The organism is Aquirufa antheringensis, from assembly GCF_004307425.1.
Lineage (GTDB): Bacteria > Bacteroidota > Bacteroidia > Cytophagales > Spirosomataceae > Aquirufa > Aquirufa antheringensis.
Window position 1 is genome coordinate 1662 of the sequence record NZ_SEWZ01000001.1, and the last position, 57671, is coordinate 59332.

Below are 57671 nucleotides of genomic sequence, written 5' to 3' on the forward strand. Positions count from 1 at the left end.
CACACAAGGTTCTTTGACATATTGTGAGAATAAAGTAAAGAGTAAGAGCAAATTAGAATTTGAATCCTTCGGGATGAAGATATTTTAAAAGAGTAAGTGAATTAAGGGCGTATGGGGGATGCCTAGGCTCTTGGAGGCGATGAAGGACGTGTTAAGCTGCGATAAGCTTCGGGGAGGTGCACAAGACCTTCGATCCGAAGATTTCCGAATGGGGCAACCCAGTAGATTGAAGATCTATTATCCTATTTAAGATAGGAGGCGAACCTGCTGAACTGAAACATCTAAGTAAGCAGAGGAAGAGAAAACAAAAGTGATTCCGTAAGTAGTGGCGAGCGAACGCGGATTAGCCCAAACCAGTGTTGTTGCGGCAAGACTGGGGTTGTAGGACCACGCCATCGATTATGTAAATCAACGAGAACTGTTTGGGAAAGCAGGCCATAGAAGGTGAGAGCCCTGTATTGGTAAGTTTATGTAATTGTAGTGGTATCCTGAGTAGGGGGGGACTGGAGAAATCCCCTTTGAATCTGCCGGCACCATCCGGTAAGGCTAAATACTACCAAGAGACCGATAGTGAACGAGTACTGTGAAGGAAAGGTGAAAAGTACCCTGAGTAAGGGGGTGAAAAGACCCTGAAACCATACGCTTACAAGCGGTCGGAGCCCTTTCGTGGGGTGACGGCGTGCCTTTTGCATAATGAGCCTACGAGTTACTTTCACTGGCGAGGTTAATCACGTTGACGTGAGCAGCCGGAGCGAAAGCGAGTCTGAATAGGGCGCTTAGTCAGTGGGAGTAGACGCGAAACTTTGTGATCTACCCATGAGCAGGTTGAAGCTCCGATAACACGGAGTGGAGGACCGAACCAGTTTACGTTGAAAAGTATTTGGATGACTTGTGGGTAGGGGTGAAAGGCCAATCAAACTGAGAAATAGCTCGTACTCCCCGAAATGTTTTTAGGAACAGCCTCGGGGTTAAGTTTTAAGCAGGTAAAGCTACCGATAGGACTAGGGGGAGTCAAATCCTACCAAATCCTGACGAACTCTGAATGGCTTAAAATATACCCGGGAGTGAGGGTTGGGGTGCTAAGGTCCCAATCCGAGAGGGAAAGAACCCAGACCAACAGCTAAGGTCCCAAAATCTTTACTAAGTTGAACTAAGGAAGTCTGATTGCAGTGACAGCCAGGATGTTAGCTTGGAAGCAGCTATTCATTTAAAGAGTGCGTAACAGCTCACTGGTCGAGCGAGGCGGGCATCGATAATAAACGGGCATCAAGTAAAGTACCGAAGCTTTGGATTATATTTATATACTGGTAGGGGAGCATTCTGATCTGCGGAGAAGGTGAAGCGACGAGCTTTGCTGGAGCGTTCAGAAAAGCAAATGTAGGCATGAGTAACGATAATGAGGGCGAGAAACCCTCACGCCGAAAGACTAAGGTTTCCTCAGCTATGCTAATCAACTGAGGGTTAGTCGGGGGCTAAGGGTCTAGCGAAGGCGACAACCTAATGCACAACAGGTTAATATTCCTGTACTTACTTATAGGGCAAATAGATGACGGAGATTACAGGTTACCAGATACTGACGGAATAGTGTCTTTGAGAGGCGGCAGCAATGCCAAAACGAGTGTAGTGAGTAAACTTCCAAGAAAAGTCTAGGCGTGTATAACTTATAAGTAACCCGTACCGTAAACCGACACAGGTGGTCGAGAAGAATATTCTAAGGCGCTCGAGTGAATCACGGCTAAGGAACTCGGCAAATTAACCCTGTAACTTCGGGATAAAGGGAGCCACGAGCAATCGTGGCCGCAGAGAAATGGCCCAGGCGACTGTTTAACAAAAACACATGGCTTTGCTAAATCGAAAGATGACGTATAAGGCCTGACACCTGCCCGGTGCTGGAAGGTTAAGGGGGGATGTTAGTGGCAACACGAAGCATTGAACTGAAGCCCCAGTAAACGGCGGCCGTAACTATAACGGTCCTAAGGTAGCGAAATTCCTTGTCGGGTAAGTTCCGACCTGCACGAATGGTGTAACGATCTGGGCACTGTCTCAGCCGTGAGCTCGGTGAAATTGTAGTAACGGTGAAGATGCCGTTTACCCGCAACGGGACGGAAAGACCCCATGAACCTTTACTATAGCTTAGCATTGAGTTTTGGTACTGGATGTGTAGGATAGGTGGGAGGCTGTGAGCCGGTGTCGCTAGGCATCGGGGAGCCAACGTTGAAATACCACCCTTCTTGTACTGGAATTCTAATCCCCAAAGGGGAGACATTGCTTGGTGGGTAGTTTGACTGGGGTGGTCGCCTCCAAAAGAGTAACGGAGGCTTTCAAAGGTTCCCTCAGCACGCTTGGTAACCGTGCGTAGAGTGCAATAGCAAAAGGGAGCTTGACTGTGAGACCGACAAGTCGATCAGGTACGAAAGTAGGATATAGTGATCCGGTGGTTTAGTATGGAACAGCCATCGCTCAAAAAAGGATAAAAGGTACTCTGGGGATAACAGGCTGATCTCCCCCAAGAGCTCACATCGACGGGGAGGTTTGGCACCTCGATGTCGGCTCGTCACATCCTGGGGCTGGAGAAGGTCCCAAGGGTTCGGCTGTTCGCCGATTAAAGTGGCACGCGAGCTGGGTTCAGAACGTCGTGAGACAGTTCGGTCCCTATCTGTTGTGGGCGTAGGAATATTGACAGGTTCTGACTTTAGTACGAGAGGACCGAGTTGGACTGACCGCTGGTATATCAGTTGTTCTGCCAAGGGCATAGCTGAGTAGCCACGTCGGGACCAGATAAGCGCTGAAAGCATCTAAGTGCGAAACTGACCTGAAGATGAGTATTCCATGAAGGGTCCGTGTAGACGACACGGTCGATAGGCTACAGATGTAAAGACAGTAATGTCAAAGTCGAGTAGTACTAATTACCCGAAAGCTTACCTTTTATTAATTTACACACTGCTGTTTATTTTATCTCACAATATGGCTAAAGGCTAAAACCTTGCAAAAAGTATGGAGCCGATAGGACGGGTGTTCACCTCTTCCCATCTCGAACAGAGAAGTTAAGCCCCGCACCGCTGATGATACTGGGATCAAACCCGGGAAAGTAAGTAAGCTCCAAGTTATTACAGAAGACCTGCACCAAAAGTGTGGGTCTTTTTTTATGCCCTACAGTCACTAGTCGCTAGTCGTCAGTCCGGAGGGAATTAGTCGTCAGTTATCAGTGGGCAGTAATCAGGAAATAGAGTAGAGAGTATAGAGCAAAGAGTAGAGATACGGCATAAAAAAGAGGCTGCCGCCTCGTTTTTTATCCACTCATGAAATATCGCCCCACGCACTCAGCAATTTGAACTTTGCTCTTTGAACTTTGAACTTTGCTCTTTGAACTTTGGTCTTTGAACTTTGAACTTTGGTCTTTGACTATCGACTACTCCATTAACCATTTACCACTTACCATTCACCATCTTTGAACTTTGCTCTTTGAACTCTGCTCTTTGAACTTTGCTCTTTGCACTTTGCACTTTGTTCTTTATATTTGCAACACTATTGCATAAACATGAAACAGCTATTTTTTTCTTTACTGGTGTTAGTTGGAATTTTGGCCTGTAAAAAGGATCCTGAAGTTGAACCTACGGATGATAATGAATTAATTACGACTGTAGAGCTTGTTTTTACCGATGCCGCTTCTGTTTCTCGTTCTTTTAAGTTTAGAGACATTGATGGAGATTCACGTACAAAACCGGAAGCTTTTGATACTCTACAATTGGCAAGAAATACAGATTATACCGTTGCGATCTATATAGGAGACGAATCGAAGGGTTCTTTAGAGGATATTACAGAAGATATTTTGGAAGAGTCGGATGTCCACTTATTTGTGTATAAACCTATGCCCGCTTCCTTGTTATCTGTGCAGATTACGGATTCCGATAAAAATGGTTTACCTGTCGGGTTGAAAGCGACAGCAAAGACACAATACGTTGCTGGATCTGGTGTATTACAGTTGTTATTAAAACATCAACCACCGTTAAATGGTCGTACGGTTAAAACGGGGGATGAGGATGCGGGTAGTACGGATTTAGATCTAAGTTTTCCGATAGTAATTAAATAATTAGCTTTATGTCTAAACAAAAATATTCAGATTTGTTGCCAGCCGAAAAATTGGGAGTTTTTCTCTCACTTTTATGTGCAATACATTGTTTGGCAATGCCAGTATTTTTGTTTGTAGCCCCTTATTTAGCTAGTTCGATTGCATTTAGTCCGGTTGTGGAATGGGTTTTGGTAGTTATTAGCTTTGGAATGGCCCTATTCCTCTTGTGGAAAGACTATTTGAAACATAGAAAACCCATGCCTCTGTATTTTTTAGGGCTAGGTGTTTTAGTAAAGTTGATGGACACATTGATTGGTATTAAATCAATTGAATGGATTTTTGGCCTTTTACTAGGTGTTTTTATTACCTTAGCTTACTGGTATAATTACAAGCATAAAACGGCTTGTACCTGCAAAATCAAGTAGTTGATATCTTTAAACCCGGGAATTTTGTATCTTTATATCCTATCCTGGTTATAAATATTTTTCAGTGAGCATTTCCTATCAACCCGTTATTGGCCTTGAAATTCATGCACAGTTGCAGACGAATTCGAAGATTTTCGCGAGCGACCCTGTCCTGTTTGGTCAAGAAGCGAACACCTTAATTTCTCCTATTTCGTTAGGCCATCCAGGGACATTACCCTATTTGAACAAAAAGGTAGTGGAATTTGCCATAAAAATGGGCCTAGCGATAGGCTCTAAAATTGCCCCTAAACAGTATTTTGATCGGAAGAATTATTTTTATCCAGATCTTCCGAAGGGCTATCAAATCACCCAGGATAAAACGCCCATTTGCATAGGTGGTTCGGTTTTGGTTCATTTGAAAGAGGGGAATAAAAAGATGGAGTTTCACCACATTCATTTAGAAGAGGATGCGGGTAAGTCTTTACATGAAGGAGATAATCCATTTAGTTTCTTGGACTATAATCGGGCGGGCACACCATTAATCGAGATGGTCACAGAACCATCGATTCATTCTTCGGAAGAAGCTTTTGCCTTGGTTTCTGAGGTGCGTAAATTAGTTCGCTACTTGGGCATTTGCGATGGGAATATGGAAGAAGGCTCTTTGCGGGCAGATGTGAATGTCTCGATTAGACCTGTAGGTACAACTACCTTAGGGACTAAAGTGGAGATCAAGAATATGAATTCCTTGCGTAACATTCAGCGCGCGATTGAGCACGAGATTGTTCGTCAAACCAAGGTCCTAAACGAGGGAGGTACACTCATCCAAGAAACGAGAACCTTCGATGCACATACGGGGACAACGCATTCGATGCGGGTGAAGGAAACGATGAATGATTACCGGTATTTTCCTGAGCCAGATTTAGCTCCTTTAGAAATTTCAGAAACGTGGTTACAAGAGATTAAGGCGGCTATGCCTCTATTGCCTTGGGAACAAGAACAAAAGTTAGTCAAGGAATTTGGTTTACCTGCTTATGATGCGCATTTTTTAGCTGATACGCGTGAAATGGCGATCTATTTTGAAGAAGTTGCCGTTCATTCTGAAGCCTATAAATCTATTTCGAATTGGCTAATGGGGCCTGTTAAGTCGCATTTGAACGAGAAGAATCAATCGATTTCGGATTTTGGACTAAGTCCTAAAACCTTGGCTGAAATAGTTGATTTAGTGGAGAGTGGCACCTTGACTCATAATTTAGCGGCACATCAATTATTTCCTTTGGCTATCGAAAATCCAGCAAAATCACCAGCTCAGTTAGTCGAAGAGCAGGGTTGGTTGAATGCGCAATCGGGGGATGAATTAAATACCTGGGTTCAGGAAGCGATCGCGACCTACCCAGATAAGGTAAAAGAATACCAAAAAGGAAAGAAGGGTTTAATCGCCTTGTTCATCGGTGAAGTGATGAAAAAATCAAAGGGAACGGCTGATCCTAAGCGTGTTAATCAACTAATGTCAGAAGAATTAGCGAAAGCCTAAATGAGATTAATCTGGATCATATTGTTTATTTCGACTGCGTTACGAGCTCAAAATTTTGAGTTACACATCGAGGCAAAGACGGTTGTGCCTGGGAAAAAAATCTATTTAGAATATATAAATGAGACGGGAAAAATAGTTAAAATAGACTCTGCAAGCCCGTCAGTTCAACGGAAAGTGACTTTTAAAGGTCTGGTGAAAGATCAAGGCGCTTTTTATTTAGTGAACTTCTTTGATACGCCTAAGCCCCAAAAAGTGCTCGTCATTCTAGAAGGGGGCGAATCGATTGATATCGTGGCAGATGGAATCAACGATGAAGATGGTAAGAGTGCATTTACTCTGAAAGGGGATTATCCTAACGTGAAATTTATGCTTGAATTGATGGCCATCTCGAAAGAAATGGAGGCCAAGGTGCGCAAATGGAACCAAGAGATTCAGGTAGATCCCAAGCAAGAGAAACGAATTCAGGCTGAGTTTACACAGGCGCAGGCTGCAAGCACAGCTAAAATAAAGGCATTAATTCCTCAAATGGGGAGTCATTTAGTGGCACTTTGGGCAACTAATTTTTTGCCTGCGGAGAAAGAGATGGCCTCGCTGTTAGAGATTGCGGATAGGCTAGGCAAAGCGAGACCGACTCATCCACAGGTACAGCAATTTGTCCATAATTTAGAGCGTTTACAAGATGTCAACGAAGGTGCCATGGCACCGGAGATTAATTTAGCAACTCCAGAGGGGCCTAGTTTGGCTTTGAGTTCGTTGCGAGGGAAATATGTGTTGATTGATTTTTGGGCAAGCTGGTGTGGACCCTGCCGCCGGGAGAATCCCAATGTCGTAAAGACGTATGCGAACTACAAGGACAAAGGTTTTGAGATTTACGGGGTTAGTCTAGATCAAAATAGAGAGGCTTGGTTAAAGGCCATTGAAACAGATAAATTAGTCTGGAAACACGTATCAGATTTACAATACTGGAGTTCTGCGGGGGCACAAGCCTACCAGGTGAATTCCATTCCGCAGACTTTCTTGTTAGACCCTGCAGGAAGAATTATTGCTAAAGGTTTGAGAGGAGCTGCTCTGGACCAGTATTTGGCCCAATTATTTGAAACAAAATAAGATGAAAATAGCGATCATTGGTTGTGGAAATATGGGGATGGCTTTTGCCAATTCCTTCATTCAATATAATTTAGTTTCTAAGCAGGAGCTGATCTTGATTGAAAAGAATAAGGAGCGAGGCGATATACTACAAGAGCAAAAAGCCGGGATTGTTGTCGATACCATATCGGAAAAAGTCGCGTCAGCTGATTTGATCATCCTTTCCGTTAAACCTCAGGATTACCCTTCCGTTTCTGCTGAATTAGCTCGGTTCATAAAGCCTACTCAAATTGTCTTGTCGATTATGGCCGGTATTCCGATTGCGAATATTCAAGCTAGTTTATCCCATGATTTAGTGGTTCGTGCGATGCCGAATACACCCGCACTTTTGGGTATGGGGATGACCGCTTTTGCCGCTGCTTCTGCCGTGGGTATGTCGGATATCCGAAAGGTAGAGAACTTGATTAATTCCACGGGTCGTGCGGTTTTTTTAGAAGAAGAAAGCCTATTGGATGCGGTGACGGGTTTGAGTGGTAGTGGTCCAGCGTATTTCTTCTATTTGATCAAGGCCATGATTGATGCGGGAGTTCAGATGGGCTTCGAGCCAGCGATGGCCTCCCTTTTAGTGAAACAAACGATGTTAGGATCCTATCATTTAATGCAGACCAGCGATAAGACGTTAGATGAGTTGATTCAAGCGGTTGCCTCGAAAGGGGGAACGACAGAAGCGGCGTTGAAAACGTTCCAAGAGAACCAAGTAGCAGAAGGATTGCAAAAAGGAATTATTGCGGCAAAGGATAGGGCAAAAGAATTAGCCAATTAATTGACCGATTTCCATCTCATTTAATTGACGGCTGATAAGCTCTCCATTTGGAGAATAAGAAGGGTTTGTGCTCGCAAACAATTGCTCCACTAAAGCGGACATTTCTTCAGACAGCAGTTTCTTTGCTTGATATCGAATCGCTGCCCGGTTAGCTAAAATGCGCGCAATTTTTTCGGAATGTTTTTGGCCTAGATCAGACGCTTCATTCTTTATTTGTTCTAAAATCCCCTCTAGCAAATTCTGTCCGTCTTCTTCACCTATTCCAGCGGGAACACCTTGAATCCAGAATTTTTCTTCTGAGTCTTTTGTTAAACGAAAGCCTAAATCGGTTACATCGGTTAAAATTTCCTCTACTAAGATCGTGTCAGCTGGATTAATTCGTAAAATCTGTGGAAATAATAATTGCTGAGACACCCCGTTTTTCTTCACTAAATTCTCCGAGAATTGATCAAATAAGATGCGTTGATAGGCTTTCTTTTGGTCTATAAGCAACATTCCGCCGGAAAGTGTCACTACTAGGAATTTATTCAGGATCTGAATCACCTGGAAATTCGTGTGCGAAGAACTGTCTGCTGTCCAGGTATTGGCTTTGCTTTGAAAGGTCGTAGCAGCTTGTGGGAATAAATTTGCCGAAGGCTCAGCTACATTACCTCGTTCAAAGGCCTCAATATTGTCATTTAAGCCCTCGTAAAGCTTCTTCCAGGCATCTTGAACAGGTCGAGGAGAATTCGTCCCGGAGAACGAAGAAAATGGGCTAGGCCCAGACGTTCCAGATGGATTTCTAAAATTCACATTCGCATCGAAATCGAGCGATGGAATCAAATGGTTCAGGCTAAGTGTTTTCCGGATAGCCGCTTGCAAAATGGCATAAATGGATCGCTCATCATCGAATTTGATCTCCGTTTTCGTCGGGTGCACATTGATGTCGATGTGGGAAGGATCTAAGGTCAAGAATAGAACATAGAAAGGAAAAGTCCCCTCCGGTACTAATCGTTCGTAAGCGCTCATCACCGCATGATGCAAATAAGAACTCTTAATGAAACGGTTATTCACGAAGAAGAATTGCTCTCCACGAGTCTTTTTCGAATATTCTGGTCTACCTACATAGCCTTTGATACTGACGAAATTCGTATTTTCCTCACAAGCCGCTAATTGTTCCCGGTAGGTTTTGCCAAACAAGTCCACAATTCGCTTACCTAGTTTTTCAACCGGTAGGGCATAGGTTTCTTGTTCGTTTTGAATTAAAGAGAATTTAATCTCAGGATTAGCTAAAGCGATCCGTTGGAATTCATCCAAGATGTGACGCATTTCTACCGGATTTGATTTTAGGAAATTCCGGCGGGCTGGTATGTTGTAAAATAGGTTTTTAACTAGAATTGACGTCCCTTTAGGGGCGGCCACTTGTTCATTTGCCTTCAGAACAGAGGCTTCCATGCGCAATAAGCTGCCTAATTCATCCTCCTCTCGCCTCGTTTTCAATTCTACCTGGGTTACAGAAGCGATAGAGGCCAAAGCCTCTCCACGGAATCCCATCGTATGGATGGCAAATAGATCTTCCGCTTTACTAATTTTAGAGGTGGCATGGCGCTCAAAACTCATCAGTGCATCCTGCGGTGACATGCCTTTGCCATCATCGATGACTTGAATGCTGACTTTGCCCGCTTCTTTCACGATTAACTGGACGAAACTCGCTCCTGCGTCAATCGAGTTTTCCATTAATTCCTTTACCACAGAGGCTGGTCGCTGTACTACCTCGCCTGCCGCAATTTGATTTGCGATAGCATCAGGAAGCATTTTAATCAGATTGTGCATAAATGAATAAGGAAACGAGTGGGCAAAGATAAGGGATTAAACAAAAAAAAGGGAATGTTGCCATTCCCTTTTTTCGTAAGATAGGTTGGGTTGAATTACTTCAATTCAACTTCAGCACCAGCTTCTTCTAAAGATTTCTTCAAACCTTCAGCTTCGTCCTTAGATACACCTTCTTTCACAGCTTTCGGTGCAGCATCAACTACATCTTTCGCTTCTTTCAAACCTAAACCAGTTAAGTCTTTTACTAATTTAACGATTGCTAATTTGTTAGGACCAGCAGCCTTTAAGATTACATCAAAAGATGTCTTCTCAGCAGCAGCATCACCACCTTCAGCGCCACCAGCTGCAGGACCTGCAACCATAACAGCACCAGCAGCAGCTGGTTCGATACCATACTCATCCTTAAGGATAGTAGCTAATTCGTTTACTTCTTTTACAGTTAAGTTCACTAATTGTTCAGCGAACGCTTTTAAATCTGCCATTTTTTGAAAATTTAATTGTTAAGAATTAATAATTTATTGGAGTTTTCACTCCGGTAAAACTTGGTAATAATTACTCAGGGCGCTCAGACAAAGTCTTCACGATACCAGCTAATTTCTTCTCACCGCTTAATAATGCTGAAACAACATTTTTAGCAGGCGATTGTAATAAGCCAATAACTTCGCCAATCATCTCGTTTTTCGACTTGATGTTCTCTAGTGCTGTCAATTGACCTTCGCCAATGTAGATACCACCTTCGATAGACGCAGCCTTGAATGCAATTTTGTCTTTTCCCGCTTCTTTACGGAAGTCTTTGATCAATTTTGCCGGTACTTTAGCATTTTCAGTTGCGAAAATGATACCTGACATGCCTGTCAAAACTTCTGCGTCTAAAGAGGAATAATCCGTTCCCGTTTTAGCTAATGCCTTAGAGATTAAGGTGTTTTTGAATACTTTGTACTCAACACCTCTCTGAAAACAAAGGCTACGGAATTGATTAGCTTCGGCTACAGTTAAACCGGCTGTACTTGCAATGTAGAAGTACGGAGTCACAGCGAACTTTTCGCTCAACTCATCAATAATCTGATTTTTTTCTTCTCTTGTCATGATTACAATCCAGCTACAGTTCCCTTATCGATGATAATGCCCGGAGACATTGTCGATGACAAGTTGATCGATTTAACATAAGTTCCCTTTGCAGAAGACGGCTTTAATTTAATCAACGTGTTGATTACTTCTAAAGCGTTATCTACAATTTTATCAGCTCCGAAGGACACCTTACCGATAGAGGTATGGATGATACCAGTTTTATCAACTTTAAAGTCAATTTTACCAGCTTTTACTTCGTTTACTGCTTTTCCTACTTCCAAAGTTACAGTACCTGACTTTGGATTAGGCATCAGACCGCGAGGTCCTAAAACACGTCCCAAACGGCCTAATTTTGCCATCACAGTGGGCATAGTAATGATTACGTCGATATCGGTCCAGCCGCTCTCGATTTTTGCAATGTAATCATCTAATCCTACGTGATCAGCACCGGCTGCTTTTGCCTCCTCTGCTTTATCGGGCGTACATAGTACAAGTACACGTACGTCTTTCCCGGTTCCGTGAGGTAGGGCAACCACGCCACGAACCATTTGGTCCGCTTTGCGGGGATCTACTCCTAAGCGGACATCAATATCCACTGAGGCATCGAATTTTGTATAAGAAATTTCTTTCAAAATCTCCGCTGCTTTTTCAAGCGAATACGCTTGCGTTGCATCGTATTTTGAAAGGGCTTCCTTTATTTTCTTCGTAAGTTTTGCCATTACCTTTTAATTAAAATGTTTATTTCTGATGGTTAAATCAGAACGGTTTATCACCAGAAACAGTAATTCCCATTGATCGAGCCGTTCCAGCAATCATACTCATTGCTGCTTCAACTGTAAAACAGTTTAAATCTGGCATCTTAGTTTCCGCGATAACGCGTACTTGATCCCAAGTTACAGAACCTACCTTTTTCAAGTTAGGTTGAGCTGAACCAGATTTAACCTTCGCTGCTTCCAATAACAAGATGGGTGCAGGAGGAGTTTTTACAACGAAATCAAACGATTTGTCTGCGTAATAAGTAATTAGGACCGGCAATACTACGCCGTTCTTATCTTGAGTTCTCGCATTGAATTGCTTACAGAACTCCATGATATTTAATCCTTTCGAACCTAAAGCAGGACCGATGGGTGGTGAAGGATTGGCTTGGCCACCTTTGCATTGAAGCTTTACGTAGCCAGCTATTTCTTTTGCCATGTTAAAACATCGTTTATTTAGTGAATTTAGAGGTTTATCTGCCAATAAGGGTGGAAGCTTCCTTATCTGATTCCCCTCCGGGTGACCTTTCCGCGTAACAATGACGTTCCGGCCCAATCCCCTCTTGAAATTTTCAAAACAGAGATTGCCGCTTTTTAAACGGACTGCAAAATTAGGGCTTTTATTCTAAATTACAAATAGTTAACAAAAAAAGTCCTGAATTTTCGTTCAGGACTTTCCAAGCTTCTCTAGAATAGAGATAAATTATTTTTCTACTTGAGCGTAGTTCAATTCAAGTGGGGTGTTACGTCCAAAGATCTTCACCATCACAGATAATTTCTTCGTGTTTTCGTGAATCTCTTCTACCGTTCCTTCGAAAGTGGCGAATGGACCGTCGATAACGCGAACTGTTTCGCCTTTGATGAAGGTAACAGAAGCAAATTCTTCTACGGCTGCAGACTCATCTACTTTACCTAAGATACGATTTACTTCACTTTGATTAATCGGAACAGGTTTCTTAACGATTACTTTCGTTTTCTTCACTTTTCCGCCTTCAACCTTTGTTACTTCTACTTCTTCGTTATTTGCTTGCAAGAAACCGATAACACCCGGTGTAGAAGTTAAAATGTGACTAACCTCTCCAGCTAAGTCTGCTTCTACTAAGATATATCCTGGAAACAAGTTCTTCTCGCGAATCACCTTTTTTCCTTTACGGATTTCGTAAATCTTTTCGGTAGGGATTAAAATCTGAGGAACTGAATCTAACACACCTTGGCGCGCTAATTCGTTCTCCATATAGGTCTTTACCTTCTTCTCTTGTCCTGAGATTGCTCTCAACACATACCATTTAGTCTCTGCCATGGATCAACCTATTTATTAAAATGAAGTGTAAAATAAATCCAAACCAGATTTGAAGACTAAATCAACCGCACCTACTAAAAGGGCGAAGATTAAAGAAGCCACCAAAACTAACACAGAACTCGACTGTAAGTCAGAGAATGCGGGCCAAGTAACGTTTTCTGTTACTTCAGTCCATGATTCTTTGATCAATGATGTTGATTTGCTCATAATTTAACCGATATCGGTATTTAATTTACTTAGCACGGGCACAAGGATTCGAACCCTGACCAAAGGTTTTGGAGACCTGCATACTACCATTATACTATGCCCGTAGAAAGGATTGCAAATTTAGCCAAATTTTGACAATTTACAAATCCCCTTCACATTATTGTTTAATTACCACTGAGAATAGCTCGTGGGTTCTAGAAATTTACGCACGGTTCTAGAGTGACTGTTCGCATATTTAGCGTCAGAAGAGATGCGTTTCCAGTCTGGATTAGCTTGGAATTTAGCCCAATTCGCATCGCGCTCTGCCATGTTTTCGAAGGAAACCATGTAGCTTAAGCACGGTGTATTTTCTCCAGCAAGCACCTCGCCAAAGAATACGTTGTGCAAGCCTACCGTATCAAAGATCTTCAATTCTTCGTCATTGAACATCCCTATTTTGCGTTTCAAAGCATCCTCATTGTAAGCCTCGTAGGTTCTCCACTCGTAGATACGACCCGGATTAGTGATGGGTAATTTTAGGCTAGGGTGTCCGGCAAAGCCTTTGGCAAGATACGTCGAGATCTTTTCAAACATCGGTTTGTCTAATCCTACGTTCTCAAAATAGGGCTTAGCAGCCTCTTGATAGACGGCATTTTTCTCCAAAGCGTCTTTGTATCCCGCATAAGAAGCTAAAGAAGGGAAGGGGATGGCCACCACGACGATGCCAGGCTCCGGTTTTCCGTAATCCTTGAATACGCCTACCTTAGAAACGCCATAAGCATTAAGGGCTGGAATGAAGGCTTTAGAAAGATAGGACTCTAATAGAGCCGTATTTCCCTTGAACTTCATCTGATACGTTCTGATCTCATAATATTCCTGTGCAGACACCGCAAAGCTGCACAAGAGAAGCAATAAAAGTACTTTTTTCATAGGTTTATTTGTTTAGGTGAGCAAGGTACAAAAAAAAAGAGCGGTCACTGACCGCTCTTTTCCGTATAGGCTAATAAAAATTAGTCTAAGATTTCAGTTACCTGACCTGCACCTACAGTACGGCCACCTTCACGAATCGCGAAACGTAAACCTTTGTCCATAGCTACTGCGTTCAATAACGTAACATCAATTGTTAAGTTATCACCAGGCATACACATTTCAACTCCTGCAGGTAAAGTAATTTCACCTGTTACGTCTGTCGTACGGAAGTAGAATTGTGGACGGTATTTGTTAAAGAATGGAGTGTGACGTCCACCTTCTTCTTTAGACAAGATATAAACCTCTGCTTTGAATTTAGTGTGAGGCTTCACTGAACCTGGCTTACAGATTACCATACCACGACGGATATCAGTTTTCTCAATACCACGTAACAATAAACCTACGTTATCACCAGCTTCACCACGATCTAAGATCTTACGGAACATCTCAACACCAGTTACTACTGATTTCAAGTTTTCAGCTCCCATACCTAAGATATCAACTGCTTCACCTGAGTTAATAACACCAGTCTCGATTTTACCTGTTGCTACAGTACCACGACCTGTGATCGAGAATACGTCTTCAACTGGCATCAAGAATGCCTTATCAACATCACGCTTAGGAAGTGGAATCCAAGAATCTACTGCTTCCATTAACGCATCGATAGTAGCTACCCATTTAGCATCTCCGTTCAATCCACCTAAAGCAGATCCTTGGATTACAGGAATGTTATCGCCATCGAATTCGTAGAAAGAAAGAAGCTCACGGATCTCCATTTCAACTAATTCTAATAATTCTGGATCGTCTACCATGTCCACTTTGTTCATGAAAACAACCAATTGAGGTACACCTACTTGGCGAGCCAAAAGGATGTGCTCACGCGTTTGTGGCATTGGACCATCTGTAGCAGCAACTACTAAGATAGCACCATCCATTTGTGCAGCACCAGTAACCATGTTCTTCACGTAATCCGCGTGACCTGGACAGTCAACGTGTGCGTAGTGACGGTTAGCAGTAGAATATTCTACGTGCGCAGTGTTGATCGTGATACCACGTTCTTTTTCTTCTGGAGCAGAGTCAATGGAAGAGAAATCTTTTTTCTCAGCAAGACCTTTTTCAGAAAGAACTTTAGTGATAGCAGCTGTCAAGGTTGTTTTACCGTGGTCAACGTGGCCAATCGTACCAATGTTAACGTGGGGTTTACTTCGGTCAAAATTCTCTTTTGCCATGATTATTTAGTTCTTAATTTAGTTATAAAAAGTTTCAAATGTACGCTTTACTACGGCCTTGCTTAATTGTAGAGCCTTTGAGCAGGATTGAACTGCCGACCTCTTCCTTACCAAGGAAGTGCTCTACCACTGAGCTACAAAGGCATAACCTTGCGGCCTCTTGTTAACCTCTTTCGATTAACGAAAACGAAAATATCGCTAAGAGGGATTTCTCCCTTAGCAACATTTTGTATTTCTGAGCGGGAGACGGGGCTCGAACCCGCCACCTATAGCTTGGAAGGCTATCGCTCTACCAAATGAGCTACTCCCGCTTGCTGAATCCTCCTGTAAAAAGGATTCAAGGTAATAAAAAAAAATGTGGGGACAGATGGATTCGAACCACCGTAGGCATTCACCAGCAGATTTACAGTCTGCCCCATTTGGCCGCTCTGGTATATCCCCTTCATTTGTGCTTTCAGTGTAACGTTCCACTGAAATAGTTCGCAAAAGTAGCTCATTTTTTCATTTCCGCAAACACATCCGTGAAAAATTTCTAATAAATTTTTACAATAATCGGATTCCAAAGGCTAATCCGCGCATTTCTGGACCTTTACCTGGCTCAAACAGTGGACTCAAATCATAACTAAAGAATAAATCTGGGAAGTGACGCAGCGCAAATTCGGCTCTCACACCATATCGGAAGGGATTTACGTATAAATTACTCGTCTCTTTACGCAAGTTTCCACTCTCTTCTTCGATTGCTTTAGTCCAGGTATCGATGCGATACGACACATATCCACCGATAGCGATCATTTGGATAGCTGATTTTTTGTCAAAAGAGAAGTGTGGCATAATAGGCAAAGTAAGGTAAGAAACGCTCATCTTGTTCTTGCTCATAGCCACTTCTTTTCCGGTAGAGGACGTAATGGTTGTGAATTGCACGCTATTAGGCCCTTTTGTCGCGATGCGGTTATGGTCAAAACGGAAGTTATACCAATCGATTTCTAAACCATAGCCTAAACGGAAGGCTGATTTTTTGCCCTCTGAAAGTGTCACGAAACGGGAGATTTCAATGCTCGCATACCGCGATCCCATAGGATCTAACGTAAAGTTAGGAACGTAAGCAGGTGCTCCTGGGTAGGGGACGGCCACTTCTGTTTCTCCCCCTGGCAGCGCATTTAAACCTAAATAGAAGTTTAAACCTCTTCTGCTGTATAAATTTGGGCGCTTGATTTTAGTAGAATCCTTTCCCCAAATCACTTTGGTCACTTCATTCCCCTCTCGGTGGTATACCCCATCCCAAGTCACGTGCGTCTCTTCGTTACCATCTTTCACGTGTACACCATCTAATCCGACGCGTACTTCTTCTTTGCCAGAAGATGCTATGCTAACACCACCTGGTTTGGCCTTCATATTAATTTCAGATTTATATTTAACGCCGGACTTTAGAATCCCGATTTTCACCGAACTATTTCCAATTCGAACGGAAAGACTACTATCTCCATCTGAATCTGTTTTAATGGCTTGTCTAATATTTTGCCAAAGACTATCCGTCAACACGAGACCTTTTTTATCAAAGGCCATTTCTAATTCCTCTCGAAGGGTACGATTAGCCGTCTTCGCTCCCACTAAGGTTTGGTTTCTTTTGTCAATTTTTAAAATCAAGGAATCCTGTCTTTCTTTTGCAGAAAGGCTGAATACACTTACTAATAGGCAGATAATAGCGATGAACTTTTTCATATAATTATTGGATTTGTAATGTGCGTTTTAAATTTTCTTCTGTTTTTACGTAGGTATTTGCTACGGTGTGTATGCTGTTTTCAAAAGAGGCGTTACCCTCTTTTAGTTTTTGCCAGTTCACAGGTTCGCCATCCAAGGCTTGTCTGATTTCGCCCACGATTTTTCCGAACAAAGATTTTCTGCGTTTTTGCTGTGTAAAAGCAGGCTTCACTTCTTCTTCTTCAATAGGGTCAATGTCCAGGCGGACTGTGACAATCTCTGGTGATTCATCCTTCTTCTCTGTGGCTGGAACCGTGGCAACGATTTCTTCTTTGGGAGATTCTTCTACCACATTTACGGGAGATTCTTCCATCGATACTCGCTCAAAACGAGCTTTCGTAAAAGTGGATTCGGTAGCTTTGGTCGGAACTATCAATGCTTCAGAGACAGAGGTTGCGGCTTTTTCCACAGGGGCTTCTGTTTTTTCGATGACACGTGTCACCTCTGCGGCTCCCTCTTCCAGTGCAGGATTCCAATTCCAGCTCAGACCCAGCGCCAGCAATAGCATCGCTGCCGCCGCCCAATAGATGGGGAAGCGACGAGAAGGCTTCTCTTCTAGCCTCTCTGGCAACCTCTCCTCTAGGCGCGACCACAATCCCTCAGGGATGTCCTCGGATTTGTTTGAGAGTTGCTCTCTCCATTTTTCCTCTACAGAATTCCAATTTTTCATAACTGTAAGGTGATTAGTTGATTTTGTAATAAAGCTCTTGCTCGTGATAACTGTGATTTAGAGGTCCCTTCTGAAATAGCTAAAAGCTGTGCAATTTCCGCGTGGGAGTAGCCCTCTATGGCATATAAATTAAAAATAGTCCGGTAGCCAGTGGGCAAGGAGGCGATCAATTGTTCGATTTCTTGTAGGCCCAATTGCATCAACGTTTCGTCTGGATGCGCTAAGTCAAAAGCCACATCGATGTCGACCGGATAGCGGTCTTTGTTCTTTCGAATGGACATCAGGGCCTCGTTGACCATGATTTTGCGAACCCAGCCTTCGAAACTACCTCCGCCTTGGTATTGGTCTAGTTTCGAGAATACTTTGACAAAACCCTCCATTAAGGTGTCTTCCGCTTCGGAGGTATTGGAGATGTAGCGCTTCACCACGGAGAGCATCTTTCCTGCCATTTTTTGAAACAAGGCCTGTTGCGCTTGCCGATTGTTATTTCGGCAGGCGGCGATAAGCTCGATTTCAGAAGTAAAGGAAGGTAAACGTGTACTCAAGTGTTTATTTTGTTATTCGAATGCAAAGATGGCACAAAGCGCTAAATGGTTGCGTGAGTTTGAAAAGAATTTCAAAATTCCGTTCTTTGTTGAAATTAATCGTATGCCAAACGCAGCGCCCATCGGGATTTTTGATAGTGGAATTGGAGGATTGACTCTGGCGCATGCCATCACGGAGTTGATGCCGCAGGAGAATATCATCTATTTTGGAGATACGGCGCACTTGCCTTATGGTGATAAATCGGCGACGGCGATTCAGGCCTATTCGGTGAAGATTTGCAATTTGCTGTTAGAGAAGAATTGCAAGCTGATTTTGATTGCGTGTAATTCGGCTTCGGCGGCGGCTTACGATTTAGTGAAGGCCTATGTGGGTACGAAGGCCAAAGTCGTGAATGTGATTGACCCGGTAATTGCGTATTTGGACCAAAACTGGGAAAACAAAACCCTCGGTTTAATTGGAACAAAGCAAACGGTGAACTCCGGGATCTATGCAAACAAGGCGGAAGCGCTGGGAAAGCATATTCAGGTGAAATCTTTGGCAACCCCTTTACTAGCCCCCATGATCGAGGAAGGCTTCTTCTCGAATTCCATCTCAGAGCACATCATCAAAGAATACTTAGCGCAACCTACCTTACAAGGAATTGAGGGATTAATTTTAGGCTGCACGCACTATCCATTGATCAAACCTCAAATTGATGCGTATTATGAAGGGAGTATTCCCGTCATTGATACCTCGATTATTGTCGCCGAAGAAATCAAGCGAATCTTAACCGCGGAAGATATGTTGCATGAAGGGAAGGAGTCGACGCGTCAATTCTATGTGTCTGATTACACAGATTCCTTCGAAAAGTCTACCCAAATCTTCTTTGGAGAGGCCATCAAGCTCACACTTTATCCTATCTGGGATTAATTAGGACTGGCTGCTGAAAAGTTGAGAGACTTTTTGACGTAGCTGTAATTTAGCTAGGCGGGCTTGTTGTTCTTGCTTGCTTTGGCGAAACCATAAAAAAGCAATCGCCGCTACGATTAAATAGGGAGCCGCTAATAAATACAAGATTCCTGTATTCAAACCTGTCGCAATGTTAGAGCGACCATTCGAAATGGTACTCTCTACCGTCGTCCTGCACATCGCACACTGTGCAACCGCATCGATTTGCGTCAAAACAAGAATCGCTGCCAAGAGGAATATTTTCTTATACATAGTAAGGTGAGATCATTAGATATACGATAACGCCAGAAATAGATACATATAACCAAATGGGGTAAGCCCATTTTACCGTTTTTTTGTGCGCATCAATATCGCCAGTCAAGGCATGGTAAAGAGCCAATAATACAAGGCGCACCACCCCGATAGACAAAAAGATGTGAGAGGCTAACAAAAACAAATAGATTCCTTTTATGAGACCTTCTCCTCCAAATTTGGTAGACTCATTCGCTACATGGTACAAAATATATAAAACAAGGAAAACGGCTCCCTGAAGTACTGCCGCACCCATCGCTTTGCGATGTCCCCCAATATTTTTACGCTTAATTGCGATCAAGCCCACCAGTAAACTTAGGGCAGTAGTCGAATTAATTACCCCGATAAAATGAGGCAGCATTTTTGTCCAATCTCCTAAAGGTAATTTAGTGGGCAAAGATAATAGGCCTGCAACAGCTAAGGGAATAGCAATGGAAATGACATTAATGATTAAATTATTCTGTGGTGATTTGGTCAATTTCAACATAATTTATTCGTTTGAATAGATGCTTTTCAATACTTTAATCTCAACTAACAGTCGATCCACCTCTTTTTTATCCGTTCCGTCATAAAACCCACGGATAATTCCCTCTTTGTCTACTAGTACTAACCGTTCCGAGTGGATAAATGTTTCATCTGGATTCTTGATAGCTGCGTCATATTCGGAAGCATCCGCTAAAGGAACGTGGAATCCTTGTAGGACCAAAGGATAGATAACCTTCTTTTCCCCTGTCAAAAAATGCCATTGTCCCTTGTTCGCGTCAAAGCGTTTTGCATAGGCAGCTAGCTTTTCAGGTTGATCGAATTTAGGGTCTACCGAAATGGATAGCAATTTTACTTCAGGATCTTCGTGAAAAGTATCTTGTACGCGGCTTACTTGCGAAGATATTTTAGGACAAATGGTTCCGCAACGCGTAAAGAAGAAACTGGTGACGTAGATTTTGCCTTTTAAGTTGTTCGAATCAAAGGGCTTACCCGTCTCGTCAAGGAGAGTGAATGAGGGAATCGTTTGGAAAACCGTATCCATCTCTGCTTCATTCCAGCGAGGATTCAGGCGCTTGGCCATTTTGATTTCTCCCGTTGTGGAATCGATGGCTGGGACATAGCGTGGAAGACTAAAATGGTTTGTGCCAAAAGTCTTAAGCCCTAAATAAACAAAGACAGGCACTATTAATACGAGAAATAATATGCCTGTCTTTTTATTCATTATCCAAGAAGGAAATTAAAATCAATATAAGTGACCACCTTCGTAGATCAAGGCTACTAAAAGCCATACTACGAAAAGTGTAGGGATTAATACTGCCCAAATCAAGGATTTTACTTCATGCTTTAAGTGCATGAATTCTCCTACGATATAAAAGGCTTTAACGATTGTCATTCCACAGAAGATTGCCACACGTAAGGTGTTAGCAGGCATTGTGAAAGCAATAACGAATTCAATCGCTGTTAAAATCAATAAAATCCAAAATGTTTTCCAAATCGCGCCTGTATTAGGAGCTGGAATTTCTTTTTCTGAGGTTCCGTGTGCTACGTGCGAAGCCATATATAATTCGGTTATAAGATTAAACTAAATAGAAGAAGGTAAATACGAATACCCAAACTAGATCGACAAAGTGCCAATATAAACCTACTTTTTCTACCATTTCGTAATGTCCTCTACGCTCATACACACCCGTAGCTGCGTTAAAGAAAATCAAGACATTCAAAATTACTCCAGAGAATACGTGTGTTCCGTGGAAACCTGTAATGAAGAAAAATAAGTCTGCAAATGCAGGAGGGCCGTATGGGTTACGAACGAGGTTCGCCCCTTCAATCGGAGTGCTAACGCCATCTACGATTTGCTTAGCTGCTAATGTTAAATCTTCTGGACCGTGTATAAAGTGTGACCACTCCCACGCTTGAGATCCCAAGAAAGTAAAACCACCAATAATAGTCCAAAGCATCCACTTTTCTACATCCTTGCGGTCACCACGGTGTCCTGCTTCTACCGCTAATACCATCGTTACAGAGGAAGCAATTAAGATGAATGTCATAATACCAACGAATACTAAAGGCAATGACATCCCGTGTAAGAACGGAACCGCTTCAAAAACTTTTTCTGGAATAGGCCAGTGAGTCGTCGAGAAATAGAAATCGGTTGGAGCGCCTTCCCATGCTGGTTGGCTAAAACGAATCATTCCGTACGTGATCAAAAGGGCAGAGAATGTGAAGGTATCCGATAAAAGGAAAAACCACATCATCAATTTTCCATAACTAGCTTTAAGGGGCTCAGAACCGCCTTGCCATGTTAAATTTTCTGGAACCGCTGGGGCAGCGTGTGCTACTGACATAGGTATAAGCTTAATTGTTAATCAATAAAAATACAAATAAATAAAGCCACAATGCATCTAAAAAATGCCAATACGTGGCACAAATCTTAATTTGGGTCAATTGCTTCGCGTTTATCTTCAATCTAAAGGCAGCCACTAAGGCGAAAATTAGAACGATTAGGCCTGAAACAAGGTGTAAACCGTGTAAACCAGATAAAACGTAGACAAAAGAACCGGATGGATTACCTACAAAAAATACGTTCATCTCCACTAATTGGATCCAACCATAAAATTGCATTACTAAAAAGAGTAATCCGAGCACAAAAGTAATAGAAATACTTATTCGAAGTGCATTAAATTGGTCTTTTTTTGCAGCTAATAGCGAGTAATGCATGGAAAGGCTACTCAAGATTAATACGCCTGTGCTGTAGGTGAACAAACTGGGCATTTGGAATTCAACCCAGTTACCTTCGGCCTTGCGCACTAAGTAAGCAGACGTGAAAGCTGCAAAGAGCATGATGATGGAAACGATAAATAACCACATCGTGAAAACTTTAGGATTAATCGAGCGTGTTTCAGCTGGTTCGATGGTATTTTGTTGTGCGTTCATGATTTAAACTTTATCAAATAATAAGGCAATTTGTATGATGATTAAATAGAAAAACGAGCCAAACATCATCCACTTAGCAGCCTTGTCTGTGGGGCGCATCATGAGGTAAAAGGTTTGGCATAAAAACAGAATCCCCGCTACCACCGTGATGATCGCAGATTGAATTCCAGTAATGTGCAATAAATAGGGCACAAATCCCAAGGGCACTAAAAAGAGCGTATAAATCATGATGGTGAAAGCCGTTTTAATGTCCTTCTTACCATCATTAGGTAACATCTTGAACCCAGCTTTGCGGTAATCCGCATCCGCCACCCAGGCAATCGCCCAGAAGTGTGGAAACTGCCAGAAAAATTGAATCGCAAACAAGATACCCGGTTCCCATCCGAAATGTCCCGTCGCAGCTACCCATCCGATCATGGGAGGAAAAGCCCCCGGGAAAGCTCCTACAAATACGGAGATAGGTCCCACACGCTTTAGCGGCGTATACACATAGCCATAAAGGATATAGGAGATAAGGCCGATCAAGGCCGCTTTCCAGGTGAAATAGCTCAATAGGGCTAAAGCGACTACGGCAAGAACATAACCGAAATTACGGGCTTGCTCCGGCGTTAAAGTCTCCGTAGGTAAAGGTCGTTTCGCGGTACGCTTCATCAACTTATCGAGTTCAATCTCTTTTAATTGATTCACGATGTTTGCCGCTCCTGTCAGGACGAATCCAGCTAGAGAAATCAAGAAAATTCCCAGTGGTTTATGTTCAATAGGCGCTAATAAATACCCGAACGTCCCGGAAAAGGCTACCGTCATAGATAGTCTCGATTTTAAAAGGGCGATATAAGGTTTTATAGACGACATTTAGGCGTTTTTAGTTTGTATCCAGGAGCTGATGTGCCAGCCAATTAATACCAATGAAATCAATAGATGTACTGCTTGGCTACCTAAAGGTAATGCGAAGTAGGCCATCAAAATTCCGGTTCCTAGGGAAATACCGATTAAGACTAAAACGCCTTTTCTATAATTTTGTAGCGAACTTTCTGCTAATTTCTTCCAAAGGACCAGGTGGCAAATCAAGATCACCCAAGAGAACGTTCTGTGAATGATGTAGCCGAAATCTAGGTTAGCGACCCATTGGTCTTTAGCCCCTTCTCCCAACGCTTTTATCACGTGATCCATGTTCTCCCGCACTTGTGTGCCTAAGATGATTTGGACTAAAACAACAAGCAAACTTAGCCCAACCCATAGGCGATTCTTCAGAGGTATAACTTCTGATGAAGAATGATTGTTTAAAGCTTTGATTAAAAAATAGATGACTCCGATGGATAATAACATGTGGGCGGTAACAACGCCCGGTAGTAGAAACGAGTCCACCACATATTTGCCTAATACGGCGTTCGCTAAGATTAATACTAAACTTGCCAAAGTAGGCAAGAACACTTTTCTTCCTTCTTTATAGGCTAAGGCAGTCGTAATTAGAACGATGATTCCGGTCAAAGCACCCAGCAAACGATTGATGTATTCAATCCATGTCTTTGTGGCATTAAACTCCACCTCGCCATGTAGCTTATCTTGGTAAATGACTTCGTAATGTAGCGGTAATTCCTCGACTTTAGTGGGAGGGATGAAACGTCCAAAACATTTCGGCCAATCCGGGCACCCCATTCCTGATCCTGTGCTGCGTACGATTCCGCCGGCAAGGATGAGCAAATAAATGCTCAGGAGTGATAGGATTGCGAATTTTCTAAAGGCCATTTTTGGGGTAAAAAAAAGATGCATCTAAATGAGATTCATTCGGATGCATCTTTGATTGTCTAGGTTAATTAACGGTTATAACTCTCGTTTTGCGCGCCTAATAAACCATCGATATCTTTTTCTTTTGCAATTTCAGCGTCTTCTTCTGGAAGGTTAGAGCTTTTCGTTGCAGAGAAAGGTACGTTTTGTGGAATGAAGTCTACATCAGAACCTGGCTTAGAGTAATCATATGGCCAACGGTATACTGCTGGAATTTCTCCTTCCCAGTTCCCGTGACCCGGATTCACTGGAGTAGTCCACTCTAAAGTAGTCGAGTTCCAAGGATTTTGTGGAGCTTTCTTTCCTTTAAAGATCGAATAGAAGAAGTTCCAAGCAAAGATCGCTTGTGCCGTAAAGGTGATGATGGCTGCAATCGAGATGAATGCGTTCATATCTGTAAAGGCAGCTGCTCCATCATTTCCTACCGCTGTAAATGAGTAGTAACGACGAGGGAAACCTGCGATACCGATATAGTGCATTGGGAAGAATACCATGTACACACCCACGAATGTAAACCAGAAGTGAATATAACCTAACGTTTTGTTCATCATGCGACCGAACATCTTAGGGAACCAGTGGTAAACACCTGCCATCAAACCGAAGAAAGATGCTGCACCCATTACAAGGTGGAAGTGAGCCACTACGAAGTAGGTATCGTGTAAGTTAATATCTAATGCAGAGTTACCTAAAATGATACCAGTCACACCACCCGAGATGAATAAGGATACAAGGCCGATAGAGAACAACATCGCTGGAGTAAAGATCAAGTTACCTTTCCAAAGTGTCGTAATGTAGTTGAACGCTTTCACTGCAGATGGTACCGCAATGATCAAGGTTAAGAACATAAACACCGAACCTAAGAATGGATTCATACCCGTTACGAACATGTGGTGAGCCCATACAATGAACGCAAGAACCGTAATACCCATCATAGAACCGATCATCGCGCGGTATCCGAAGATAGGCTTACGAGAGTTCGTTGCAATGATCTCAGAAGTCATACCTAAAGCAGGTAATAATACGATGTATACCTCAGGGTGACCTAGGAACCAGAACAAGTGTTGGTACAAGATAGGTGAACCTCCCATGTTAGGTAAAGCTTGTCCCTGAATGTAGATCTCTGATAAGTAGAACGATGTTCCGAATGAACGGTCAAAGATTAATAATAAAGCCGCAGATAATAATACTGGGAATGATAATAAACCTAAGATCGCTGTAAAGAAGAATGACCAAATAGTCAATGGCATCTTTGTAAACGTCATACCACGTGTACGTAAGTTAATGACCGTACAGATGTAGTTAATACCTCCCATTAAAGAAGATACAATAAAGAAAGTCATGGCCGTTAACCACAAAGTCATACCTAAACCAGAACCTGGCATAGCCTGTGGTAAAGCAGATAATGGAGGATAAATTACCCAACCACCTGATGCAGGACCCGTCTCGATAAATAATGACGAGAACATAATGGCAGACGATAAGAAGAAGAACCAGTAGGATAACATATTAATGAATCCTGAGGCCATGTCTCTCGCTCCAATTTGCAATGGAATTAAGAAGTTAGAGAACGTTCCAGAAAGACCCGCTGTCAATACAAAGAATACCATGATGGTACCGTGCATGGTAACGAGGGCTAAATAAAACTCTTTATCTAATTTACCACCTTCATCGATCCACTCTCCTAAGATAGGGCGTAACCAATCTAATTGCATTTCAGGGAAACCTAATTGCAAACGGAAGATGATTGATAAGGATCCACCAATGAACGCCCAGATAATACCTGAGATCAAGTATTGCTTAGCGATCGTTTTGTGGTCCGTAGAGAATACGTACTTTGTCCAAAAATTTAGCTCATGGTGCTCATGCTCATGATCGTGTGCATGGGTGTGAACTTCTTCAGCGTGTGATGTTGCAGTTGACATATGAATTTATTTTCTTCTGTTCTTAATTAAATTAGTTTACACTTACCGCTTCTGCCGCAGGTGCCGCAGCACTATCGACCGCTACTGGCTCAGCAGGAATATACTTGCTAGCCTTTGCTTTTAAGTTGTCTGGTACTTTCGCTAAGTACGTAGGGTTCGTAGCTAAGAAAGGCTTTTGTTCTGCACACCATTTGGCATAATCCTCTGGTTCGTCTACAAAAACAGTAATCGCCATACCAAAGTGACCACGGCCACAAATTTCTGTACAGTTTAACTTATAGTTGAAATCTTTCTTGCCTAATTTAGCGCGCATTTCGTCAGTTGACATATTTGGCGTGAACCAGAACTTAGTAGGCATACCTGGAACCGCATCCATCTTCACACGGTGGAAAGGTAAGTATACCGAGTGTAAAACGTCTTGTGCGTGAATCTTTAACAACACAGGCTTTCCTTTAGGAAGGTGAAGTTCTGTAGCTGTAAAGTCGTCAAAAGAGTGCTTATCTGTAAAATCGATACCGATATTGTTCGTTTCGTCGATCAATTTATAGTTGTAATTACCTAATTGGTTATCATCTACACCAGCATAACGCACATACCATCCGAATTGGTGACCTGTGATCTCAATTACTACCGCATCGCTTGGCGCTTGAGAGGTGATATCTCTCCAAGTTCTCCAACCCGTGAATACTAAGATTGCCATGACGATCGCAGGAATAACCGTCCAAATTAATTCTAATTTGTGGTTGACTGGATAGAATGTAGCCTTTCTGTCCTTATTGTAGCGGTATTTGAATGCGAAGAATAACAACAACGTGTTTGTTGCAAAGAAAGCAAACGTAACTACAGCCATAGATATCCAGAACATACTATCTGTTCTTAAACCGTGTTCAGATGCTGCAATAGGTAAGAAATCTGGTTTTGCAACCATAAATGACCAAACTCCCGCAATGGTACCCAACGCCCAGAAAATTATCATTCCGTAGGCATTTGCATTGTTGCTTGAATCTAAAGCTTCTCCTGTATTCTCGTTTGCAGCTAAAGACTTATTCAACTTAATACTTTTGCTGATGACGTTAATCGCAAGAGCAAAGAAGATAACTGATAAAAGACCTATTAGGTAAAACATAATCGTTATTTTAAGACAAGTTCAAAAATTAAATATCGTGGTGTAATGCTTCTGGCAAGAACGGGTGGTTTTTCGCCACTAAACTAGCTTTTGTTAATTCTCCAGAGATAACATAAATAAACGCTGAAGCAAAAACAGTAACCATTCCAAATTCTACTAAACCGTAACCGCCATGTTTACCTACAACACCTGGCATAATCATTTGGTAGAAATCTATATAGTGACCAGCGATAATTAAGAAAGCAGCGATCTTCAAGAAGATACGTGTTCTCTTTGCATCACGTGTCATTAGAACTAAGAAGGGTAGCAAGAAGTTTAGGATTACCATTAAAATTTCTGAGCTTTTATAAAGTTTATCATATCCTTCCCAACGCTCTAAGAAATAAATGGTTTCTTCCGGTAAGTTAGCATAGTAAATCAATAAGAATTGCTCAAACCATACATAGGTCCAGAAGATTGAGAAAGCAAACATGAACTTACCTAAATCATGTAAATGGTTTTCATTTACATAGCCCATTAGGCCTTTATCCTTTAAGAATAAAATCGTCAAAACGATCACCGCATAGGTTGTCACGTGCCAGGAGGAGAACATATACCAACCGAACATCGTTGAGAACCAGTGGGTATCAATTGACATTACCCAGTCCCAAGCGAAGATCGAGCTAGACGCGCCGAAGATCACGATGAACGCTGTACCGATTTTAACTAATTGGGTGAAGTATTCAGTTCCGCCATTCAAATCCTCTTCTAATGATTTTTTGCGTAACATGTTCCAAAGAAGGATCCACAATCCGCCAAATACAACTAAACGAATTAAGAAGAAGTTTTTGTTCAAGTAACCAGACTTGCCAGCAATGATTTTGTCATAATTAGCACTTCCTACTTCTGTTACACCATGGTGCATCCAGTGGAAAATAACATCTCCTTTGAAGAAGAAAGTTAAGATCAAGATAGGTAAGGAGATATATAAGAACTTAGGGAAAGCCTCAGGTACACGCTTCATCACTGATGACCAACCTGACTTAGTTAAGTATTGTAAAGAAACGAAGAACATTCCTACTACAGCAATACCTGTAAAGAATACAGCATTCAACCAAACGTTCGCCCAAACGCGATTCATCCAATTGTAGTGCTCTTCCGCTTCTGGTTGGTGTGAAACTGCGCCACCTGAAAGGTGCTCTGCCGCTGCTTCGTGTCCTGCTTTCGCTGCCTCATGTCCTGCTGCTGCTACTTCGTGACCACCTGCTTCTCCTTTAGATAAAAGGTAAATTCCAATAACTAAAGCAACAACGCCTGCAATGAAAGCATATATGATTCGCTTTTTTCCTTCAGAATTGAACTCAAAATGCTCCTCTACGTTTGCTGGGGAAAAATGTGAATGTCCCGCCATCTTGTTCTCTATTTTAATTTAAATGAATTTGATCTTATTGTTTTTGTAACTCATGTACATAAAGTACGATTTTCCAACGATTCTCTGAGGAAATCTGTGAGCCATGTGGCCACATACGGCCTTTACCGTGCGTAATAACGTGGTAAATATGTCCATCGTTTACGTCTTTCAAGGCATCGCTTGAGTAAACAGGAACACCTTTGTATTGTTTGGCTACTAAACCGTCGCCTTTTCCTCCTTCACCATGGCAGTGTTGGCAGAAACGCTCATATTGTAATTTACCTGCTTCGATATTCTCTGGAGTGGCAGCTAATGGGTTTTTTAACAAGGCCGCAGAGTAGGATAAACTGTCGTTAGGGACTGTTTTTGCCAATAATTCTTGCGCTAAGAACGCTTGTTGAATGCTATCAGCACCTGTATATTTTTTACGAGAAACCGTGCCTGCTACCGGTAAACGCATATTCATCCCGTAAGGGTTGATTTTATTCGTATCACCTTGCAGTTGGGTCATTGGTTCGTAACCTACTGAATTGTACATATTAGGCGCAAACTCTGTACCTGTATCATTATGGTCATCTCCACAAGATAATAGCCCTGCTGTTAGGCCGACTACTAAAGTGAATTTATGAATTGAATTGAACATATCTTCTTGAGAATTATTCGTTTAATTATTTAACATTTACTTCGATTGCTCCAGACTCTTTCAAGGCTTTCTTGATATCATCAGCACTAACTTTGTTTTTATCCAAATTGATAGCCATAACGAATTTATCATCTGTCGTACGGATATCTAATGGAAGAGTCTTGTTACCTGGCCATAAATCATTCGAGATACAGAAAGTGGATACAAGGCCAAAAGCCGTGAATAACACCGTTCCTTCAAAGGCGATCGGAATCCAGTTAGGCAGTGCAAAGAAATCCTTACCACCAATGATCATAGGCCAATCGAATACCATCGTGTAGCTAATCAATGAAAAGGCACAGATCATTCCTAAAGTACCGAACATAAAGGCAGCGATAGGTAAACGTGTACGCTCATGTCCTACGGCTACGTCTAATCCGTGAATTGGAAATGGAGAATATACATCTTCTACTTTGATTCCTTTCGCTTTTACTTCGCCTACAGCGTGTAAAACCTCATCCTCATCATCGTATACTCCCAAAATGTAGTTAGTTGTCGAACTCATATTGTTTTAATTTCGAATTTGCTTAATAGAAAATTACTCTTCTGTTTTTTTAGTTGGCTTGATTCGTTTGATCGTAAATTCTGTCGAAACGCCTTTCATTACGGACTTAACCTCCGCCATATTTACTACTGGTAAGTATTTAGCGAACAAGAAGAATAACGTAAAGAATAAACCGAATGAGAAGATGTAATCACCGATATCATACATTGTAGGAGAGAACATCGCCCAAGATGAGGGTAAGTAGTCGCGGTGTAAAGACGTCACGATAATTACGAAACGCTCAAACCACATACCTACGTTTACCACGATAGATAAGAAGAAAGAAACCATCAAGTTCGTACGGATCGCTTTAGACCAGAACAATTGTGGAGAGATTACGTTACATGTCATCATCATCCAATAAGCCCACCAATATGGACCCGTTGCACGGTTAATGAAGGCATAGCTTTCATATTCCACACCTGAGTACCAAGCAATGAAGAATTCAGTTAAATAAGCGATACCTACTACGGAACCCGTTACCGTGATAACGATGTTCATCATTTCGATATGCTCAATCGTGATATAGTCCTCTAATTTGAAAACCACACGTGTGATTAACAATAGCGTTTGTACCATCGCGAAACCAGAGAAGATCGCACCTGCCACGAAATACGGAGGGAAGATTGTTGTGTGCCATCCTGGGATAACAGACGTTGCAAAGTCCATCGATACAATCGTGTGTACAGAAAGTACAAGAGGAGTAGAGATACCGGCTAAGATTAATGACATGTATTCATAACGTGCCCAAGTCTTAGAAGAACCAGTCCATCCTAAGCTGAAGAAACCATACCAAAACTTACGACCTGCAGTCGTCGCACGGTCACGAATCGTTGCCAAATCCGGCACAAGACCCATATACCAGAACAATAAAGAAACGGATAAATACGTAGAGATCGCAAAAACGTCCCAAACTAACGGAGAGTTAAAGTTAACCCAAAGTGAACCGAAAGCATTAGGAAGTGGTAAAGCCCAGTGAGCTAACCAAGGACGACCCATGTGCGCTAAGATGAACGATGCAGCACAAAGTACGGCAAAGATCGTCATCGCTTCCGCTGAGCGGTTGATGGAAGTTCTCCATTTTTGACGGAATAATAATAATACGGCAGAAATCAAGGTACCCGCGTGACCGATACCAACCCACCAAACGAAGTTAGTGATATCCCAAGCCCAACCTACGGTCTTATTTAATCCCCAAACGCCAATACCTTGCCACCAAGTGTAGAAAAGGCAATAAGCACCATACATGAATACAAGGACAGAGATCCCGAATGCAATTTTCCATTCTTTCGTAGGTTCTCCCTCTACTTGCTTACAAATATCGTGGGTAACATCGGAATAAGATTTTCCACCAGTAACTAGTTTCTCTCTTATGGGTGATACAACGTGCGACATATTTTTATTTACTGTTTTACGATTAAAAAATTATGCTTCTTTCTTAGCATCCTTGTTACGAACTTTCTTCAAGTAAGAAATATTAGGCTTCACGTTAATCTCTTCGATTACGTGGTAAGCACGTCCTTCTTTCTCTACTAATAATAATTTAGAGATCTCAGATGCTGGATCGTTCATATCTCCAAAAGTAATCGCGTTTGTAGGGCAAGATTGAGCACAAGCTACTTGAATTTCTCCATCTACTGGACGGCGTTTCTCTTTCTTCGCTTCTAACTTACCAGCTTGAATACGTTGAACGCACATCGAGCATTTTTCCATCACTCCACGAGAACGAACGGTTACGTCTGGGTTGATGACCATACGTCCTAAATCGTTGTTGAAGTTGAAATCGAAGTCATCTGTTTGGAAGTAACGGAACCAGTTGAAACGACGCACTTTGTATGGACAGTTATTTGCGCAATAACGTGTACCAATACAACGGTTATACGTCATTTGGTTTAGACCCTCAGTCGAGTGAGTCGTTGCTAATACTGGACAAACCGTCTCGCAAGGAGCGTTGTTACAGTGCTGGCATAACATCGGTTGGAAAACTACCTCTGGATTATCAGACGCAATTTCTAAACCTTTCAAATCTTCTACCTCAGCGTCAGATGAGTAATAACGGTCGATACGCATCCAGTGCATCTCACGACGGTTAATTACTTCTTGACGACCTACGACAGGAACGTTGTTTTCTGCATTACATGAAACCACACAAGCAGAACATCCTGTACAGGTATTTAAATCGATCACCATACCCCACGCGTGGTTATTGTATTCGTGACCGTTCCAAAGCGTTAAATCAGTCGCATCTTTTTCTCCTTCTGACGTTTTCACGCGAGGAGTGAAGCTTCCTGCTTTTGCATCTTTCGCAAAGTCAGCTAACACCGTTTCTTGAACGACTGCTTGACGTGCCATCACCGTTTGGTGCGTTTGCGTTTGAGCGATATCTTTTGTGTCGCCCGTTGCTGTGATAGAAACACCTTGTGTACAAGTTCCTACACAGGCTCCATTGATTTCAGAAATGAATGGATAAGCGTTCACACCCACACCGTCAGCAGACTTACCTGCCTTTGTGCGACCGTAACCGATGGCAATAGCGATGGTATCTTGAGCTTGGCCTGGTTGAACTAAAACAGGAAGAGATACTTTGTATCCTTTCGCGCTTACTTCCACTACATCACCTTGCTTTAATTTTAATTTAGTCGCAGTTGGTTGCGAAATAGCCGCATAATTGTCCCAACATGCTTTAGAAACTGGCTCAGGGAATTCTTGCAACCAAGGGTTGTTTGCTTGAGAACCTGTACCTAAACCTACTTTTTCATAAACTGTAATCTCTAAACCAGTAGAAGAAGCCGTATATGCTTTGCTAATCGCAGCAGCCGATGCATTCACATCAACGGATGGGCTAGCAGAAGAAACAGTAGCAGTCGTTGGTTCAAATACACCATCGTGTAATGCATTGTTCCAAGCTACTTTACCACCTTTTAAGATGTTTTTCTCCCAGTTGCTCTCTAAGTAGGCTGCAAAATCAGCTGACAAACCTGCCCAAGTTAAGAAACTTGATTGTGCTTGACGTGTTTTGAATATCGTAGAGATCGTAGGTTGTGTTAAGGAATAGAAACCAGCTTTAGGCTCTGCATCATTCCATGATTCTAAGAAGTGTGAATCTGGTGCGATGAATTGACATAAGGAAGCCGTTTCATCAGCGCGATCGTTTGTTGCTAAGCTTAAACCAACTTTCGGAAGAGCAGCTGCTAGAGCGGCACCCATTGGGTGGTTGTAGACTGGGTTTGCATTGTAGAAGATAACGGCTGCGATTGAACCCGCACCTGCTTCTTTAATGAAGTTAGCCATTGCCATGTCGTTACCTTGACGGTAGTTAACAGCTAAGCCAGTATTGATCGTTGTGCCATAAGCGCCTACTAAAGCGTTTGTAGCAGCAATAATTTTTTGAACCTCTGGGTCATTCGAACCTGCTACGATGATAGAAGCTCCTTTAGAAGCGACTAAATCCTTCGCTGCTTTCTCTAAGTGATCTACTTTAACCGATGCACCTGCGATAGTCGCAGCTCCAGTTAATTTAGCCACCGCGTTGTATAAGGCAACCGCTACTAAACCTTCTTGTGATGGTTTGTAAGATGCACGGTAATCTGCATTCGCACCTGTATTCGAAAGGATGGTCTCGAATTGGTAGTGACGAGACATATCTTTTTTGCCTCCTTTTTCAGAGCTAACACGGCGAGTGATCGCCCATTGTGCAGCAAATTCAGTAGGAGCAATCCAAGAACCTAAGAAATCAGCACCTACAGAAACAATTGTTTTTGCTTGGCTGAAATCAATGTTAGGTAAAACGCCACCGTGTGCTTGTGTTAAACCATAAGCTGGGTTTGCGTCATACGTAATATGTTGTGTTGTTGGGTATTTCGCTGCGAAATCTGCAATCACTTTCTTCGTAGTAGGAGAAAGGATGGTATTAGAAACGATGCGGATTTGACCACCTTTGGCAGCCACCTCAGCTAATTTCGCAGTGAAATCTTTATCTAAAGACGTCCAATCCGTTGCTTTGCCAGCAGCTTGAGGGCCTTTTAATTTTTCATTATCATATAGACTCAAAACAGAGGCATGCGCACGACCTGAAAGAACACCTTTCGAGATAGACGATGATTTGTTTCCTTCGATTTTGATCGGACGACCTTCACGTGTCTTTACTAAGATAGAAGCATAGTCGCCTCCGTCTGTGTAAGTAGACGCGTACCAGTTAGCGATTGTAGGCTCTACATCTTCAGGTTTGTTCAAGTAAGGAATGGTATTCTTTACCGGAGACTCGCAAGCTGCTAAAGAAACAGCCGCTACTCCAAAACCTAACATCTTTAGAAAATCACGACGATGAGTCCCTGCTCCATCTACTAAAGAATCTCCTTTAGCATCCGTTTCAGATGGCATATTGCCAAACTCATTGTGGATATTTTTGACAAACGATGGCTCATTGGTTAACTCCTCAATCCCTTTCCAATACCTCTTGTTCGAATTTTCCATATAATCTTTCTTATTCAGACTAAAATTGAATCTATTTTATTTCTATTAATAGTGACACTTAGAGCATTCTAAGCCACCGATGTTTTGCACTTTCAAAGGAGTTTTGCTGTCCTTGTTGTGAACCTCTACTAATTTGTCGTAGTAAGCGTTACCTTTTGCATTCACGTCTGTTTGACGGTGGCAATCGATACACCAACCCATCGTTAAAGAAGAACGTTGCTCTACTACTTCCATTTTTTCGATCTCACCGTGGCAGTTTTTACATTCTAAGCCACCTACGTTTGTGTGTTGTGAGTGGTTGAAGTAGGCCAAATCAGGTAAGTTGTGTACACGCACCCATTGGATAGGTTCGTCTTTTTCTAACGCTTTGTAGATTTTTTGAATCTCTGGAGACTCACGCTTGATCGCATTATGGCAGTTCATACAAATATTTGCCGATGGAACGTTAGCTCCTTTGCCTTCGTAAACACCTGTGTGGCAATAGTTACAGTTGATTTGGTATTGACCTGCGTGTAATTTGTGCGAAAATTTAATCGGTTGCTCTGGTGCATATCCTTGGTGGATACCTACACCATAGGCTGCGTCAATCGTTGCTTTACCACCTAATAATAAGACCAAAACAATTATTCCTGTCTTTACCGCAGAATTAGCTGCTAAAGACTTAGCATTCTCCGATACTCTTTCGAAAAAAGACTTGCTTGGATCTGCTTCAGCTGCCTTCGATAATTTGCTTAATGAATTAACGATCGAAAGTAAGGCGATTAATACGATGACCATAATGATCAATAAGCCTACTAATAGCACTTCCATCATTCCTCCAGACGATTGAGCCGCCGGAGCCGCCGCACCTGCTGCTGGAGCTGCACCTGCTGCCGGAGCCGCTGGAGCTGCATTAGAAGCATCGATGTATGCGATAATTCCTTTGATTTGCGCCTCTGAGAAGTTTGGATAAGGTGTCATCGCAGCCTTATTAAACTTATTGTACAAGTCATTTGCGTACTTGTCTCCTGAAGCGATTACTGCTTGTGGATTGTGTACCCATTTAACGATCCATTCGATCGGACGACGCTCGCTAATTCCCTTTAAACCAGGTCCTACCAAAACTTCATCAGTGGATGCGTGACAAGCCGCACAGTTGTTTTTAAATAGTGTTTCGCCTTCTGCTGCATCCTGTGCGAGCATTGCTGTCGTTGAAGCAATTAAGAATAAGAAGGAAAATAGAAACTTAACGAGAGTTAATTTTTTGCAACACATAAATATAGATTTTCTCATATTAATTCAGTCCGCAAAACTACAATTCGATTTTTTAGGAAACAATTAATTCTCTATTCAATTTTTGTATTTTTTTAATCGGATTTATTATTTAGAATTTTTCAAAATAACGCTTCAGGACATTAATTGAATTATTTTTAGATAAAATTGTATCTAGTGTATGGGCATAAAAAAACCTTCCGGTTTGGAAGGTTTTTAGAGGTTTCGAGCGGATTCGAACCGCTGTAGAAGGTTTTGCAGACCTCTGCCTAGCCACTCGGCCACGAAACCAATTAATTGGGATGCAAATTTAGCTTTTTTTTAGACAAAGGCAAGGCGGCAGATGAAAAATTAGTCGCTAGTTGCTAGTCGATAGTCGATAGCCCTGGTAAAAATGTCAGCAAGCTTTGGCTATTTTAACTATTCACTATCGACTTGTGACTATCGACTATCGACTAGTGACTAGCGACTAGCGACTTGTGACTATCGACTATCGACTATCGACTAGTGACTAGCGACTATCGACTACCCCAACGTAAACACTGATATTTCCGGCGGCATCCCCACTCTACCTGGATACCCTAAATAGCCGTATCCGCGATTCACGTAGATTTGTTGTTCTCCTTCTTGGTACAAGCCAGCCCATTGTTTGTAGACATATTGAGCTGGAGACCAGCGCATTTCGGCGATTTTAACACCAAATTGTGTGCCGTGTGTATGGCCCGCAAAAGCCACATCGATGTCTTTATATTTCTTTGTTACTTCCGCATTCCAATGGGTCGGGTCATGCGATAAAAGGAGTTTGGCCGAAGCCTCTTCTGTTCCTTTGTGCGCTTTCTCTAAGTTGCCATACCAAGGGAAACGGCCTAATCCGATGTTTTGGACACCAATGATGGCTAATTTTTCGCCTGATTCTTCTAGGAAACGATGTTCGTCCATCAAGAGATCCCAGCCCATCAATTCATGGGCTTTCATAAGGTCTTGTAAGTTTTGTTTTTTCGCTGCCGGGCTATTCCATCGCACGTAATCTCCGTAGTCGTGATTCCCTAAGGTACTGAAAACGCCTAAGGGAGCTTTGACCTTATTGAACACGTCGAAGTAGTTCTGTACCTCTTTGGACTCATTATTGACTAAGTCCCCTGTGAAGAAAACCACATCCGCTTTTTCGCGCATTAGCATCTCCACACCCCCTTTAACGGCGGTTTTATTGAAGAATGACCCCGTATGGATATCGGAAATTTGGGCAATTTTAAGACCCTTAAAGGCAGAGGGCAAACCTTTGATTTTTAGCGGAATGTGTTCCACTGTATAGTCGTGGGCGCCTGAAATAATGCCAAAGGCAAAGGTCGCCGCAGGCACCGCTCCCACCGCCAAAGCCGCTTGGGACAAGAACTCGTGACGACTGATGGCGCTAGGGTCTTTCTTTAATACTTTTTTTGTCCCCCAACGGAAGAAACGGGTGATATCTTCTAACAATAAGAAGATAATAATAAACAGTTTAGTGATAACCGATATCATCACGATCGCCATAAAGGTGATCCGAATTTCATTTTTCCAAGCGTGTAATGGAAGGGCATTGTACGAAATAATACCGAGTAAAATGAAGATGGTAAATCCCCAAAAGGTATATTTTGCCGTGTTTTGCAGGCTATGTTTAGCATTTCGAAAAGCGGTTTTGACCGCCATCCAAACGTAATAGTCTAACGCGATTAACACAATACTGATAAAAGGCACAAAAAACATTTTATTCATAGCACTTAAACTATCTTTGCGATTCAATTGTTCCAAAGGTGCAAAATTACATGAAAAAGACGATAAGTATTTACGGGGGCGGTTGGGTAGGCGCACCATTGGCATTTAAACTGGCTTTAGCGGACTTCGATGTGCGTGTTTCAGCTTCCAGTGTTCATCAGCAAGCCGCTCATCCGAAGATCAAGGTCTTGGATTTCAGAGCAGAACCCGACATGCCAGCAGAAAATTGGTCTGCCATAAATGATTCAGAGGTCCAAATTTGGGCCATTCCTCCACGCCGCAAGAAAAATGCAGAAGAAACCTATCTCGCAATTTTGCAAGATTGGGTAGATAATTTGCCAGTAGGGTCAGCTAAGAAGCTCATTTTCCTTTCATCGACTTCGGTCTACTCAAACGTGTCTGATACAGTCGATGAAGAGTCGGGAATCAATGAAGATTCGTTAATGGCCAAAGCCGAAGCCATCGTCTCCTCCTCGAAAATCCCATCTGTCATCTTGCGTCTAGCAGGCCTTATGGGTGGAGATCGCTACGTAGCCAAATATTTCTCTGGCAAACGCAATGACGGCGCAAATTGCCCGATCAATTATGTGCACAAAGATGATGTGGTAGCTTTAATTGCCCTAGCCGCAGAGAAAATTGATTCAGGTATTTACAACATAGTGGCTCCTATTCATCCGACGAAAGGAGAAGTAGGCGAAAACGACATTGAACGTCGCGGAATGCCAGCCGGCTATTGGGATTATTCCATTTCTTGTTTAGGGGGCAAAATAGTTTCGGGCGATAAAATCTGCGACGAATTGAATTATGAATTCAGGTGGCCAGATCCTTTGGAATTTCCTTTATAATATTTGGGTCAAAATTGTGCTGCGCAATAATTTTTTACCCAAATATTATAAACGAAATCTCGTCTACATCTCTTCTCAAAAAAATTAAAGCATAAAGCATAAAGAATAAACGAGAGTAGAGATAAGAGAGTATAGAGAAGAGATAATGATGAATGGTAAGTGGTAAATGGTGAATGATTTTTAGAACTAGCTTATTCTCGCTGAATCGATTTAGAGAGTAGAAATAAGAGAGTATAGAGAAGAGAAAAGAAGTGGATGTTGCTTAAGGTTTTGAAATACCTCTAAGAATAATCGAAGAGAGCGAGGAGGTTTATGTTTTAAATATTTTGAGGGAAGCAAATCAGAAAATATTTGTGTAACGACATTTTCGATTTGCTTCCCTTAAAATTTTAAATAGACAATTCCGAAATCGCTAACCATGCCATTAAACCCGGCCCAATTCCCAAGGCTTTTTCATCTATATCAAAACTGGGCGTATGCACCCCACTCGTAATGCCGCGTTCGTCATTACGTACGCCTAAACGGTAGAAACACGCATCTACATGGTGTGTGTAGAAAGCGAAATCTTCGCCTGCCATCCAGAGATCAAGATCAACGACATTTTCAGCTCCCATATATTCGATGGCTGCGGCTTTCGAGCGACGCGTAAGCTCAGGGTTATTCTGTAAGAAAGGGTACCCTTTTAAGACCTCGAATTCGGCACGTCCGCCCATTGCATCTGCGATGCCTTCGGCGAGTTTTTTCATCTTTTCTAATCCTTCAGCGCGCCAGGTTTCATCCATTGCCCGGAAAGTGCCTGCGATGTTCACTTCGTCTGGAATGACGTTTGTGGCTCCTAGGCCTTCAATTTTGCCGAAAGTTAAAACGGATGGAAGTTTTGGGTTTTTGTTTCGGGAGATGATTTGTTGCATTGCCACGATGATGTGGGAAGCAATGACAATGGGGTCTATGCAGGCGTCTGGCATGGCGCCGTGGCCCCCTTTACCGATCACTTTGATATATAATTCATCCGTGCTGGCCATGTACATGCCTTCGCGGAAGCCGATTTTTCCGACAGGCACGTTGGTAGCCACGTGTTGGCCAAAAATGCTTGCCGGTTTTGGGTTTTCTAGGGCGCCTTCTTTGATCATGATGCTGGCGCCGCCTGGGGCTTTTTCTTCTGCTGGTTGGAAGAGTAATTTGATCGTTCCTTCGAATTCTCCGCGGACCTGTTGTAAAATGTGAGCCGTTCCTAATAGGGAAGCGGTGTGTACATCATGTCCGCAGGCGTGCATGACGCCAGGATTTTTAGATTTATAGGGAACGTCGTTTGTCTCCAAAATAGGAAGGGCATCCATGTCAGCACGAAGCGCTACAACTCTACTGTCCGGATTTTTTCCTTTGATTTCGGCGATGAGGCCGGTATTGGCAATTTTTTTGGCCTGAATACCCATCCGCTCTAGTTGTTCTAAAATGTAAGCCTGCGTCTGAAATTCCTGATACGAAAGCTCTGGATTCGCGTGAATGTGGTGGCGATTAACTAGGGTTTCGGGGGTAATTTCAGCGGAAAGCTGCTTGATTTTTTCCAATAAAGAAGGCATAGGCATTTGATTCATTTAGGCAAATCTACGAAATAGGACCTAATTCCGGGAATTCTTAACAAAAAAGCCACGCTATGCGCTTCATTTTCAGTCGATTATTTTTTAAATTGTTGAGCAAATTAAATCCGTTTGTCTATGGCTCAGAAAGTGTTGGTTTTGAATCAAGATTACAGTGCGTTGACGATTTGTTCGATGCCGAAGGCCTTTCTTTTGGTCTACCTCAATAAGGCAGAATTAGTGGCGGAATCCACCACCGCTAAATTGCATTCTGTTTCGAAAACGTTTCCCTACCCATCCGTCATTCGTTTGCAGCGTTATGTCTATTTTCCTTTTAAAGGGGTGATGTTAAATCGCCAAAATATTTTGAAGCGGGACAATCATACCTGTCAATATTGTGGTTCGAAAGATTTCTTGACGATGGATCATGTATTGCCCAAATCACGTCAGGGGCGCACTTCCTGGGATAATTTAGTGACTGCGTGCAAGTATTGCAATTCGAAGAAAGGCTATATGACGCCAGAAGAAGCGGGAATGGTTTTAGCGCGCCAGCCATTTAGGCCATCTTTTGTTATGTTTTTGCGAAATTTTTCTGGAATTTTGGATCAACAATGGGCGCCGTTCGTTGGGGCTAAACTGGAGACCACCACATGAGTTTTAAAATATCGTTTATCGGTGCAGGAAACGTTACCTGGCACATCGCAAAGGCCTTAGAAAATGCCGGAAATTCTGTTCAAGAAGTCTTCAGTCGAGAGCCTTCCAAGGCAAAAGACCTCGTTTCCTATTTATACAATGCGAAAGTGCACGAAGATTTAGATTTTTCGGAATCCGCAGCCACCGTCTTTTTTCTTTGTGTCCCAGAATCGGCATACCCAGAAGTATTGAAGGAATTATTATTGCCCAAATACGCGACACTAATCTTGGTTAGTGGTACATTCTCGCTGGCAGAGGCTAATTTGTTATACGATCCATCGCGCGAAAGCACGAATCAAATGGGGGTGTTTTTTCCAGTACAACATTTGGAATCAGGTCGTCGTATTAAACTAGATCAGATGCCTATCTGCCTAGAAGTGATGGTAGAAGAGACGCAAAATACGTTAGTAGCCTTGGCAAAAGACATCACGGATGCAATGTACTTAGTGAATGGGGAAGAACGTAAAAAGATACACAAGGCGATGCTATTGGCTGGTGTATTAACCCAAAACCTGTGGTCCCACGCTCAAGAATTATTGCAATCAATTGAATTAGAACCTAGTTTGTTACACGGACTAGTCCAGCAACATGTACAGGCTTTCTTCACCAGTAAGCCACTTTCGAAGGAAATTTCGGATCCTCATTTACGTGAAGTGAATTTTCAAATAAATCAGATTCTAGAGCGTAATCTTATTTAATCAAGGGGCGGTCCATGTTTTGAATCACGATGTTTTTTGCGAATCCCAGGACGGTAATTTTGCCTGATTCTGTCGGGTAAAAATAGTACAAGCTGTCGCCAGCGGTATTTTTTTGGATAGAAGGTGGGATGACCTGCTTTTGGCTTAACGAATAATCCAAGGCATCCATTATCTGGATCATCTTCGCATCTTTAAATGACGCTTTAAGTGACACAGGAGCGCCTACGCGAATTGAAATCTGAAGTGCCTTCGTCGCACTATCCAACTTGCTGGTTTTTTTAGCCTGAATTTCCTGCCCCCAGGTATCCACCTGATTGACGACATCCTGAGGTAAAACGCGCTTCACTTGTTTGGATTTCATCTCTTTAACCACCGCTGCGGTATCTAGACGTTTTGTAAAATCGCAAGCTGATACAGCAAAAAGGGCAAAAAGTAGGGTTACGTATTTCATAGAATTAGGGGATGTCCACAAAGGTATTCGAAACTAGGGCAAAGGGCAATGAATTTAATTACTATCTTTGCAACGATTTTTTTAACCCAACATGTTATGCTGGAGCAGCTAGAGGCCATCCGAGAACGATTTTTAGAAGTAGAACAACAAATTGCGATGCCAGAAGTGGTGTCTGACTTGAAGAAATTCAAGACCTTGAGTAAAGAATACAAGGATTTGCAGAAGATTGTAGATCAGTATTTGGCTTACCAAAACTTATTAGGCTCCATCGAGGAGGCGAAACAAGTGATCGCTACAGAAAAAGACGAGGATTTTCGCGACATGGCGAAGGCGGAATTAGAAGAATTAGTTCCAGCAGAAAAAGAAATGCAGGAGGTTCTAAAGGAGATGTTAATCCCTCGTGACCCGAACGATTCCAAAGACTGTATCCTCGAGGTTCGCGCCGGAGCGGGTGGTGATGAGGCATCGATTTTTGCCGGAGATATCTTCCGCATGTACCAGCGTTACGCGGAGAAAATGGGTTGGACGTTCCAAATCATGGACTTCACCGACGGTACCGCAGGTGGTTACAAAGAGATTATCGCGTCCGTTCAGGGCGAAGATGTATATGCCAAAATGAAATTTGAATCAGGTGTTCACCGCGTTCAACGTGTTCCAGCAACGGAATCAGCAGGCCGTATCCACACTTCCGCAGCTACCGTGGCTGTGATGCCTGAGGCTGATGAGGTAGACGTTCAAATCAATATGAACGATATCCGCAAGGACACCTTCTGTTCTTCTGGAGCGGGTGGTCAGTCTGTAAATACAACCTATTCAGCCGTTCGTGTGACCCACATTCCATCTGGCTTAGTGGTGCAATGCCAGGATGAACGTTCTCAAATCAAGAACTTTGACAAAGCGATGACGGTTTTACGTTCTCGTTTATATGAAATTGAATTAGCGAAACGCAACGCGGAGATCGCCGGAAATCGCAAGTCGATGGTAGGGACAGGAGACCGTTCGGACAAAATTAGAACATACAATTACCCTCAAGGCCGCGTAACGGATCACCGGATCGGCTTAACCGTTTATAATCTTCCTGTCGTGATGGACGGCGAAATTGGTGATTTTATCGAGCAATTGAGGATAGCGGAGAATGCGGAGAGGTTGACTGAAGGGGCGGTTTAATTTTTTTATTGTGGCTAAAAATGGCCTACGTCATATTTTATCGCCACAATAAAAAATTTAAACTCTTGGTAAAAAATGCAAAAATGGCCTACGTCATAATTTTCGTAAAAAGTCCTTTTAAACCTTACTGAAGAGCTAGGAAATTTTGTGTATTTATTTACCATTCACCATTCACCATTTACCATTCACCATTCACCATTTAAATTTTATTTCTGAATTCATACAAAAAGGGACGCAGCGCGTCCCTTTTTGTATTCCTCCTTTGTTCTTTTTGCTTTGTACTTTGTGCTTTGATAAAAAAAGGCCACGGCCTTTTTTTAAATCGCTCGCTCCAGCTTAAAGCTAAAACTCGTCCCCTTATCTACCTTCGAAAGCACCGTAATCTTACTGCCGTGTGCTTGGACGATGTGTTTTACGATAGAAAGGCCAAGGCCAGTTCCGCCGCTGAGTTTGGTGCGGCTTTTGTCGATTCGATAGAATCGTTCGAAAATACGAGGTAAGTGCTTTTCAGGGATTCCGGGGCCATTATCTTTGACTGTGATCAAGTAGGCCTTTTTGCGGTCTTCAATGGTAACAGTCACTTTCCCGTCTTGATTACCGTATTTGACTCCATTGTCGATTAGATTAACCAATACTTGTTGAATACGCTGAGCATCGGCTTTCACATCGATGGCTGTATCTGTGCAAATTAACTGTAAGGAGACCCCACGCTTTTTTGCTTTGCCTTCTAATTGATCAAAGATGTCTTCGATTAGGGGTCTAAGGTTGATGCGTTTCTTTTCAATTTTAATGGCACCGGTTTCAATTTTAGAAACGGTTAATAGATCTTGTACTAAAACATCCAGGCCGTCTAAACTTTTGGCTGCTTTTTCGAGGAATTTTTGGCGTATTTCTGGTGTTTCGTCCGGATTGTCTAAAAGGGTGTGAACGAATCCTTGTGCGGCGAAAATGGGTGTTTTAAGTTCGTGGGATACGTCTGCCAAAAATTCTTGGCGGTAAACCGCGGCTTTTTTCAACTCCTTTACTTCGTCCTCCGTGGTGGAAACGTAGGCGGTTAGTTCTTTCTTTAAGAGTTCGATGGGGTTCTCTTTTTGGACTAACTGCTTACGCGATATTAAGGGGAAGTTCTTCTTTTTTATCTGCTTGATTTGGTCATATAACTCATTGACTTCTTTGAAAACGAGGTTGTCTAAGGCAAAAAAGATCAAGATGGATCCAAAAATCAATACGCTGATAAAGGCGACGAAAAGGGTAGCAGAATCAGAGTGCGGAAGAAATGAAATGAAAGCGGTTGCCACCCCTGCGATGACAAAGGCTAAAAGGATGGAAAGGTAGCGAGGACTTAGCATGCTTGAAATTACGGATAATTTTTAAATTGTTGTACCTTTGTGCTTTGATAAGATCGCATGGAATTAAATTTATTGACTGCCATTTCTCCGGTTGATGGTCGTTACCGCAAACAAACCGCCGCACTAGCTCCTTATTTTTCTGAATTTGGATTGATCCAATACCGGGTGCGCGTTGAAATCGAATACTTTATTGCGTTGTGCGAGATTCCTTTGGCCCCATTAAAAGGCTTCCCTAAGGAACATTATGCGGCATTACGTTCCATGTACACGAATTTCACGGAAGCGGATGCGACGTGGATCAAGGACACAGAAAAGGTGACAAACCATGATGTGAAGGCGGTAGAGTATTTTATCAAAGACCGTATGTTAGCCTTACCTGGAGATATGAGCCCCTTTGTGGAGTTCATCCACTTTGGCCTAACGTCTCAAGATATTAACAATACAGCGATTCCATTATCGATCGCTGAAGCTCATCGCGAGGTGATTTTGCCTGCTTACCAGGCAGTGGTGGCGACTTTAGACGCTTATGCAACCGAGTGGAAAGAGATTCCTTTGTTAGCGCATACCCACGGACAACCGGCTTCTCCTACGCGTTTAGGAAAAGAAATCAAGGTTTTTGTGGAGCGTTTGAATCGTCAACTAGACCTGTTAGCGCAAGTGCCGTTTACGGGTAAATTTGGCGGAGCAACGGGTAATTTCAATGCGCACCAGGTGTCATTCCCAGAGATCAATTGGCCGCAATTCGCTGCTAAATTGCACGCAGATTTAGGCATTAAACGTAGTCAATACACGACTCAAATAGAGCATTACGATAATTTAGCAGCCTATTTCGATGGCTTAAAGCGTTTAGATACGATCTTGATTGACTTGTCCAGAGATATTTGGCAATACATCTCGATGGGCTATTTCAAGCAAAAAATTAAAGCAGGAGAAATTGGTTCATCGGCGATGCCTCACAAGGTAAACCCGATTGACTTTGAAAACGCGGAAGGGAATTTAGCCATGGCGAATGCCTTTTTTGAATTCTTGTCAGCGAAGCTTCCGATCTCTCGTTTACAACGTGATTTGACAGATTCGACGGTATTACGTAATGTGGGAACGCCTTTGGCGCACGTCGTGATTTCTTTGAATTCCTTGCAACGCGGTTTAGGTAAGTTAGAATTGAACAATAGCAAAATCCAACAGGATTTAGAAGATAACTGGGTGGTCATTGCGGAGGCAATCCAAACGGTATTGCGTCGCGAAGCTTTCCCTAAGCCTTACGAGGCATTGAAAGATTTGACACGTCACCACGGTAAGATTGACCAAGCTGTTTTCCACGCATTTATTGACGGCTTAGCCGTTTCGGATGCGATCAAGGCAGAATTGAAATTAATCTCACCGTTTAACTTCGTAGGCCGCGACGAAAACTAAAATAAAACCCAGCCACTGACTAGTGACTATCGACTAGCGACTCCCGACTACTTATGAACCACCGCCTCATGCACATCGCCCTCGTGGTAGCCGATTACGACGAAGCCATCGCTTGGTACACGGAAAAATTGGGTTTCACTTTAGTGGAAGATACGGTTTTGAGTGATGTCAAACGTTGGGTACTAGTTCAACCATCTGGCGAAGGTTCGTGTCAATTATTGCTGGCAAAAGCGGCGTCGGACGAACAAAAATCGAGAGTAGGAAATCAGACCGGAGGACGCGTATTTTTGTTTTTGCATACGGATGATTTTGAAAAAGATCATGCGAATTTGATTGCGCAGGGCATTACAATTGTACGTGGTCCAAGTGAGGAAGAGTATGGTAAAGTGCTCGTATTCGCCGATTTATATGGAAATTTGTGGGATTTGATCGGTTAAAATTTTGATTTTACAGATTTCACTCTACATTTGTATCAAATAACAATACAATGACAAAAGCAACATACAACAAAAACTGGTGGCAAGGATAACAATCCCTGAACAGTTTCGCTGTGTGTACATGATATGTTTACTAAAGGCTTGCTGTTCAACAGTAAGCCTTTTTTTATTAATTTTGCCCTTTGAAACATGTCTAGCATAAATATACGAACTTCACGGAAAACACTTTTGGCAGATACATTGACGCCAATCGGAATCTTTTTGAAGATTCGCAAAAACTATAAGAACTCTGTCATTTTAGAATCGGCAGATTACCACGGTAAAGAGCATGGCTTTTCGCACATTGCCTTTGATCCCGTGGCGCGCTTCGAGTTAACGGATTCGAAAGTCACACAAACTTTTCCAGACGGAACGCAGGAGAATTTCACCTTAGCGAATCGCCAGGATGCGGTAGCGGCGTTGAAGAGTTTTGCGGATCGCTTTGATTTCAAGAAAGAAAAGGGAGATTCGCCCATGGCGAATGGACTTTTTGGCCATATCTCCTATGATGCGGTGACCTATTTCGAGGATATCGATATTCAGGCCAAAAATCCCGAATCAGAAATTCCCTCTATCCGTTATTATGTGTACCGTTATGTAGTGGCGGTGAATCATTTTAACAACCAAATGAGCCTCTACGCGCACAGCTACGATGGTTCTGAGCCTTCCTTTGACACCATTACTTACCTGTTAGACATGCCGCATTATGCGACTGCGTCTTTTGCTCGTCAAGGGGAAGAGGTGAGTAATTTAACCGAGGACCAAACACGCGAAATTGTTAACATCTGCATCAAACACTGTTTGCGAGGAGATGTATTTCAAATCGTTCCCTCTAGACGTTTTGCCCAAAAATTCCAAGGCGATGATTTTCAGGTCTACCGCGCATTACGCTCGGTGAATCCATCGCCGTATTTGTTCTATTTTGATTATGAGGAATACCGGATTTTTGGAGCCTCTCCTGAGAAGCAAATTAAGATTGAGGGTTCGGTCGCAGAGATTCATCCGATTGCCGGTACGTTTAGACGTTCGGGCGATGATGCACGCGATGCCGAGTTAGCACAGGCCTTGATAGCGGATCCGAAAGAATCGGCGGAGCACGTGATGTTAGTGGATTTAGCCAGAAACGATCTAAGTCGTTCGGCAGATAATGTAAAAGTGGAGACGTTCAAGGAGGTTCAATTCTTCTCGCACGTGATTCACTTAGTTTCTAAAGTGACTGGGCATTTGCAAAAGGGGGTGAATCCCTTGCAAATGGTGGCGGATACATTCCCGGCAGGTACTTTAAGTGGTGCGCCTAAGCACAATGCGATGACGATTATTAACCGTTTGGAGCCCACAAATCGGGCTATCTATGGTGGGGCGATCGGATTTATGGATTTCGAGGGCAATTTCAATCACGCCATCGCGATTCGAACGTTTTTGAGTAAAGGAGATACCTTATTTTTCCAAGCCGGAATGGGTGTAGTCGCGAAGTCCGTGGTGGAAAGTGAGATGCAAGAAATACACAACAAATTGGCAGCCTTGCGCAGAGCGTTAGAGGTGGCAGAAAACTTAGCCTAGGATATGAAAGTTTTAGTGATAGATAATTACGATTCCTTTGTGTACAATTTGGTCTACCTATTAAAGGAATTAGGCGCAGAGGTGGACGTGTTTCGCAATGATAAAATTTCCCTGGAGGAAGTGGGTAAATACGATCAAATCTTGTTGTCGCCGGGTCCAGGGATTCCGTCGGAAGCAGGGATTATGATGGATTTATTGAAGGAATATAAGTCGACCAAAAAAATTCTTGGTGTCTGCCTGGGTCATCAGGCGATTGCGGAGGCTTTTGGCTCTCAACTAAGCAATATGGGTGAGGTGTTGCATGGCGTGACCACGGAATGTGTGGTGACGGATCCGACAGAACGCTTGTTCTTAGATATTCCCTCCCGTTTCGAAGTTTGCCGCTACCACTCATGGACGGTAGTTCCTTCGACGATGCCAAGCGAGCTAAAGATCACGGCGCAAGATGACAAGGGTTTTGTGTTAGCGGAGGCGCATTCGAAATACGATGTGCGCGGGGTGCAATTCCACCCGGAGGCGTTTTTAACGCAGCATGGATTGCAAATGATTAAAAATTGGATGAAATAAAAATGAAGAATATATTAAATAGACGGGCAGCGGGAGAAGCATTATCAGAAAACGAGGCAAGAGAGATATTGCTGCGTATTGGGCAAGGAGAGATCAATCCAAGTCAAATCGCCGCATTTTTATCCTCTTATTGGTTCAATCCGATTCAAGTGGATGAGCTGAAAGGATTCGTTTCGGCCATGATGGAATTAGCCATCACAGTGGATTTGTCGGAATTTGATGCGATGGATGTGTGTGGAACGGGGGGAGATGGGAAAGATACCTTTAACATTTCGACGACCTCCTCTTTCATCATTGTGGGAGCCGGCCAAAAAATCGCCAAACACGGTAATCACGGCGTTTCCTCTTCGGTAGGATCGTCGACGGTATTGGAGTTTTTGGGATTGAAATTTAACAATGACCCGAAGATCTTGAAACGCAAGATGGAAACGGCGGGAATGTGCTTCTTGCATGCACCCCTTTTCCACCCAGCGATGCGCTTCGTGGGCCCTATCCGCAAGGAATTAGGGATGAAGACTTTCTTCAATTTGTTAGGACCTTTATTGAATCCTGCCAAAGTCAACAAGCAAATCTCCGGCGTCTATTCGCCTGAGGCGTTCGCCTTGTACGAAGGATTTTTTGCCGGTTCTGGCAAGCAATACGGTATCGTTTATGCGGAAGATGGTTACGACGAAATCTCGTTAACCTCTGCTTTCCGTTTAACGACTCCAGATGGAGCTTCGATTTACAATCCAGGGGATATTGGCTGCGAAGTGGTGGCACAATCCGAATTGTTTGGCGGTTCTACGGCGGAGGCATCAGCGAATATGTTGTACAGAATATTGCAGCGCGAAGGCACACCCGCACAAACGCAAGCGGTTTTAGCGAATGCAGGAGCAGGTTTGTTTGTCGCAGGTAAAGCGGGCAGCCTCGTAGAAGGTTATGCTTTAGCGAAAGAATCCCTAGAAAGTGGTCGTGCTTTCCAGGCTTTCAAGAAATTTATAATGGATTAAGATGAGCATATTAGACCAAATCATAGCCACCAAAAGACAGGAAGTTGCCGCATGTAAAGCGCGCACCACGACTGCTCAGCTCGAAAAACAGGGTTTTTTCGCGCGCGCTTGTCATTCCTTGTCGATGTCTTTAGTTCAGCCGGCTTCCACGGGAGTGATTGCTGAATTCAAGCGTAAATCCCCGTCTAAGGGGATTATTAACGACCGTATGAGCGTGGATATGGTGACAAAAGGCTATGTGGAGGCAGGTGCAGCCTGTTTATCGGTGTTGACGGATGAGCCCTACTTTGGAGGAACCTATGCTGATTTTGATTTAGCACGTCGCACGAATCCGAATACGCCTATTTTGCGCAAAGACTTTATGATCGATGAATACCAAATCATCGAAGCGAAGTCCATGGGCGCCGACGTGGTGCTTTTAATCGCGGCGGCTTTAAGTCCAGCGGAAATCAAAACATTAGGAACGCTAGCGCGTTCATTAGGTATGGAAACCTTGCTGGAAGTGCACGATCAAGAAGAATTAGATCGTTCGCTAGGAGACTATATTTCCGTGGTAGGTGTGAATAACCGGAATTTGAAGAATTTTTCGGAGCAAAATGTGGAGGCTTCCAAAGTTTTGGCATCCAAAATACCATCCCAATTCGTCAAGGTTTCTGAGAGTTGTATTTCGGGTCCGGAGATTATAACAGAATTAAAAACCTACGGTTACCGCGGCTTCTTGATAGGCGAAAGCTTTATGAAGACCGATAACCCAGGAAAAGCCTTAAGCGACTTTATTAACTAGGTATGAAGTGGAAAGTATGTGGCATGCGGGAACCAGAAAACATCCAAGAAGTAGCGGCTTTAGGGCCAGACTTTATGGGCTTTATTTGGGTACCTAAATCGCCACGTTACGTAGGACCTGATTTTGACATCCCGGCTTTGCCAGCAAAAACGAAGGCAGTTGGTGTGTTTGTGAACGAAACGACGGACAACATTATCGCCTTGTCTAAAAATGCTGGATTCTCGGTCGTGCAATTACACGGAGAAGAGGGCCAAACAGAAATAAAAGCCTTACAAGCCGCCGGATTACAGGTTATCAAGGCGATCAGTGTGGGCTCAGCGAAAGATCTCGATCTGACAGACAAGCCTGATTTCTATTTGTTTGATACGAAGAAAGGGGCTCAGGTAGGAGGAACGGGAGAACATTTTGATTGGTCATTATTAACGCATTATAAATTGGATATCCCCTATATTTTAGCAGGTGGATTGCAGTCAGGGGATGTGGAAAAGGTGAAGGATTTTCCGGGCTTATATGCTTTGGACTTTAATAGTAAACTCGAAATACGTCCCGGATTCAAGGATGTCGAGCAAGTGAAAGAACTAGTAAAACAGCTATGATTATGTCATTTAATGTAGATGAGCGTGGGTATTACGGGAATTTTGGCGGGGCCTTTATTCCAGAAATGTTATACCCGAATGTCGAGGAATTACGTTCCCGCTATTTAGACATTATCGCGGAACCCTCTTTTCAAGAAGAATTCCACGCCTTGTTAAAAGATTACGTGGGTCGTCCTACGCCGCTTTTCAAGGCAGAGCGTTTGTCAACGAAATACAACACGAATATCTATTTAAAGCGCGAAGATTTGTGTCACACGGGGGCACACAAGATTAATAATACGATCGGCCAAATCCTCGTGGCTAAACGCCTAGGGAAATCGAAAATCGTCGCAGAAACAGGTGCAGGACAACACGGCGTGGCAACAGCCACGGTTTGTGCCTTGATGGGCATGGAATGTATCGTGTATATGGGTGCCATCGACATTGAAAGACAAGCTCCTAACGTGGCGCGTATGCGGATGTTAGGTGCACAGGTAGTTCCGGCGACTTCCGGTTCAAAAACCTTGAAAGACGCCACAAACGAGGCGATGCGCCACTGGATTAATCACCCAGTTGATACCCATTATATCATTGGCTCCGTCGTAGGACCCCATCCATACCCGGACATGGTCGCTCGTTTTCAGGCGGTTATTTCTGAGGAGATTCGTTTTCAATTACAAGAGAAAGAAGGCCGTGATTACCCAGACTACGTGATTGCGTGTGTGGGTGGAGGATCTAATGCGGCGGGTGCCTTTTACCATTTCTTAGATGAGCCTCGCACGGCATTGATCGCGGCGGAGGCGGCAGGTCTCGGGGTTAATTCAGGTCATTCCGCAGCGACGACTTTCTTAGGAAAGCCAGGCGTCTTGCATGGAAGCAAGAGTTTATCGATGCAAACCGAAGATGGCCAGGTAATCGAACCTTATTCGATCTCTGCCGGCTTAGATTATCCGGGAATCGGACCTATGCACGCGCATTTGTTTGAATCCGGCCGTGCGACATTCTTTGGAGTGACGGATGAGGAGGCGCTAGTGGCTGCCGTGGAATGCTCCCAGTTAGAGGGAATTATTCCCGCTTTAGAGACGGCACATGCTTTGGCCGTATTCGAAAGATTGCAAGCTAAGCCGAATGAAATCGTGGTCGTTAATGTGTCCGGAAGAGGGGACAAAGATTTAGCGACGTACCAAAACCGTTTAAAATTGAATGACTAAGATGAACAGAATTTCAGCCCTTTTTGCTTCAGCGACTGAGCCTATTTTAAATGTATATACCACTGCTGGTTTTCCTCGCTTGGAGGATACCATGACGGTTTTGAACGCGCTTCAAGCGGGTGGCGTCGATATTATCGAGGTGGGAATGCCTTATTCTGATCCAGTGGCCGATGGAGAAACGATCCAGCTATCGAATCAAGCTGCTTTAGAGCAAGGAATGAGCGTGGCGCATCTTTTCGAGCAATTGAAGGATATGCGTAAAAGCATTACGGTTCCCGTTCTTTTGATGGGTTATATAAATCCCGTTTTACAATATGGTGTGGAGGCTTTCTGCGCGAAATGTGCGGAAGTAGGCGTGGATGGATTGATTTTGCCAGATCTACCTATGGTGGAATACGAGGCGTCTTACCGCGAAATTTTTGAAAAATACGGTTTGTTCAATATTCGGTTAATTACCCCACAAACGAACGACGAGCGCATTCGCCACATCGATTCGGTCTCGAAAGGATTCATTTATATGGTCTCTTCTGCGAGTACGACGGGGGCAAAAACGGGTATATCATCCGATCAAGAGCTTTATTTTGAACGGATTGCTGCGATGAATTTACAGAATCCACGTTTGATTGGTTTTGGAATTTCGGACCACGAGAGCTTTGTGAAAGCCTCTAAGAACGCCTCTGGGGCTATTATTGGTAGTGCGTTTGTGAAGATGATCGCGCAGGCGAAAGACCTTAGTGCTGAGATCGTTGCCTTTGTGCAGTTGATTAAAGGTAAAAACTAGGCAAATGTTTTTGGAAAGAAATATTTTTCCTATCTTTGCAACCCCAATCAGACGATCTTATGCACAAGTGGGCCGCTAAGCGCTGATTATCATCAAATAAAAATTAGTTCAGATGAGCGATTTAATTAAATTCGTAGAGCAAGAAAACGCAGCACGTAGAGGAGAACACCCTGAATTCGCTGCAGGAGACACAGTTAACGTACACGTTAAAATTCGTGAAGGTAACAAGGAGCGTATCCAGGTTTTCCAAGGTTTAGTTATTCAACGTAAAAATTCTGGTGCAGGTGAGTCTTTCACAGTTCGTAAGATCTCTAACGGTATCGGTGTTGAGCGTATTTTCCCAATCTTGTCACCAAACATCGACAAAATTGAAGTATTACGTCGTGGTAAAGTACGTCGTGCACGTTTATACTACATGCGTGGTAAGCAAGGAAAAGCGGCTCGTGTTAAAGAGAAGAAAAAATAGGTTTGAGATTTTTTATATAATAAGAAAGCTGTTCAGAAATGAGCAGCTTTTTTTATGGCCATTTATCAGTAATCTCAGCTAGAATTTTACTTTTGTAGGTAAATAAACCTATTGAAATGAAAACGAATGCTTCGAATCGCCGCGAATTCTTGCACAATGCAAGTATGCTAGGCGGTATGGCCTTTTTGCCTAGTTCTTTTAAAGACGTCACGAAAACCTTTGCCCCCGCTACACCTGAACGCATCATTGCACCCCGTTTGAAATTTGGGGTGGTGGGAATCAATCATGGACATATCTATTCCATGGCGAACTCCATCATAAGAGGTGGCGGGGAGTTTGTCTCTTACTATGCGAAGGAACCCGATTTAATCAAAGATTTTGCGAAACGTTACCCTCAAGCGAAGCTGGTGAAGAGTGAGGCCGAGGTCTTAGAAGACCCATCTATCAAATTAGTGCTTAGCTCCATTACGCCTAATGAACGCGCTCCTTTAGGAATACGTGTGATGCAGCATGGGAAAGATTATATGGTGGATAAGCCAGGAATCATTAGTTTGGAGCAATTAGCAGAGGTTCGTAAGGTTCAACAAGAAACGAAGCGAATCTATTCGATTTCATTCAGTGAGCGTTTTGAAAACAAAGCAACCGAGCTTGCGAGCCAATTAGTGGCCTCTGGAAAAATAGGTAAAGTGATGCAAACCTTAGGAACAGGACCTCATAGAATGAGTGTGAATTCTCGTCCTGATTGGTTTTTTGACACGAAATATTACGGTGGAATTATCACGGATATCGCTTCCCATCAGGTAGATCAATTCTTACATTTTACGGGTTCGACGCAAGGAGAAGTAGTTGCTTCCCAAATCGCCAATCACCACCATCCACAATACCCTAAATTCCAGGATTTTGGAGATTTGATGCTTCGAAGTAATAAAGGTTCGGGCTATATTCGAGTAGATTGGTTTACGCCTGACGGGTTAAATACCTGGGGAGATGGTAGATTGACCATTTTAGGAACAGATGGCTATATGGAAGTACGGAAAAATGCAGACATAGCCTCTCCACATGGAACAGGAAGCCATTTATATGTGGTAACGAATAAAGAAACACTTTACATCGATTGCAAGGATGTCAACTTGCCGCATGGAGAATTACTCGTGAATGATGTCTTACATAGGACCGAAACGGCCATGACGCAAGCCCATTGTTTCTTGTCTACGGAATTAGCCTTAATTGCCCAAAAAAATGCAACTAACATATCGATCAAAGCATGAAACGGAGAAAATTTATCAATAACCTAGCACTAGGTGCCGTGGGTACATTCGGCTTCCCTACCATCGTTCCAGCGAATGTTTTAGGCGGCAAAGATGCCCCTAGCAATAAAATCAACATCGCCCAAATCGGCTGCGGACGTATCGCGCGCACTCATGATTTACCAGGCACTTGGAAGCACGACAAGGCGCGTATCATGGCGGTTTGCGATCTAGATCGCCACCGTACCGAGGAGACGAAGCAATTAGTCGAAGAATACTACACCAAGAAAACAGGTCAATCGAATTACATCGATGTGAAGATGTATGACGATTACCGCGAGATGCTTTTGAATAAGGACATTGATGCGGTGATGATTAGTACGCCGGATTTTTGGCATGCACAACCAGCGATGGAAGCGGCCCTAGCGGGGAAAGATATTTACTTGCAAAAACCTACCTCTCTGACCATTCACGAAGGCCGTCAACTTGCTAACGTGATCAAGAAAACAGGTCGAATTCTGCAAGTGGGAACGCAACAGCGCTCCACGTCTCAGTTTAGAATTGCCGCCGAATTAGTGCGCAATGGTCGCATCGGTAAATTACATACCGTTAAAATCGGTTTGCCAGGGGATCCATCTGGACCTCCAGCGCCAGCGATGCCAGTACCGAAAGGTTTTAATTACGATATGTGGTTAGGCTCTACGCCTGAAATGGCTTACACGGAGATTGCCGTACATCCTCAAAAGGGATATGATCGCCCGGGTTGGTTGCGTATGGAGCAATTTGGCGCGGGTATGATTACCGGTTGGGGTCAGCACCATTATGATTCTGCAGCTTGGGGAATGGATACGGAATACACAGGCCCCATCTCGGTAGAGGCGGTGGCGGAGTTCCCTAAGTCTGGACTTTGGAATGTACATGGTGACTTTATGTCGAAAGCAGAATATGCGAATGGCATCACGATGTACACTTCAGGAGGATATCAAAACGGTATTCGCTACGAAGGATCTGAAGGTTGGATTTTTGTGTCACGTGGCGATTATGCAGCGACACCAAGCGATCCGACTGCGAAAGTGCGATCGAAAGCCTTAGATGCGTCTGATCCGAAGATATTGCAATCAGTTATAGGCGAAAAGGAAATTCATCTCTATAACTCAGATGACCAACACGGGAACTGGTTAGATTGCATCGAATCGCGCAAGGAACCGATATCTCCCATTGAGATTGGGCACCGCGCTTGCACGGTTTGCTTGATCACGCACGTGGCCATGAAAGTGCCGCGTAAATTACACTGGGATCCTACGCAGGAACACTTTGTGAATGATGCGGAAGCCAATACTTGGTTGCGTAGAGCACAACGGGCACCCTACGGAACGGATCGGATTAAGTTTTAGATCTTTTCGACCTTTCTAACGTTTGTATTGATGATGTCAGATTCTACGACGCCATCGCGCAAACGAATGATGCGGTGAGCATATTGGGCAATATCATCTTCGTGGGTAACCATGACGATGGTGTTGCCTTTTTTATGCAATTGATCGAAGAGATCCATGATCTCATAGGAGGTTTTCGTGTCCAAATTACCCGTAGGTTCATCGGCTAACAAGATCGATGGGTCGTTGACTAGGGCGCGAGCTACGGCTACACGCTGTCTTTGGCCCCCTGAAAGCTCGTTCGGTTTATGTAAGGCGCGGTTGTCTAGACCTACCCCTTTCAAGGTTCTTAAAGCAATCTCTGTGCGTTCTTTCTTAGAATACCCCGCGTAGATTAAAGGCAAGGCTACGTTTTCGAGGGCTGATTGGCGGGGTAGTAGGTTAAAGGTTTGGAAAACAAAACCAATCTCCTTGTTTCTGACGGCCGCTAATTCATTTTCAGACATCTCAGATACATCTTGTCCATTCAAGATATATTTGCCTGTAGTGGGCGTATCTAAGCAGCCTACGATGTTCATTAAGGTTGATTTACCTGAGCCAGACGGACCCATGAAAGCGACATATTCTCCCTTGTTTACAGAGATGGTAACGTCTTTTAAAGCGTCAATCACTTCTTCGCCCATCACGTATCGTTTAGAAATGGACTGGGTCTCGATAATTTTAGTCATAGCAATCAAATTAATGAACTCAAAAATACATCCATTCTAGGAAACAATTCTTCTTTTTAGACAAAAGATAAAGGGAGAGGATGAATTGAGCGTGGGAAGGATGAGAGGTTTTGGCATAAAAAAAGCCCGAACAATTCGCTCGGGCTTTTCTCTATCTTCAAAGAATCTTACAATCCTTTTGCTTTCTTAACTACTTCGTCTGCGATGTTTTGCGGAACGAATTCGTAGTGAGAGAACGTTAACGATGCTGTTGCACGTCCTGAAGACATCGTACGTAAATCTGTTACGTAACCGAATAATTCAGAAAGAGGCACATCAGCCTTCAAGATAACAGCTCCTTGACGAGAATCCATACCTTTCATGATACCACGACGACGGTTTAAGTCACCTGTGATAGGTCCAGTATATTCGTCTGGAGTAACTACGTCTACAGCCATGATAGGCTCCATTAACTTAGCACCCGCTTGTTTTGCTGATTCTTTGTAACCCATACGAGCGGCTAATTCAAATGATAATGAATCTGAATCGACATCATGGTATGAACCGTGGAATAAACGAACTTTCATTGAATCCATTGGGTATCCAGCCAAAGCACCATTTTTCATTGCTTCTTCGAAACCTTTTTGAACCGCAGGGATAAATTCACGAGGAATTACACCACCCACGATATTGTTAACGAATTCTAAACCTGGTTTGTCATCTTCTCTTGGTCCGATTTCAAATACGATATCAGCAAACTTACCACGACCACCTGATTGTTTCTTGTAAACTTCACGGTGTTCTGTTGTCTTAGTTAAAGACTCTTTGTAAGCTACTTGAGGAGCACCTTGGTTTACTTCTACCTTGAACTCACGACGCATACGGTCGATGATAATCTCTAAGTGAAGCTCACCCATACCCTTAATGATCGTTTGGCCAGTCTCTTCGTTTGATTCAACTTGTAACGTAGGATCTTCTTCGATCAACTTCGTGATCGCTTTAGAGAAGTTATCTGCATCAGCCGTTTTCTTAGGCTCGATAGCGTATCCGATAACTGGCTCTGGGAAGTCCATTGCTTCTAATACGATAGGGTGTTTCTCATCAGAAAGAGTATCTCCCGTTTTGATGTCTTTGAAACCTACTACCGCACCGATATCACCAGCACCTAAACGCTCGATCGAGTTTTGCTTGTTCGCGTGCATTTGGAAGATACGAGAGATACGCTCCTTATTTCCTGAACGGTTGTTCAATACATAAGAACCTGAATCTAATCCACCTGAATAAGCACGGATGAAACATAAGCGACCTACGTAAGGGTCAGTTGCAATTTTAAAGGCTAAAGCTGCGAAAGGCTCAGTCTCACTTGGCTTGCGCAAAATTTCTTCGCCCGTATCTGGGTGAGTTCCTTTAACGCCTTCTTTGTCCATCGGAGATGGTAAGATTGCCATTA

The 57671-nt window shown here is 43.0% G+C and carries 56 protein-coding genes, 5 tRNA genes and 2 rRNA genes (1 of these 63 only partly in view); 24 read left to right on the forward strand and 39 right to left on the reverse strand.

Annotation, left to right across the window (positions count from 1 at the left end; all coding sequences use genetic code 11):
* Window positions 1-90 precede the first annotated feature (90 nt).
* The 7 genes from EWU21_RS00010 to proC all read left to right on the forward strand — a co-directional run bounded on the left by EWU21_RS00010 (window position 91) and on the right by proC (window position 7913).
* Window positions 91-2926, forward strand: a 23S ribosomal RNA gene (locus EWU21_RS00010).
* Window positions 2927-2993: 67 nt separating this feature from the next.
* Window positions 2994-3105: ribosomal RNA gene (gene rrf, locus EWU21_RS00015) — 5S ribosomal RNA — on the forward strand.
* Between the two features lie 460 nt (window positions 3106-3565).
* Entirely contained in the window at window positions 3566-4090 is a 525-nt protein-coding gene (locus tag EWU21_RS00020) for a hypothetical protein (protein ID WP_145983574.1), read from the forward strand.
* Window positions 4091-4098: 8 nt separating this feature from the next.
* Entirely contained in the window at window positions 4099-4494 is a 396-nt protein-coding gene (locus EWU21_RS00025) for a MerC domain-containing protein (RefSeq protein ID WP_130894747.1), read from the forward strand.
* A 64-nt stretch (window positions 4495-4558) separates the two neighbouring features.
* Window positions 4559-6004 (forward strand): Asp-tRNA(Asn)/Glu-tRNA(Gln) amidotransferase subunit GatB, encoded by a 1446-nt coding sequence (gene gatB / locus EWU21_RS00030; protein WP_317127206.1) that lies wholly within the window; start codon window positions 4559-4561, stop codon window positions 6002-6004.
* On the forward strand, window positions 6005-7111 hold the full coding sequence (locus tag EWU21_RS00035; RefSeq protein ID WP_130894748.1) for a TlpA family protein disulfide reductase: 1107 nt from the start codon (window positions 6005-6007) through the stop codon (window positions 7109-7111).
* Window position 7112: 1 nt separating this feature from the next.
* Window positions 7113-7913, forward strand: coding sequence for a pyrroline-5-carboxylate reductase (proC, locus tag EWU21_RS00040; RefSeq protein ID WP_130894749.1), 801 nt, complete (start codon window positions 7113-7115; stop codon window positions 7911-7913).
* On the opposite strand, the gene mutL is transcribed toward proC, so the two are convergent.
* The 16 genes from mutL to EWU21_RS00120 form a co-directional block, all read right to left on the reverse strand.
* Window positions 7902-9725 (reverse strand): DNA mismatch repair endonuclease MutL, encoded by a 1824-nt coding sequence (gene mutL, locus EWU21_RS00045; protein WP_130894750.1) that lies wholly within the window; start codon window positions 9723-9725, stop codon window positions 7902-7904. The genes proC and mutL overlap by 12 nt on opposite strands.
* A gap of 95 nt (window positions 9726-9820) precedes the next feature.
* On the reverse strand, window positions 9821-10207 hold the full coding sequence (gene rplL / locus EWU21_RS00050; protein ID WP_130894751.1) for a 50S ribosomal protein L7/L12: 387 nt from the start codon (window positions 10205-10207) through the stop codon (window positions 9821-9823).
* Window positions 10208-10277: 70 nt separating this feature from the next.
* Window positions 10278-10811, reverse strand: a complete 534-nt coding sequence (gene rplJ / locus EWU21_RS00055; protein WP_130894752.1) for a 50S ribosomal protein L10 — start codon at window positions 10809-10811, stop codon at window positions 10278-10280.
* A 2-nt stretch (window positions 10812-10813) separates the two neighbouring features.
* Window positions 10814-11512: a 50S ribosomal protein L1 gene (gene rplA, locus EWU21_RS00060; RefSeq protein ID WP_130894753.1), complete on the reverse strand. Its 699-nt coding sequence runs from the start codon at window positions 11510-11512 to the stop codon at window positions 10814-10816.
* Between the two features lie 37 nt (window positions 11513-11549).
* Window positions 11550-11987 carry a 50S ribosomal protein L11 gene (gene rplK / locus EWU21_RS00065; RefSeq protein WP_130894754.1) on the reverse strand — a complete coding sequence of 146 codons (438 nt, stop codon included), beginning with the start codon at window positions 11985-11987 and terminating at the stop codon, window positions 11550-11552.
* Between the two features lie 264 nt (window positions 11988-12251).
* Window positions 12252-12848: a transcription termination/antitermination protein NusG gene (gene nusG / locus EWU21_RS00070; protein WP_130894755.1), complete on the reverse strand. Its 597-nt coding sequence runs from the start codon at window positions 12846-12848 to the stop codon at window positions 12252-12254.
* A 15-nt stretch (window positions 12849-12863) separates the two neighbouring features.
* Entirely contained in the window at window positions 12864-13055 is a 192-nt protein-coding gene (secE, locus tag EWU21_RS00075; RefSeq protein WP_130894756.1) for a preprotein translocase subunit SecE, read from the reverse strand.
* Window positions 13056-13088: 33 nt separating this feature from the next.
* Window positions 13089-13159 (reverse strand) — tRNA-Trp (locus EWU21_RS00080).
* A 64-nt stretch (window positions 13160-13223) separates the two neighbouring features.
* Complete coding sequence (locus tag EWU21_RS00085; protein ID WP_130894757.1) at window positions 13224-13964, reverse strand: NIPSNAP family protein; 741 nt, start codon at window positions 13962-13964, stop codon at window positions 13224-13226.
* 80 nt (window positions 13965-14044) lie between these two features.
* A complete protein-coding gene (tuf, locus tag EWU21_RS00090) occupies window positions 14045-15232 on the reverse strand; it encodes an elongation factor Tu (protein WP_130894758.1) in 1188 nt (395 codons plus the stop codon).
* Between the two features lie 72 nt (window positions 15233-15304).
* A tRNA-Thr gene (locus EWU21_RS00095) sits at window positions 15305-15376 on the reverse strand.
* 94 nt (window positions 15377-15470) lie between these two features.
* Window positions 15471-15543, reverse strand: a tRNA-Gly gene (locus tag EWU21_RS00100).
* A gap of 47 nt (window positions 15544-15590) precedes the next feature.
* Window positions 15591-15673 (reverse strand) — tRNA-Tyr (locus EWU21_RS00105).
* 102 nt (window positions 15674-15775) lie between these two features.
* On the reverse strand, window positions 15776-16951 hold the full coding sequence (locus EWU21_RS00110) for an outer membrane beta-barrel protein (protein WP_130894759.1): 1176 nt from the start codon (window positions 16949-16951) through the stop codon (window positions 15776-15778).
* 4 nt (window positions 16952-16955) lie between these two features.
* Complete coding sequence (locus EWU21_RS00115) at window positions 16956-17660, reverse strand: hypothetical protein (protein WP_130894760.1); 705 nt, start codon at window positions 17658-17660, stop codon at window positions 16956-16958.
* Complete coding sequence (locus EWU21_RS00120) at window positions 17657-18205, reverse strand: RNA polymerase sigma factor (protein WP_130894761.1); 549 nt, start codon at window positions 18203-18205, stop codon at window positions 17657-17659. Before EWU21_RS00120 ends, EWU21_RS00115 begins: the two co-directional genes overlap by 4 nt.
* A gap of 103 nt (window positions 18206-18308) precedes the next feature.
* On the opposite strand from EWU21_RS00120, the gene murI reads away from it, so the two are divergent.
* The gene (murI, locus tag EWU21_RS00125) at window positions 18309-19115 is read left to right on the forward strand and encodes a glutamate racemase (RefSeq protein ID WP_130895304.1); all 807 of its coding nucleotides are present in this window, start codon (window positions 18309-18311) and stop codon (window positions 19113-19115) included.
* Here murI and EWU21_RS00130 read toward each other — a convergent pair whose 3' ends face one another.
* The 18 genes from EWU21_RS00130 to EWU21_RS00215 form a co-directional block, all read right to left on the reverse strand.
* Window positions 19116-19406 carry a hypothetical protein gene (locus tag EWU21_RS00130; RefSeq protein ID WP_130894762.1) on the reverse strand — a complete coding sequence of 97 codons (291 nt, stop codon included), beginning with the start codon at window positions 19404-19406 and terminating at the stop codon, window positions 19116-19118.
* Window positions 19399-19932 carry a DUF420 domain-containing protein gene (locus EWU21_RS00135; protein WP_130894763.1) on the reverse strand — a complete coding sequence of 178 codons (534 nt, stop codon included), beginning with the start codon at window positions 19930-19932 and terminating at the stop codon, window positions 19399-19401. Before EWU21_RS00135 ends, EWU21_RS00130 begins: the two co-directional genes overlap by 8 nt.
* 3 nt (window positions 19933-19935) lie before the next feature.
* Window positions 19936-20652, reverse strand: a complete 717-nt coding sequence (locus EWU21_RS00140) for an SCO family protein (RefSeq protein ID WP_130894764.1) — start codon at window positions 20650-20652, stop codon at window positions 19936-19938.
* 21 nt (window positions 20653-20673) lie between these two features.
* Window positions 20674-20988: a cytochrome C oxidase subunit IV family protein gene (locus tag EWU21_RS00145; protein ID WP_130894765.1), complete on the reverse strand. Its 315-nt coding sequence runs from the start codon at window positions 20986-20988 to the stop codon at window positions 20674-20676.
* 19 nt (window positions 20989-21007) lie between these two features.
* The gene (locus EWU21_RS00150; RefSeq protein ID WP_130894766.1) at window positions 21008-21775 is read right to left on the reverse strand and encodes a cytochrome c oxidase subunit 3; all 768 of its coding nucleotides are present in this window, start codon (window positions 21773-21775) and stop codon (window positions 21008-21010) included.
* A 10-nt stretch (window positions 21776-21785) separates the two neighbouring features.
* Window positions 21786-22364 (reverse strand): cytochrome c oxidase subunit 3, encoded by a 579-nt coding sequence (locus tag EWU21_RS00155; RefSeq protein WP_130894767.1) that lies wholly within the window; start codon window positions 22362-22364, stop codon window positions 21786-21788.
* Window positions 22365-22367: 3 nt separating this feature from the next.
* A complete protein-coding gene (cyoE, locus tag EWU21_RS00160) occupies window positions 22368-23216 on the reverse strand; it encodes a heme o synthase (RefSeq protein WP_130894768.1) in 849 nt (282 codons plus the stop codon).
* Window positions 23217-24110 carry a COX15/CtaA family protein gene (locus EWU21_RS00165; protein ID WP_161566452.1) on the reverse strand — a complete coding sequence of 298 codons (894 nt, stop codon included), beginning with the start codon at window positions 24108-24110 and terminating at the stop codon, window positions 23217-23219.
* Between the two features lie 68 nt (window positions 24111-24178).
* Entirely contained in the window at window positions 24179-26071 is a 1893-nt protein-coding gene (locus EWU21_RS00170; protein WP_130894770.1) for a cytochrome c oxidase subunit I, read from the reverse strand.
* Between the two features lie 31 nt (window positions 26072-26102).
* Window positions 26103-27197 carry a cytochrome c oxidase subunit II gene (locus tag EWU21_RS00175; RefSeq protein WP_130894771.1) on the reverse strand — a complete coding sequence of 365 codons (1095 nt, stop codon included), beginning with the start codon at window positions 27195-27197 and terminating at the stop codon, window positions 26103-26105.
* Window positions 27198-27225: 28 nt separating this feature from the next.
* Window positions 27226-28587, reverse strand: coding sequence for a quinol:cytochrome C oxidoreductase (locus tag EWU21_RS00180; protein WP_130894772.1), 1362 nt, complete (start codon window positions 28585-28587; stop codon window positions 27226-27228).
* A gap of 34 nt (window positions 28588-28621) precedes the next feature.
* Entirely contained in the window at window positions 28622-29230 is a 609-nt protein-coding gene (locus EWU21_RS00185; RefSeq protein WP_130894773.1) for a c-type cytochrome, read from the reverse strand.
* A 25-nt stretch (window positions 29231-29255) separates the two neighbouring features.
* Window positions 29256-29774 (reverse strand): DUF3341 domain-containing protein, encoded by a 519-nt coding sequence (locus EWU21_RS00190; protein ID WP_130894774.1) that lies wholly within the window; start codon window positions 29772-29774, stop codon window positions 29256-29258.
* A 33-nt stretch (window positions 29775-29807) separates the two neighbouring features.
* Complete coding sequence (gene nrfD / locus EWU21_RS00195; protein ID WP_130894775.1) at window positions 29808-31208, reverse strand: NrfD/PsrC family molybdoenzyme membrane anchor subunit; 1401 nt, start codon at window positions 31206-31208, stop codon at window positions 29808-29810.
* A 30-nt stretch (window positions 31209-31238) separates the two neighbouring features.
* Entirely contained in the window at window positions 31239-34286 is a 3048-nt protein-coding gene (locus tag EWU21_RS00200) for a TAT-variant-translocated molybdopterin oxidoreductase (RefSeq protein ID WP_130894776.1), read from the reverse strand.
* A gap of 45 nt (window positions 34287-34331) precedes the next feature.
* Entirely contained in the window at window positions 34332-35540 is a 1209-nt protein-coding gene (locus EWU21_RS00205; protein ID WP_236633152.1) for a cytochrome c3 family protein, read from the reverse strand.
* A 217-nt stretch (window positions 35541-35757) separates the two neighbouring features.
* Window positions 35758-35828 (reverse strand) — tRNA-Cys (locus EWU21_RS00210).
* 234 nt (window positions 35829-36062) lie between these two features.
* Window positions 36063-37289, reverse strand: a complete 1227-nt coding sequence (locus EWU21_RS00215) for a metallophosphoesterase (RefSeq protein WP_130894778.1) — start codon at window positions 37287-37289, stop codon at window positions 36063-36065.
* Between the two features lie 50 nt (window positions 37290-37339).
* Between EWU21_RS00215 and EWU21_RS00220 the strand changes: the two genes are divergently transcribed.
* Window positions 37340-38134, forward strand: a complete 795-nt coding sequence (locus tag EWU21_RS00220) for a Rossmann-fold NAD(P)-binding domain-containing protein (protein WP_130894779.1) — start codon at window positions 37340-37342, stop codon at window positions 38132-38134.
* A gap of 389 nt (window positions 38135-38523) precedes the next feature.
* Here EWU21_RS00220 and EWU21_RS00225 read toward each other — a convergent pair whose 3' ends face one another.
* Window positions 38524-39729, reverse strand: a complete 1206-nt coding sequence (locus EWU21_RS00225) for a M20 metallopeptidase family protein (protein ID WP_236633153.1) — start codon at window positions 39727-39729, stop codon at window positions 38524-38526.
* 120 nt (window positions 39730-39849) lie between these two features.
* On the opposite strand from EWU21_RS00225, the gene EWU21_RS00230 reads away from it, so the two are divergent.
* Complete coding sequence (locus tag EWU21_RS00230; RefSeq protein WP_130894781.1) at window positions 39850-40365, forward strand: HNH endonuclease; 516 nt, start codon at window positions 39850-39852, stop codon at window positions 40363-40365.
* On the forward strand, window positions 40362-41102 hold the full coding sequence (locus EWU21_RS00235; protein WP_130894782.1) for a DUF2520 domain-containing protein: 741 nt from the start codon (window positions 40362-40364) through the stop codon (window positions 41100-41102). The genes EWU21_RS00230 and EWU21_RS00235 overlap by 4 nt, the downstream gene beginning before the upstream one ends.
* Here EWU21_RS00235 and EWU21_RS00240 read toward each other — a convergent pair.
* Window positions 41095-41553, reverse strand: coding sequence for a hypothetical protein (locus EWU21_RS00240; RefSeq protein ID WP_130894783.1), 459 nt, complete (start codon window positions 41551-41553; stop codon window positions 41095-41097). The genes EWU21_RS00235 and EWU21_RS00240 overlap by 8 nt on opposite strands.
* A gap of 96 nt (window positions 41554-41649) precedes the next feature.
* On the opposite strand from EWU21_RS00240, the gene prfA reads away from it, so the two are divergent.
* The gene (prfA, locus tag EWU21_RS00245) at window positions 41650-42720 is read left to right on the forward strand and encodes a peptide chain release factor 1 (RefSeq protein ID WP_130894784.1); all 1071 of its coding nucleotides are present in this window, start codon (window positions 41650-41652) and stop codon (window positions 42718-42720) included.
* Window positions 42721-43037: 317 nt separating this feature from the next.
* Here the strand turns inward: prfA and EWU21_RS00250 are convergent, their stop codons facing one another.
* Window positions 43038-44069 (reverse strand): sensor histidine kinase, encoded by a 1032-nt coding sequence (locus EWU21_RS00250; protein WP_130894785.1) that lies wholly within the window; start codon window positions 44067-44069, stop codon window positions 43038-43040.
* 57 nt (window positions 44070-44126) lie between these two features.
* On the opposite strand from EWU21_RS00250, the gene purB reads away from it, so the two are divergent.
* The 12 genes from purB (at window position 44127) to EWU21_RS00310 (ending at window position 55535) form a co-directional block, all read left to right on the forward strand.
* A complete protein-coding gene (gene purB / locus EWU21_RS00255) occupies window positions 44127-45482 on the forward strand; it encodes an adenylosuccinate lyase (protein ID WP_130894786.1) in 1356 nt (451 codons plus the stop codon).
* Window positions 45483-45535: 53 nt separating this feature from the next.
* Window positions 45536-45919 carry a VOC family protein gene (locus EWU21_RS00260; RefSeq protein ID WP_130894787.1) on the forward strand — a complete coding sequence of 128 codons (384 nt, stop codon included), beginning with the start codon at window positions 45536-45538 and terminating at the stop codon, window positions 45917-45919.
* A gap of 189 nt (window positions 45920-46108) precedes the next feature.
* Window positions 46109-47518, forward strand: coding sequence for an anthranilate synthase component I family protein (locus EWU21_RS00265; RefSeq protein ID WP_130894788.1), 1410 nt, complete (start codon window positions 46109-46111; stop codon window positions 47516-47518).
* 3 nt (window positions 47519-47521) lie between these two features.
* Window positions 47522-48085: an anthranilate synthase component II gene (locus EWU21_RS00270; protein ID WP_130894789.1), complete on the forward strand. Its 564-nt coding sequence runs from the start codon at window positions 47522-47524 to the stop codon at window positions 48083-48085.
* 2 nt (window positions 48086-48087) lie between these two features.
* On the forward strand, window positions 48088-49077 hold the full coding sequence (gene trpD / locus EWU21_RS00275; protein WP_130894790.1) for an anthranilate phosphoribosyltransferase: 990 nt from the start codon (window positions 48088-48090) through the stop codon (window positions 49075-49077).
* A 1-nt stretch (window position 49078) separates the two neighbouring features.
* On the forward strand, window positions 49079-49861 hold the full coding sequence (gene trpC, locus EWU21_RS00280) for an indole-3-glycerol phosphate synthase TrpC (RefSeq protein ID WP_130894791.1): 783 nt from the start codon (window positions 49079-49081) through the stop codon (window positions 49859-49861).
* Between the two features lie 2 nt (window positions 49862-49863).
* Entirely contained in the window at window positions 49864-50457 is a 594-nt protein-coding gene (locus EWU21_RS00285) for a phosphoribosylanthranilate isomerase (protein ID WP_130894792.1), read from the forward strand.
* 2 nt (window positions 50458-50459) lie between these two features.
* Window positions 50460-51647, forward strand: a complete 1188-nt coding sequence (gene trpB / locus EWU21_RS00290) for a tryptophan synthase subunit beta (RefSeq protein ID WP_130894793.1) — start codon at window positions 50460-50462, stop codon at window positions 51645-51647.
* Window position 51648: 1 nt separating this feature from the next.
* Window positions 51649-52428, forward strand: a complete 780-nt coding sequence (trpA, locus tag EWU21_RS00295) for a tryptophan synthase subunit alpha (protein ID WP_130894794.1) — start codon at window positions 51649-51651, stop codon at window positions 52426-52428.
* A 112-nt stretch (window positions 52429-52540) separates the two neighbouring features.
* The gene (rplS, locus tag EWU21_RS00300) at window positions 52541-52894 is read left to right on the forward strand and encodes a 50S ribosomal protein L19 (RefSeq protein WP_130894795.1); all 354 of its coding nucleotides are present in this window, start codon (window positions 52541-52543) and stop codon (window positions 52892-52894) included.
* 116 nt (window positions 52895-53010) lie between these two features.
* Window positions 53011-54162, forward strand: coding sequence for a Gfo/Idh/MocA family protein (locus EWU21_RS00305; protein ID WP_130894796.1), 1152 nt, complete (start codon window positions 53011-53013; stop codon window positions 54160-54162).
* The gene (locus EWU21_RS00310) at window positions 54159-55535 is read left to right on the forward strand and encodes a Gfo/Idh/MocA family protein (protein ID WP_130894797.1); all 1377 of its coding nucleotides are present in this window, start codon (window positions 54159-54161) and stop codon (window positions 55533-55535) included. Before EWU21_RS00305 ends, EWU21_RS00310 begins: the two co-directional genes overlap by 4 nt.
* On the opposite strand, the gene EWU21_RS00315 is transcribed toward EWU21_RS00310, so the two are convergent.
* A complete protein-coding gene (locus tag EWU21_RS00315) occupies window positions 55532-56242 on the reverse strand; it encodes an ABC transporter ATP-binding protein (protein WP_130894798.1) in 711 nt (236 codons plus the stop codon). The two genes, EWU21_RS00310 and EWU21_RS00315, sit on opposite strands and share 4 nt — an antisense overlap.
* Window positions 56243-56409: 167 nt before the next feature.
* Window positions 56410-57671: the 3' portion of an elongation factor G gene (gene fusA / locus EWU21_RS00320; protein WP_130894799.1), read on the reverse strand. The gene runs 832 nt beyond the window's last position; the window shows 1262 of its 2094 coding nt (coding positions 833-2094); its start codon lies beyond the right edge, outside the window; the stop codon is at window positions 56410-56412.

What these genes read in the sequence shown, in the direction of transcription:
- EWU21_RS00260 (WP_130894787.1), top strand. Translation starts at nt 45,536, where the DNA reads ATGAACCACCGCCTCATGCACATCGCCCTCGTGGTAGCCGATTACGAC.
- EWU21_RS00315 (WP_130894798.1), bottom strand. Translation starts at nt 56,242, where the DNA reads ATGACTAAAATTATCGAGACCCAGTCCATTTCTAAACGATACGTGATG.
- EWU21_RS00110 (WP_130894759.1), bottom strand. Translation starts at nt 16,951, where the DNA reads ATGAAAAAGTTCATCGCTATTATCTGCCTATTAGTAAGTGTATTCAGC.
- cyoE (WP_130894768.1), bottom strand. Translation starts at nt 23,216, where the DNA reads ATGTCGTCTATAAAACCTTATATCGCCCTTTTAAAATCGAGACTATCT.
- EWU21_RS00180 (WP_130894772.1), bottom strand. Translation starts at nt 28,587, where the DNA reads ATGGCGGGACATTCACATTTTTCCCCAGCAAACGTAGAGGAGCATTTT.
- EWU21_RS00035 (WP_130894748.1), top strand. Translation starts at nt 6,005, where the DNA reads ATGAGATTAATCTGGATCATATTGTTTATTTCGACTGCGTTACGAGCT.
- murI (WP_130895304.1), top strand. Translation starts at nt 18,309, where the DNA reads ATGCCAAACGCAGCGCCCATCGGGATTTTTGATAGTGGAATTGGAGGA.
- EWU21_RS00230 (WP_130894781.1), top strand. Translation starts at nt 39,850, where the DNA reads ATGGCTCAGAAAGTGTTGGTTTTGAATCAAGATTACAGTGCGTTGACG.
- EWU21_RS00135 (WP_130894763.1), bottom strand. Translation starts at nt 19,932, where the DNA reads ATGTTGAAATTGACCAAATCACCACAGAATAATTTAATCATTAATGTC.
- EWU21_RS00225 (WP_236633153.1), bottom strand. Translation starts at nt 39,729, where the DNA reads ATGAATCAAATGCCTATGCCTTCTTTATTGGAAAAAATCAAGCAGCTT.
- nrfD (WP_130894775.1), bottom strand. Translation starts at nt 31,208, where the DNA reads ATGTCGCACGTTGTATCACCCATAAGAGAGAAACTAGTTACTGGTGGA.
- EWU21_RS00130 (WP_130894762.1), bottom strand. Translation starts at nt 19,406, where the DNA reads ATGTATAAGAAAATATTCCTCTTGGCAGCGATTCTTGTTTTGACGCAA.
- EWU21_RS00205 (WP_236633152.1), bottom strand. Translation starts at nt 35,540, where the DNA reads ATGTGTTGCAAAAAATTAACTCTCGTTAAGTTTCTATTTTCCTTCTTA.
- EWU21_RS00140 (WP_130894764.1), bottom strand. Translation starts at nt 20,652, where the DNA reads ATGAATAAAAAGACAGGCATATTATTTCTCGTATTAATAGTGCCTGTC.
- trpA (WP_130894794.1), top strand. Translation starts at nt 51,649, where the DNA reads ATGAACAGAATTTCAGCCCTTTTTGCTTCAGCGACTGAGCCTATTTTA.
- rplK (WP_130894754.1), bottom strand. Translation starts at nt 11,987, where the DNA reads ATGGCAAAAGAAATAGCTGGCTACGTAAAGCTTCAATGCAAAGGTGGC.
- trpC (WP_130894791.1), top strand. Translation starts at nt 49,079, where the DNA reads ATGAGCATATTAGACCAAATCATAGCCACCAAAAGACAGGAAGTTGCC.
- purB (WP_130894786.1), top strand. Translation starts at nt 44,127, where the DNA reads ATGGAATTAAATTTATTGACTGCCATTTCTCCGGTTGATGGTCGTTAC.
- EWU21_RS00200 (WP_130894776.1), bottom strand. Translation starts at nt 34,286, where the DNA reads ATGGAAAATTCGAACAAGAGGTATTGGAAAGGGATTGAGGAGTTAACC.
- EWU21_RS00265 (WP_130894788.1), top strand. Translation starts at nt 46,109, where the DNA reads ATGTCTAGCATAAATATACGAACTTCACGGAAAACACTTTTGGCAGAT.
- EWU21_RS00155 (WP_130894767.1), bottom strand. Translation starts at nt 22,364, where the DNA reads ATGAACGCACAACAAAATACCATCGAACCAGCTGAAACACGCTCGATT.
- rplA (WP_130894753.1), bottom strand. Translation starts at nt 11,512, where the DNA reads ATGGCAAAACTTACGAAGAAAATAAAGGAAGCCCTTTCAAAATACGAT.
- nusG (WP_130894755.1), bottom strand. Translation starts at nt 12,848, where the DNA reads ATGGCAGAGACTAAATGGTATGTGTTGAGAGCAATCTCAGGACAAGAG.
- EWU21_RS00145 (WP_130894765.1), bottom strand. Translation starts at nt 20,988, where the DNA reads ATGGCTTCGCACGTAGCACACGGAACCTCAGAAAAAGAAATTCCAGCT.
- trpD (WP_130894790.1), top strand. Translation starts at nt 48,088, where the DNA reads ATGAAGAATATATTAAATAGACGGGCAGCGGGAGAAGCATTATCAGAA.
- EWU21_RS00185 (WP_130894773.1), bottom strand. Translation starts at nt 29,230, where the DNA reads ATGTTCAATTCAATTCATAAATTCACTTTAGTAGTCGGCCTAACAGCA.
- EWU21_RS00240 (WP_130894783.1), bottom strand. Translation starts at nt 41,553, where the DNA reads ATGAAATACGTAACCCTACTTTTTGCCCTTTTTGCTGTATCAGCTTGC.
- mutL (WP_130894750.1), bottom strand. Translation starts at nt 9,725, where the DNA reads ATGCACAATCTGATTAAAATGCTTCCTGATGCTATCGCAAATCAAATT.
- prfA (WP_130894784.1), top strand. Translation starts at nt 41,650, where the DNA reads ATGCTGGAGCAGCTAGAGGCCATCCGAGAACGATTTTTAGAAGTAGAA.
- EWU21_RS00235 (WP_130894782.1), top strand. Translation starts at nt 40,362, where the DNA reads ATGAGTTTTAAAATATCGTTTATCGGTGCAGGAAACGTTACCTGGCAC.
- rplL (WP_130894751.1), bottom strand. Translation starts at nt 10,207, where the DNA reads ATGGCAGATTTAAAAGCGTTCGCTGAACAATTAGTGAACTTAACTGTA.
- EWU21_RS00270 (WP_130894789.1), top strand. Translation starts at nt 47,522, where the DNA reads ATGAAAGTTTTAGTGATAGATAATTACGATTCCTTTGTGTACAATTTG.
- rplJ (WP_130894752.1), bottom strand. Translation starts at nt 10,811, where the DNA reads ATGACAAGAGAAGAAAAAAATCAGATTATTGATGAGTTGAGCGAAAAG.
- proC (WP_130894749.1), top strand. Translation starts at nt 7,113, where the DNA reads ATGAAAATAGCGATCATTGGTTGTGGAAATATGGGGATGGCTTTTGCC.
- rplS (WP_130894795.1), top strand. Translation starts at nt 52,541, where the DNA reads ATGAGCGATTTAATTAAATTCGTAGAGCAAGAAAACGCAGCACGTAGA.
- EWU21_RS00310 (WP_130894797.1), top strand. Translation starts at nt 54,159, where the DNA reads ATGAAACGGAGAAAATTTATCAATAACCTAGCACTAGGTGCCGTGGGT.
- EWU21_RS00025 (WP_130894747.1), top strand. Translation starts at nt 4,099, where the DNA reads ATGTCTAAACAAAAATATTCAGATTTGTTGCCAGCCGAAAAATTGGGA.
- EWU21_RS00250 (WP_130894785.1), bottom strand. Translation starts at nt 44,069, where the DNA reads ATGCTAAGTCCTCGCTACCTTTCCATCCTTTTAGCCTTTGTCATCGCA.
- EWU21_RS00085 (WP_130894757.1), bottom strand. Translation starts at nt 13,964, where the DNA reads ATGAAAAAAGTACTTTTATTGCTTCTCTTGTGCAGCTTTGCGGTGTCT.
- EWU21_RS00305 (WP_130894796.1), top strand. Translation starts at nt 53,011, where the DNA reads ATGAAAACGAATGCTTCGAATCGCCGCGAATTCTTGCACAATGCAAGT.
- EWU21_RS00175 (WP_130894771.1), bottom strand. Translation starts at nt 27,197, where the DNA reads ATGTTTTACCTAATAGGTCTTTTATCAGTTATCTTCTTTGCTCTTGCG.
- EWU21_RS00190 (WP_130894774.1), bottom strand. Translation starts at nt 29,774, where the DNA reads ATGAGTTCGACAACTAACTACATTTTGGGAGTATACGATGATGAGGAT.
- trpB (WP_130894793.1), top strand. Translation starts at nt 50,460, where the DNA reads ATGTCATTTAATGTAGATGAGCGTGGGTATTACGGGAATTTTGGCGGG.
- EWU21_RS00115 (WP_130894760.1), bottom strand. Translation starts at nt 17,660, where the DNA reads ATGAAAAATTGGAATTCTGTAGAGGAAAAATGGAGAGAGCAACTCTCA.
- EWU21_RS00150 (WP_130894766.1), bottom strand. Translation starts at nt 21,775, where the DNA reads ATGTCAGTAGCACACGCTGCCCCAGCGGTTCCAGAAAATTTAACATGG.
- EWU21_RS00215 (WP_130894778.1), bottom strand. Translation starts at nt 37,289, where the DNA reads ATGAATAAAATGTTTTTTGTGCCTTTTATCAGTATTGTGTTAATCGCG.
- EWU21_RS00165 (WP_161566452.1), bottom strand. Translation starts at nt 24,110, where the DNA reads ATGGCCTTTAGAAAATTCGCAATCCTATCACTCCTGAGCATTTATTTG.
- EWU21_RS00285 (WP_130894792.1), top strand. Translation starts at nt 49,864, where the DNA reads ATGAAGTGGAAAGTATGTGGCATGCGGGAACCAGAAAACATCCAAGAA.
- EWU21_RS00170 (WP_130894770.1), bottom strand. Translation starts at nt 26,071, where the DNA reads ATGTCAACTGCAACATCACACGCTGAAGAAGTTCACACCCATGCACAC.
- secE (WP_130894756.1), bottom strand. Translation starts at nt 13,055, where the DNA reads ATGAGCAAATCAACATCATTGATCAAAGAATCATGGACTGAAGTAACA.
- tuf (WP_130894758.1), bottom strand. Translation starts at nt 15,232, where the DNA reads ATGGCAAAAGAGAATTTTGACCGAAGTAAACCCCACGTTAACATTGGT.
- EWU21_RS00220 (WP_130894779.1), top strand. Translation starts at nt 37,340, where the DNA reads ATGAAAAAGACGATAAGTATTTACGGGGGCGGTTGGGTAGGCGCACCA.